This window comes from Streptomyces sp. NBC_01463, from assembly GCA_036227345.1.
Classification (GTDB): domain Bacteria; phylum Actinomycetota; class Actinomycetes; order Streptomycetales; family Streptomycetaceae; genus Streptomyces.
This window is the reverse complement of record CP109468.1, coordinates 7,420,804-7,478,474: the sequence shown is the minus strand read 5'-3', so window position 1 is coordinate 7,478,474 and position 57,671 is coordinate 7,420,804. Positions and strand designations below refer to the sequence as shown.

Sequence of the window (57,671 nt, the reverse complement as noted above, 5' to 3'; positions counted from 1 at the left end):
GGCCGCCCATCTGGGAGCCGACGCGCGGCTGCACCACACGATCGCCGCTCTCGTCCTGACCGCACTGGGCCTGATCGCCTGTCAGCGGGTGCTGGACCTGCGCAGCGAACCGGACGAGGAGCCGCCGCCGCGCTTCGCGCTGCCGCCGAAGTCGGCGCTGATCATCGGTGCGGTCGGTTTCTGCGCGGTGTTCGCCGAGGGGGCCAGCCTGGACTGGTCGGCGGTCTACCTGCGTGATGTGCTGGACAGTTCGGCGGGGCTGGCCGCCGCGTCGACGACCGCGTTCACCCTGACCATGGCGGTCGCGCGGATCGCCGGTGACCGGGTCGTCGACCGATTCGGCGCGGTGCGCACCGTACGGACCGGCGGCGTCCTCGCGACGATCGGCGGGGTCATGGTGGTCACCGCTCCGAACGCGGCGCTGGCGATGAGCGGGTTCGGCCTGATGGGGCTCGGCATCGCCGTGGTCGTGCCGCTCGCCTTCGCGGCGGCCGGGCGCAGCGGTCCCAATCCGAGCCAGGCCATCGCGGGCGTCGCGACGATCACGTACACCTCGGGTCTCATCGCCCCGTCGGCCATCGGTTCCCTGGCGGAGGCCACGTCGCTGGTCGTCTCGTTCGGTGTGGTGTCGGTGCTGGCGTTCGGGCTGGTGCTCGGTGCCGGGGTGCTGCGGGCCGGGGACCGGAAGACCGTGGCGGGATCGGACGCGACGAGCAGGGCGGCGGCGCCGCGCCCCTGAGCGCAGGGGCGCGGCGGGCCGTTCAGCCGGCGATCGAGTCGAGCTGTTCGGCGGCGGGCCGCAGGGCCCAGAGGTCTCCGCCGGGCGGTGTCTCCAGTTCCGCCACGGCGGCCCGGGCCTTCGCGTCACCGGCGTCGGCGGCCGCGTGCACGATGTCGCTCGCCGCGTAGCGGTAGAACTCCAGCTCCGGGTGGGGCCAGGGCGCTGCACCCGTTGCGGCGGGCAGGAGGTAGTCGACCGCCTTGAACAGGCTCTGGCCCTGCGGACCTTCGTACGCCCAGAGGTCCACCCCGACGTGTCGGCCGATGGCCGCGAGGCGGGTGTAGGCGACCAGGTCGAAGGTCGAGTAGTGCCAGCTGCGGGTGCGTGCCAGTTCCTGCGGCTGGGTGCCGTCGCCGGCGATCTGCGGATCGATGCGGAGTGCGCGGGCGGCCAGGACGGTCCTGCGGGCGAGCGCCTTGTCGCCGGTGGCGAGGGCGAGGCCGGCGATCTGCATGTCCTGGAAGGTGCCGTGGTTGTTCTGCGCCGCGGACTCCTGCTTCCCGAAGTCGGAGTCGACCAGCCAGTCGAGGAACGCGGCGTTCCAGCTCCGCATGGCGGTCCGGTCGTTCGTCGTCCAGCCGGGGGCGCCGGTGTCGAGCAGGGCGACGGCATCCAGGACCGATGTGTACTGCTGGGAGAAGTCGATGATGCCGATCGCCCGGCCGTCGTACTTGCAGGGGATGAACTGCCCGTGGTTCAGGTTGGGGTTCATCCGGGTCGCCGGGTCCAGGAACCAGGTGCGCAGGATGTCGGAGGCGTGTTCCGCGTACTGCTTCCGGCCCGTGTAGTACCAGGCGAGGCTGAGGGTGGTCACGGAGTTGAAGACCTTGCCGATGTCGGGGCGGTCGGTGCCGGTGTCGACCTCGGGATTGCGTTCGCCGTCGCGCTGGACGTACGGGCAGCCCCAGGGGTTCTCCGTGGTCCTCGGCTGGGACGGCCACCAGTAGGGCGCCTGGCTGAGGTAGTCGTGCGGGTCGCCGCCAGGTGCGGGCTTCGGCTTGTCGACGACCGTCCAGGGGCCCTGGCCGAGCCACTCGTCCGCCTTGGCGGTGAGGGAGCGCAGCGCGGTGCGCAGGGCCGGGTCGCCGTGGTCGAGCCGGACCTTGGTCTGCTGGATGCGGTGCCCGTCGATGACCACGGTCGCCGGGGTACGGGACGGCGGGTGGCCGGGCGGGGCCGCCGAGGCGGTGGTGGGGACGAGCAGGGCGGTCAGGGCGGCCGCGGTGGCGAGGAGGGCGCCGAGGCGCCGACGGGGACTTCCACTCATCGAACACTCCCAGTCATGTATATGAACAATGTTCACGAGCAAGACCGTGCGAGCGTAGGGCCGACCGTTCTGAGTGACAATGCCTCGCGCACGATTCACGGATGGGACCCCGCCGGGCCACCGAACCCGGCGGGGTGGACATTCCGGACCGGCACTACCATGGCGCTGATCATTTCTGCGGTGCTGCCGTACCCGTCGAGGTACCGGACTCCGCATCTACACACAGGGAGCAACCATGGGCGGCCTCGGCGTGCGCTGGACCTTGCACGGCGACGGGAAGACGCCCGCACCGGGAGCGGTGGTCCGCCCCGACGAGCGGCTCACCTGGCCCCGGACGTTCGGGCTCGGCGCCCAGCACGTGGTCGCCATGTTCGGTGCGTCGTTCGTGGCCCCGGTGCTCATGGGGCTCGACCCGAACCTGGCGATCATGATGTCGGGTGTCGCCACGGCCATCTTCCTGCTGGCCACCCGCGGTCAGGTGCCCAGCTATCTGGGCTGTTCGCTCTCCTTCGTCGGGGTGGCCGCCACCATCCGGGCCAGTGGCGGCAGCAGCGCGGTCGTCACCGGTGCGGTCTTCGTCGTCGGGGCCGTCCTCTTCCTCGCCGGTCTCGCGGTGCAGCGGTTCGGCGCCCGGATCATCCACGCGGCGATGCCGCCGGTGGTGACGGGCGCGGTCGTGATGCTCATCGGCTTCAACCTGGCACCGGTCACCGCGTCGACGTACTGGCCGCAGGACCAGTGGACCGCCCTGCTGGTGATGCTGTTCACCGGACTGGCCGTGGTCTGCCTGCGCGGTTTCTTCTCCCGTATCGCGATCTTCCTCGGTCTCGTCTTCGGCTACGTGCTGTCCTGGGTCCTGGACCGTGTCTTCGGGAAGATCCACTCACCGGCGGGCGGGGCCGAGGCCGTGGACCACTGGCGGCTCGACCTGTCGGGCGTCGGGAAGGCCGACTGGGTCGGACTGCCGACCTTCCACGCACCGAGCTTCGAGTGGTCGGCGATCCTGGTCGCGCTGCCCGTCGTCATCGCGCTCATCGCCGAGAACGCCGGCCATGTGAAGGCCGTCGGTGAGATGACCGGCCACTCCCTGGACAGCAAGCTGGGCACCGCGATCGCCGCGGACGGCGCCGCCTCGATGCTCTCGACCGCCGTGGGCGGCCCGCCGAACACGACGTACTCCGAGAACATCGGGGTGATGGCCGCGACCCGGGTCTACTCCACCGCCGCCTACTGGGCGGCCGCCTGCTTCGCCCTGCTGTTCGGCCTCTGCCCCAAGTTCGGCGCCGTCGTCGCCGCCATTCCCGGCGGGGTGCTCGGCGGCATCACCGTCATCCTGTACGGCATGATCGGCCTGCTCGGCGCCCAGATCTGGCTGAACGCCAAGGTCGACCTGCGCAACCCGCTGAACCTGGTGCCGGCCGCCGCGGGCATCATCATCGGCGTCGGCGGGGTCAGCCTGAAGATCTCCGACAACTTCGAACTGAGCGGGATCGCGCTCGGCACCATCGTGGTCATCACCGGCTACCACGTGCTGCGCGCCTTCGCCCCGGCCCATCTGAAGACGCAGGAGCCACTGCTGGACTCGGGCACGTCCGCGTACGACAAGGAGCCGCCGGCCGACGGCTCCTGATCCGGTCAGCCCGTCGCCAGCTGGTAGGCGTAGTCGGGGGTGAAGGCCCCTGCCGCACCCTTGCAGCCGTCGGACTCGCCGGGCAGCTTCACCCACAGATAGGCGTCGATCCGGGACTCCCCCGTGGCCGTCGTGGGGGCCCGGCCCAGCGCCCGGCCCGCCGGATCGCACCACTCGCCCGCCTTCGGCGCCCCGTTCCCGTTGCGGCTGGTGTCGATGACGGCGCCGAGCCGCGCCGGGCCGCCGAGCTCGGCCAGCACCCGGCGGGCGTAGGCGGCCTCGTCCGCGGTGCGGTGGAAGTTCGACACATTGGTGAAGATGCCGTCGCTGCTGCTCGCCGCACCCGCCGCCCGCAGCGCCGCGGCCTGCTTCGAGGCCGCGTGCCAGCCCGAGTGGCCGCCGTCGAAGTAGACCCTGGCCTTCGGGTTCGCCGCGTGCAGGGCGTCGCCCGCCCGCGCCAGCGAGGCATAGCGCGCCTGCCGGTCACCGGCGGACAGGCAGTCGGCGAGCGCGACGGAGTCGGGCTCCAGGATCACGATCACCGGCCCGCTGCCGAGCCCCGCCGCGAACTCCCGTATCCACGCGTCGTACGCCGCGAGTCCGGGAGCACCACCCTGGGACGCCCCTCCGCAGTCCCGGCCGGGGATGGCGTAGGGCACCAGGACCGGTGTCCGGCCCGCCCGGGCCGCGGCCGCTGTCACCGACCGGACCTGACCGGTGACGGCCCCCGGGTTGTAGGCGGCGAACCAGACGGCGGCGGGCTGCGCCGCGATCCGGGTCTCGATCAGCGGGCGCCGCGGGTCGCCGCGGTGGGCCGCGACCCAGTCCAGGACCTGGGACTCGGGGTGGCGGTAGAGCCTCCCGGCGGGCGGGACCGCGGCGCCGCGGGACGCCGGCGGCGCCGGTTTCGAGGGGCGGGGCGCGGGTGAGGCGGTGGAGGCCGGGGCGGACGGGGTGCGCGGGGCGGCCGTCGCGCTCGGCACGGCGGGCAGGGGCACCACCGTCGGCGACGCCGTGGTGTCGGGGCGGGCCGTGGTCCGGTCCTCCTCCCCCGCGACGGCGGAGATCACCCCGGCAGCCGTGCCCACGGCCACCACGGCCGACGCGACGGCCGCCATGGCGTGCCTGCGCGCACGGCGTCTGCGTTCCCGGAACTCCCGCTGCGCGACCCGGCGTTGTGTGCGTGCCCCCGACACTCCCCGTTCCCCTCCCCGGCCCCGGCGACGACCCCCGGGTGCCACGGCGAGCCTACGGGCGGGGCGTCGGCCCAGGGTGCGGTTCGGGCAGTCGGACCACTTCGCGGACCGGACCGCCGGCGCTCAGAAGCAGTCGCCGTACCAGTGGACGGCGCCGGGCGCGGTGACGGTGGCCCGTACGGACTCGGCGGTGGCGTGCAACGGCTTCGCCATTCCCACGTGTTCCGTCACCTGCCGGGCATCGGCCAGCAGGGCGGGAAGCGCGGCCGCCAGGCCTGGGCCGTCGGGGATCCGGACGCGGGCCCGGACCGCCCCCGCCGCCCGGCCGCGGGACGCGACGGCGGCGAGCAGTGCGCCCAGGCTCGCGATCTCGCCGGCGAACTCCCGAACCTCCACGCAGTCCCCCTCGTCCTGCGCGACGATCCAGCCGGCCAGTGCCCCGGAGCCGGGGTCCACCGCCACCAGGGACTTCTCGACGGGGCCGTACCAGGCGGGCACACGCACCGCCCAGTCCCCGGGTTCCCGCAGGGAGCTCAGCGGCCGGCCCGCGTTGTACGCGTGGTGCAGCGCGGCCACCTCCGCCGCGTCCCGCGCGGTGGCCTCGCGGACCGGGAGGGTGCCGGGGGCGGCCGCCGGGGCGGCCAGGGTCCCCTCGGTGTACGAGCTCGGGAACTCCTGCCATCCCGAGCCCCGGTAGACACCGGGTGTGCCGGTGAACAGCAGTGACCAGGCGCACTGTTCGGCGGCCATCGTGCGCTCCGCCGCCCCGAGCAGCCGCCGCACCAGACCCTGTCCCCGGGCCCCGGGGCGGGTGGCGACGCTGCCGATGCCGCCGACGCGCTGCGGGGTCCCGTGCGCGTCGCGGATCAGCCGCGGCACGTAGACGACGACCGCGTCGACCCCGTCGCCCGCGGCGTCGCACGCCACGAACGTGCGGCGGTGGCGCCGGGGGTCCAGGGCGTGCAGGGCGGTGATGTGCGGGGCGTCGAAGCACTCCTGCCACAGCGCGGCCAGGGCCGGGTCGTCGGCGGCGGTCGCCGTGCGGATCAGGGTGCTCACAGAACCAGGTTCCCGTCGGTGCGGACGGTGGCGCCGTCGCCCGGCATCGCCGTGCGTCGTGTGCCGTCCTCGACACACGCGGTGTGCAGGACCGAGGCGAGGGCGTCCGGGGCGAGGTGGAGGGTGCCGCCGGTGTAGCGGCTGCCGGTGGCCGCGTAGTGGTTGGTGCCGTCGGCGATCCGGACGTGGGCGGTGTCCGGTCCGGCCGCCGTGCTGCTGATCCCGGTGATGTCCCAGGTCACCCTCCCCGGGCCGTCCGCACGGCCGAGCAGCGCCTTGGCCTTGTTGCTGCCGGTGAACCGGGCGCCGCCGGTCACGGTGATCCGCTGGTCGCGCACACCGCTGAGCTCGATGCCGGTGTTGTCGTACGTACCCCCGTCGATCCGCAGGTCCGCCGAACCGGCCGAGACCGGGGCCGCGTTGTCGGTGCCGGTGACCGTGCAGTCGGTGAAGTGCACGGGTCCCGCACCGCGCAGGATCGCGCCGTCGACACCCTTGAACGTGCAGCGCACGAAGTGGACGGGCGCGGTGACCGGTGTCTGGACGAGGACGGCGCCGGCGGGCGGCTCGAAGGAGCAGTCGCTGATCGTCGTCGGCCGGGTGGAGCGGGCCGAGCGCTGGGCCACGGCGAAGGTCTTCGCGGTGCAGCCGCGCACCTGGGCCCCGTCGGCGTTCACGGTGAGGGTGCCGGCCTGGTCGAAGGTGGGGCGTGCGATCACCGTGACGTCCTCCAGGGTCAGGTCGGTGATCTTCGTGTTGGCGGTGAACCAGGAGCAGACGTGTCTGCGTACGGTGATCCGCTTGGCGGAGATGCCCCACTGGGCGCCTGAGTTGGCGATGTCCATCAGCCCGGAGTTGCCGTCGAAGAGCAGGTCGTGCTCGTACTGGCCGTGGGTGGTGAAGGGGTTGCCGCCCGCGTCGTCGCCGTCGCCGTGGCAGTTCACGACGGTGCAGTAGGCGGAGGCGGTGAGGTCGTTGAGGTGGCGCACGTTGCTCGTGGTGCAGTCGGCGACCCGCCCGTACAGGCAGTAGATCTGCTGGGTGAGATAGCCCGCGCCGCCGTACTCGACGGTGGGCGGGTTCTTCAGGGAGCAGTCCTCGGTGCGGAAGCGGGTGCACCAGCGGCGCATGACGACCGGCCAGAAGGTGCCGGTGGCGTGGATGCCGGAGACGTCGCATCCGACGGCGTACTCGAAGCTGACGGGGTGGGAGCCGGTGTACTCGTCGGGTCCCGCGCCCTCGAAGCGCATGTTGCGGATGTGGGTGTTGCGCACCGGTTCGATGCGGGTCCAGGTGAGGGTGCGGCCCTCGGCGAGTTCCCAGCCGTTGAGGTAGCCGATCCGGATGTGGCCCGCGTCGATGATCTCGGTGATCTCGACCAGCTTCTGGAGCTCGCGCTCGTCCCCGCCGCCGCCCGCGACCGGGTCGACCTGCACGGCCCACCACTGGCCTACGGCGAACGCCTTGGCGTCGGGGACCGGGAAGGTGTCGGTGAGTTCGATGACCTGGCCGGAGAGCGCGTGTCTGACGGTGGTGTCGGTGATGGTGCCGCGGAAGGAGAGGACGGCGCCGAAGGGGTTGTCGTGGGTGTTCTTCTCGATGTTCTCGGTGCGGATGTGGTGGCCGCCGAAGTCGAGTTCGATGTGGGAGCGGTCGAAGAGGTGGCGTTGGGTGAGGAGGAGGTCGGTGTGGGCTTCGATGCGGTGGACGGTGGGGTCGTTGACCATGGTGTCCAGTGCGGTGTCGGCGGGGGTGCCGGCGTCGAAGTGGCCGAAGGTGCGGAAGTCGAGGGTTCCGGTGTGGAGCTGGTGCCAGCGTCCGGTCTTCGTCGTGCCGTTGGGGGCGATGACGGTGCCGGCGTTGTGGGTGGCGGTGGATTTCTTGTTCCAGCGCAGGGCCATGGTGCCGCCGTCGCCGGGGGTGTTGTAGCCGGCGACGATGACGTGGGTGCCGTCGGCGAGGGGCTTGGTGTTCAGGGCGCGCAGGGCGGTGACGGTGTCCAGGTGCAGGACGTCACCGGTGTGTGCGGGGGCGGCCTGCGCGGAACCGGTGGCCACGGCGGTGCCGGCCATGACCAGACCGGCCAGACCCGAAGCCCGCAGCACACTGCGACGGGACGAGGCGGGGGACGAAGCAGGGGCGGACATGACGGAGGTGCTCCTCGCGTTGTCGATGCGTGCTCGGGGGTACCGACTGCCGGTCGGCCGCGGTCAGATCGTGTTGCGGTAGGGCGGCATGAAGCGCATCCGCGGCATCTGGTCGGCCAGCACTCCCCCGTCCACGACGAGGCGCGCACCCGTGAGGTAGGCCCCCGCGTCCGAGGCGAGCAGCAGCAGTGCGCCGACGCACTCGTCGGGCTGCGCGTACCTGCCGAGCGGGATGCGCTCGCGGTACGCGGACTCGAAGGCCTCCCGGTCGAAGGGGAACTCCCCGTCGATGGGGGTCTCGACCATGCCGGGGGCGAGGGTGTTGGCGGTGATGCCGTGCGGGGCGAGTTCGACCGCCAGGGTCTCGGTGAGCAGCTGTGCGGCGGCCTTGGAGGCGTTGTAGTGGGCCAGGCCGGCCTCCGCCACGAGGGCGTTCTTCGAGGTGATGGTGATGATGCGGCCGGCGACGGAGTCGGCCGTCATGTGTTCGGCGACGCGCTGGCTGAGGAAGAACACCGCGTCGACGTTGACCCGCATGATGTGCGACCAGCCGGCCGGGGTGATCTCGTTGAAGCGCTCCAGGGCCGCCGTGCCCGCGTTGTTGACCAGGATGTGCAGCGGCCCGGCCTCGGCGCGCACCGTGTCGACGAACGCGGACAGCGCCTCGATGTCCGCGAGGTCCTGCCCGTAGACCCGGCAGCGCCGGCCGAGCGCCTCGATCGCCGCGGCGGTCCCGGCGACGCCCTCGGCGTCTGGCAGGTCGACCAGGACCAGGTCCGCGCCCGCCTCGGCGAGCCCGACGGCGAAGGAACGGCCGAGGCCCCGGGCGGCCCCGGTGACGACCGCGGTGCGGCCGGTCAGGTCGAAGCGGTCGGTGCCGCGGGGCGGGACGGCTGCGGTCATCGCGGGTTCCTTCGGGCGAGGGCGGACGGGGAGAAGCGGGGGGTGGGCCGCCGCGCGGGACACAACAGGGTGGGGAGCGCGGCGGCCCGTCTGCGGACCGGCACCGGGTACCGAGGGGTGGCCCCTGGCGCCGGCCCGCAGGCTTTGGTGAACGGCCGGGTCAGCCGTTCAGGCCCAGAAGATCGAGGGAGGGCCGGTGGATGATCTCCTCGATCGCGTCCGCGTCCAGCGGCGGCAGCCCGGGGATGCCGGGGATGCGGGCGATCTCCCGCAGCCCCTTCACCGAGTCGTCGACCGTCGTGAACGGGTAGTCGCTGCCGAACAGCACCTTGTGGAAGACCCCGTAGTCCTGGACCAGCCGGAGGCTGTGCCAGAGCTGGAAGGGCCGGTAGTGCAGGGCGCTGAGGTCGGCGTACACGTGCGGGTGCTTGCGGATGACCGCGATGCACTCGCCCTCGAAGGGGTGGCCGAGGTGGGCGAGGACCATCCGCAGTTCCGGGTGGCGGATGGCGACCGCGTCCAGGTGGCGGGGCATCGCCCACTCCAGCGGTGCGCTGGAGACGAACGTGGTGCCGGTGTGCACCAGGAGCGGCAGCCCGTGCCGTTCGGCGTACGTGTACAGCTCGTCGTACTCCTCGGCCGCCGGGTCGAAGCCCGCGTACATCGGCATCAGTTTGATGCCGCGCAGGCCGAGCTCCTGGTGGCCGTAGCGCAGTTCCTCCTGCCAGCCGGGCTGGGTGGGGTCGAGCGCCAGGTAGCCGATCAGCCGGTCGGGGTGCTCGCCGACGTACGCGGCCACGGCGGCGTCGTCGACCCAGAGCCCGCTGCGGCGCGCCTTGCCGCCGACGACGATCGTGCGGGTGGAGTCGGGCGCGGTGGCGGCGTACTCCTCCCACTTCACCGTGAGGTCGACCTCGCCGGCGTGGGCGCGGGCGGAGTCGGAGCTGAACGGGTCGGTGAAGTCGTGGCTGTGCCGGAAGAGGTGGGAGTGGACGTCGGTGATCATGTGCGGTTCCGCTTCTCCCAGCCGTCCGCGAACATGTTCCAGAAGCGGTGGCTGGGCGGGTGTTCCTCGAAGACCTCGTCGACGAGTTCGACGCCGAGCCCGGGGGCGGTCGGCAGTCCGATGCGGCCGTCCGCCATCGGGAGGGTGCCCTTGAGGGCGTCGAAGACGAACGGCTCCAGGAGCCCGTCGAAGGTCTCGAGGATCTTGAAGTTGGGGATTCCGAGCGCCGCGTGCACCGAGACGGTGGTGCAGAGCGGGGAGTTGGAGTTGTGCGGGGCCACCAGCATGCCGTGGGTGTCCGCGATCGCGGCGAGCTTCCTGACCTCGGTGAAGCCGCCGGCCATGGACAGGTCGGGCTGGATGATGTCGACGGCGTTCGTCGCGAAGAGCTGCTTGTACTCGTAGCGGTTGTGGAAGTGCTCGCCGCCGGAGATGGGGAAGGCGGCGCGCTGCCGCAGTTCCGCGTACCGCTCGATGTGCGTCCAGGGCATCGGCTCCTCGAACCAGCCGATGTCGAAGGGCTCCAGCTCCCGCACGAGACGGGCGGCGGTCGGCATGGCGAAGCGGGCGTGGCCCTCGATGAAGAGGTCGATGTCCGGTCCGATGGCTTCGCGGACGGCGGCGACGAGGTCGATGGAGCGGCGCAGTTCGGCGCGCTCCAGCTCGTGCAGACCGGGGCCGAAGGGGTCGAACTTGAGGGCGGTGTAGCCCTTGGCCACGGTCTCCTTCGCCTTGGCGGCGAAGGTCTCGGGCTCGCGTTCGCCGGTGTACCAGCCGTTGGCGTAGACCCGGACGTCGTCGCGGCAGGCGCCGCCGGTCAGCCGGTAGGCGGGGACGCCGAGCGCCTTGCCCATCAGGTCGTACATCGCCTGGTCGAGGCCGGACAGGGCGACGCCGCCCATGTCGCCGCCGCGCAGGAAGTCGCCCTGGTAGACGCGGAGCCACAGCTCCTCGATGTCGAAGGGGTCGGCGCCGATGAGGTGCCGTCCGGCGATGGCCTCGGTGAGGGCGCAGACCTCGCTCACCCGGTACGGGTGGGTGATCTCGCCGATGCCGGTCAGGCCCTCGTCGGTGTGGACCCGGACGTAGCCGAAGTCGCGCCAGGAGGTGCCGAGCATCAGGGTCTCGACGCGGGTGATCCGTCCGGCGGGGCCGGCGGGGCGGGTGCGGTTGACTGTCAGCATCAGCGGGTCGCTCCGCCCATGGTCGAGGTGTTCTCCAGGTCGCGGGCGCCGCCGTCGGCGAGGACGGCCTTGACCGCGGCCTCGGTGCCCTCGATCAGACGGTCCACGTCCGCGTCGGTGTGGGCGTAGCTGATGTGGCTGCGCTTGAGGTTGAGCGGGAGCTCGAACAGGCCGTGGTCCAGGAGTTTGCGGCGGTAGCCGACGAACATCGAGGCGTCGTTGTTCAGCAGGTCCGCGTAGGTGCGGGGGGCCTCGCCCGCCATGAAGTAGCTGACGAACACGGAGCCGTAGCCGGTGACGACGGCGGGGACGCCGAGGCGCTCGTACAGTGCGGTCAGTTCGGTGCGGACGCGGTCGCCGAGCCGGAAGACGTGGTCGTGGACCGGTTCCTCGCGGAGCTTGCGCAGGGTGGCGAGGGCGGCGGCGACGACGGACGGGTGCCCGTTGTACGTGCCGGCGAAGAAGGCGGGGGCGCCGGGGCGGGTGGAGAAGAGGTCCATCAGGTCGGCGCGGCCGCCGATCGCGCCGACGGGGGCGCCGTTGGCGATGGCCTTGCCGAGGGTGGTGAGGTCGGGGGTGACGCCGGAGATCTGCTGCCAGCCGCCGATGCTGTGGCGGAAGCCGGTGATGACCTCGTCGAAGATCAGCACGCTGCCGGCCTTCGTGGTCTCCTCGCGCAGCGTGGTGAGGAACTCCTGGTACGGCAGGAGCGCGCCGACGTTGTGCGGGACGGGTTCGACGATGACGGCGGCGATGTCGGAACCGTGGTCGGCGAAGGTGCGGCGGACGGCCTCGCTGTCGTTGAACGGCAGGACGAGGGTGGCTTCGAGGACCTCGGGCAGGATGCCGGTCGAGATCGGGTCGTGGCCGCCGACCTTCGAGGGCTCGGAGATGACGTTGAGGCTGACCGCGTCGTGCCAGCCGTGGTAGCAGCCCTGGAACTTGACGACCAGGCGGCGGCCGGTCGCGGCGCGGGAGACGCGCAGCGCGTGGAACGTGGCCTCGCTGCCGGTGCTGGTGAGCAGGACCTTCTCGATCGAGGGGATCAGCTCGGTGAGCTGTTCGGCGAGGAGGACCTCGCCCTCGGTGACGCCGACGCCCATGTGCCCCAGGGTCGCGCCCGCCTCGGCGGTGGCACGGGCCACGTCGGGGTCGTTGTGGCCGAGCAGCGGTGGGCCGAACGCCGAGTGGAAGTCGGTGTACTCGCGTCCGTCGGCGGTACGGAACCGTGCGCCGTGGGTCCCGGTGACGACCAGGTCGGTCAGTCCGGGAACGCTGCGCTGACCGCTGTTCACGCCGCCGGGTACGACCTGGCGGGCGCGCTCGGCGAGTCGGGCTCCGGATTCGTTGCCTACCGGGCCTGAACTCATGGTGCTTGCTCCTTGCGTCGAGAGTCGTCGGTTTTCGCGGGCCCTGCCCGGCCCGTGAGTCCCTGGCGCCATCCGCCCGGCAGTCGCCGCAGGAAGAGGGTGATCCGTGGTGCTCGGTGATGCGTTTCGCTTTTTCAGAACGCTGTTCTGTAGAGCAGAACAGTGCCTGGATATTACGTCCGGGCCGAAAACCGGTCAACCCCCTTCCGCCCCGCCAAGGCCCGGATGTGGGGGATTTGTTGAATCGGAGGCACTCTCCGCACCCACGGAGGCACTACGCTGTTCTGCTATGACGAACAGTGCTGCCCCAGAAGAACCGAAGTACTGGGTCAAGAGCGTGGCCAGGGCAGCGGACATCCTCGAAGCGCTCGCCGCTCCCTCGCAGGGGAACGGCCTGAGCGTCACCGAGGTCGGTCAGGCCTGCTCCATCTCCAAGAGCGCCGCCTTCGGCATGCTCCAGACCCTGCGCGCATACGGCCTCGTCTCGGACGACGGCGAGGGCATGAACCGCCGCTACCGGCTCGGCATGAGCCTGGCCCGGCTCGGCGACCGGGCCAGGTCCCAGGTCTCCCTGCGCGGGGTGGCCCACCCGGTGCTGCGCGACCTCACCCGGACCACCGGCATGGCGTCCCGGCTCGCCGTCCCCGAGGACGGCCACGCCGTCGTGGTGGACCAGGTCGAGCTCGACCAGCGCGTCCGGCTCGATCTGCGGATGGGCCAGCGCGAGCTGCCGCACTGCACGGGGCTCGGCAAGGCGCTGCTCTCCGCCGTGCCGCAGAGCGAGGCCGCCTCGGTGATCGAGCGCTTCGGGCTGCCCCGGCGCACCTCGCGCACGATCACGGACCCGGCGACCTTCCTGGCCCATCTCCGCGACATCGCCCGGGTCGGGTACGCGCTGGACGACGAGGAGGACGCCGAGGGCATCATCTGCATCGGCGCACCGGTTTTCGACGACCGGTCGGTGTGCGCGGGCGCCGTGTCCATCACCGGCCTCAAGCTCGGGCTGCCTGCCTGGCGCTACCAGGAACTGGGCGGCCAGGTGCGGGACGCGGCCCGCCGGATCAGCGTCTCGCTGGGCTGGACCGAGGACCCGGACGAGGCCGACGCGGAGGCCGGCACGGCGCATTCCGACGGAATCGGGTCTTGACCGATCGGCATCACCCGCCGTAGGTTCCCTGCCAACCGAGGTGACATTCACCGGTCACCGACGTTTTATCCCCTCCGGTCCGCTTCCGGCGCCTGCCCACCGCGCCGTGAACACCCGACGACCGGAGCCTTTTCAGCCATCCGCCGTATGGCAGTCCACCGCAGGAACGCTCCCTCACTCGTCGCACTTCTCGGAAGGCGAAGTCCGCATGAGCGTTCCGCACCACCCCTCCCCCGCCTCGTCCCGTCGCAGTGTGCTGCGGGCTTCGGGTCTGGCCGGTCTGGTCATGGCCGGCACCGCCGTGGCCACCGGTTCCGCGCAGGCCGCACCCGCACACACCGGTGACGTCCTGCACCTGGACACCGTCACCGCCCTGCGCGCCCTGAACACCAAGCCCCTCGCCGACGGCACCCACGTCATCGTCGCCGGCTACAACACCCCCGGCGACGGCGGCACCATGGCCCTGCGCTGGAACAAGAAATCCACCGCCACCCACAACGCCGGCACCGTCATCGCCCCCAACGGCACGACGAAGACCGGACGCTGGCACCAGCTCCACACCGGAACCCTCGACTTCCGCACCTTCGGCCACTTCGACGCCGGCACCCCCGCCGACACCGCACTGGACACCATGGTCAACGACCCCACCGTCCACCGCATCGAAGCCCACACCGACCTCCTCCTCACCCAACGCCACCTCTTCGACCGCTCCCACATCGAACTCGACTTCGGCGGCCACCACATCCGCACCGAGAACATCGAGAAGAACACCCACGACAACCCCTTCGGCGCCGTCCTCTCCTTCCGCGGCACCATCACCGACACCACCGTCAAGCACAGCCTGAGCGCGGCGATGCCGGACCTGTCGGACCTCTTCGAGGTCGGTGACTCCTCGAAGTTCGCCGTCGGACAGTGGTGGGCGGTGGAGATCAACGCCCTGGCGGGGACGTACGAGAAGGAGATCCAGCGCCTCGTCCAGGTCACCGGCGTCGTCGACGCGACGCACATCCGGGTCAACTACCAGATCGGCTGGGACCTGGCGGCCGGCCGCACCCTGACCTGGACCCGGATCGAGCCCGTCGACCGCGCCCACGTGCGCAACATGGTCTTCGAGGGCTGGGGCGAGGACGAGATGACCGGCTCGCACCCGGTCGCCTACGAGTACGCGGTGCGCTGCGACGTCTCCGGGATCGAGGCCGTCGGCACCTTCTGGCCGGTGGTGATGCGCCGCTGGTGCACGTACTACCGCACCGAGCAGTGTTCGCTGACCAACCCGAAGTCCGTCACCTACGGCGGCGCGGGCTACCTCACCCAGCAGATCTACTGCCTGTACGGGCACGTGGAGGACTGTCACACCTCCAACGCCCGTCACCTCAACGACTTCACGGCCTCGGCCTACTGCTACGTCACCAACTGCCACGGCGACGGTGACGACGAGGGCCCGTTCGTCACGCACGGCCAGTTCGAGCACGACCTCGTCTACACCGGCAACTCCGGTCTGATGACGTTCGCCAACTCGGGGGCGGCCTGGGGCGGCAGGGCCAAGCGGATCACCGTCCGGCGGCACGCCTGTTCCTGGTTCGTCGCCCGCGTCAAGATCACCGATCTGACGCTGGAGGACGTCCTGGTCATCGGCAAGGAGTCGCTGGCCGGCTCCGGGATGCTCTGGGTCAACGCCGACGGGGTGCAGATGCGGGGCTGCACGGCCACCGGTCCGCTGATCGTCTCCCGCGCCTCGGACCTCTCCGCCCGCCCCAACGTCATCGCCGACTCCTCCTTCGCCTTCGCGGCGGGCGCGGAGGTCACCCAGGCAGGCGTCACCGTCCCGCTCACCCTCCAGCGCACCACGCTGAAGGGCGTCGACGGCGCGGTGTTCAACGGCACCGGGCCGCTCGTCATCGACCAGTGCACGCTGACCGGATCCAAGGACACCGCCCCGGTCTCGCTCGCCCACGCCGACATCAGCGTCCTCGGCGGCGAACTGCGCGACACCGGGATCAAGCTGACCTCGGCCAAGGACCAGCGGCTGCGCGTCGACGGCACGCGGCTGTCCGGCACCAACAAGGACGGCGCCCTGCTCGCCCGTACCGGCTCGGCCCGGACCGTCGACTGGCAGCTCAGCGGCCTCGACTCGACCGCACCCGAGGGCACCGCCCATGTGCTGGTCACCGAGGGCACCAACCGCTACCGGGCCACCGGCTCCACCTTCACCGGCGGCCGGCTCGAACTGCGGCCCGCGGCGTTCGGCGGCAGCAGCCATCTGCTGCACACCGGCTGCGTCGAGGACGGCACCGAGCGCACCGCGCTGCCGGACGAGGGCGACCGCGTCGCCCACACCGCGGCCACGCTCCGCTTCTGACCACCGGGCCCAACCGCCCATCGAGCACCAGGGATTCCCCGTGTCCACGCATACCCCGATCACCGGCCGGCCCGTCCGGGTCGCGCTCGTCGGCGCCGGCAACCGCGGTCTGACGTACGCCGAGTGGATCAAGGCGCACCCCGAGCGCGCCGAACTCGTCGCCGTCGCCGATCCGCGCCCCGCCGCGCGGGCCGCCGCCGGCGCGCCCGTCGAGTTCGACGACTGGCGGCCGCTCGTCGACAGCCGCATCGCGGACGCCGTGATCGTCGCCACCCAGGACCGCTTCCATGTGGAGCCGGTGCTGGCCCTGGCCGAGGCCGGTTACGCAATCCTCGCCGAGAAGCCGCTCGCCCCGACCGAGGAGGAGACCCGCCGGATCGTCGAGGGGGTCGAGCGGGCCGGGGTGCTGTTCGCGGTGTGCCACGTCATGCGGTACACCCCGTACACCGACCTGGTGAAGGAGGTCGTGGACTCCGGAGTGCTCGGGCAACTGGTCTCGATCGACCATCTGGAGCCGGTCGGCTGGTGGCACTACGCGCACAGTTACGTGCGCGGCCCGTGGCGCAGCGAGAGGGACTCCTCCCCGATGCTGCTCGCCAAGTCCTGCCACGACCTGGACTGGATCACGTACGTCATGGGCGGCCGGATCGAGCAGGTCACCGGTTTCGGCGGGCTGAAGCACTTCCGGCCCGAGAACGCCCCGGCCGGGTCGGCCGGCCGCTGCCTGGACTGTGCGGTCGAGTCCGGCTGCCCGTACAGCGCGCAGAAGCTGTACATGCCGACGCTGCGCGAGAAGGGCGCGGTCTGGCCGGTCACCCATGTCACCGAGGCGACCGACGAGGCCGGTCTCGTCCAGGCGCTGCGCGAGGGCCCGTACGGGGTCTGCGTGTACCGGAGCGACAACGACGTGGTCGACCACCAGGTCCTCGCGATGCAGCTGTCGGACGGGGTGACCGCGACCTTCCAGATGGTGGCGTTCACCGAGCAGACGCACCGGCAGACCCGGATCTTCGGCTCGCACGGCTGGCTCGTCGGTGACGGCGAGCGCGTCACCGTGCAGGACTTCCGGACCGGTGAGTCCACCGTCCGCGAACTCGGCACGTCCGGGTCGAACGCGGCGGACGGGCACGGTGGCGGGGACGCCGCGCTCGTCGAGGCGTTCGTCACCGCCGTCGCCACCGGTGACGCCGGGGCGGTCCGCTCCGGTCCCGCCACCTCGCTCGGCAGCCACCTCGCGGCGTTCGCCGCCGAGCGCGCCCGGCACACCGGCACCGTCCAGACGGTCCCGGCGCAGTGACTCCCCCTCTTCTTCCCACCCTCACGTCCTCGGAGGACCTCCTCATGTCCCGTCTTCTCACCCGCCGTTCCAGAGTCCGCGCCCTGGCCGCGCCCGTCGTGGCGACCGCGCTCGCCGCCGGTGTGCTGGCCGGCTGTTCCGGCAGCGGCGACGACGGCAACACCGTCACCATGTGGACCTACCCGGTCATCTTCGACGAGGCCAAGAACAAGGCGTACTGGGACGGCCTGATCAAGGCCTTCGAGAAGGAGCACGCGGGCGTCACGGTGAAGGTCGAGACCTTCCCGTGGGCCAACCGCGACACCGCGCTGGCCACCGCGATCGCCTCGGGCAAGGGCCCGGACGCGGTCTACCTGATCCCGGACCAGCTGCCGAAGTACGCCAAGAACATCGTCCCGGCCGACGACTACATGCCGGCCGACGCCAAGTCCGACTACACGGACTTCGCCCTGAAGTCCGTCACGGTCGACGGCAAGGCGCTCGCCACCCCGATCCTGACCAGCGCCAACCCGCTGATCTGCGACAAGCGCGTGTTCGCCGCCATCGGTGAGAAGACCTACCCGACGAGCTGGGCGGACCTGGAGGCGCTGGCCCCGAAGCTGAAGAAGAAGGGCTACTACGCCACCAGCTACAGCGGCGACACCCAGCAGACGCTGAACATGACGTTCTACCCGCTGCTGTGGCAGGCCGGCGGCGACGTGTTCTCCGATGACGGCAAGAACGTCACGTTCAACGACGCGGCCGGCGTCAAGGCGCTGACGTACCTGAAGAAGCTCGTGGACGGCGGCTACACCGACAAGGACCTGGTCACCACCACCCCGAAGCTGGAGCAGACCCCGACCGCCAAGGGCAAGGTCGCCTGCACCTGGCAGAACACCCCGGCGGACGTCGAGCCGTTCTGGGGCAAGGAGAACATCGTCGTCCAGCCGCCGCTGAAGGACACCGCGTCCGTCGGCTACGGCACCGTCGGCGCGCTGTCGATGCTCAAGGGCGCCGACAAGAAGAACACCGGCGACTGGCTGAACTTCGTCTCCGAGTCGAAGAACACGGCCGGTCTGCAGAAGGCCGCCGGCTTCTTCCCGGCCCGCACGTCCGGCGGCAACCTCTACCCGGACGACGCGCTGCAGTCGGCGGTCGGCGCCACGCTTCCGAGCATGGACGTGGGCCCGCTGCAGGACAAGGCCCGTGAGGTCCAGGGCGTGCTCGCACCGGAGATCCAGGCCGCCCTGCTCGGCAAGAAGAGCCCGCAGGACGCGCTGGACGCCGCACAGAAGGCCGCGCAGGCGATGCTCGGCCGCTGATCCACGGCGGCGGGGCCGGCCTCCGGCCCCGCCGCCCCACGGGGGTGAAACCCCCGGACCCCCCGCAATTCCCCCGTACCGCAAGGAGATCCCCGTGGCAGTCGTCGCGGAACCCACCCGCCGGGGCCGTCGCAGCGGGCCGCAGGCGCGCCGCGAGGCCCGGATCGGCCTGCTCTTCGTCCTCCCGTGTTTCCTGCTGTTCCTGGCCTTCCGGTTCGGCCCGGGCGTCGCCGGTGTGCTGATGAGCTTCACCGACTACTCCCTCACCGGCGGCGGCAGCTTCATCGGGCTCGACAACTTCACCCGCCTGTGGGACGACCCGCTGTTCTGGCAGGCGCTGAAGGTCACCGTCCTCTACACCGTGCTCGCCGTGCCGGGCACGCTCATCGCGTCGGTGTCCCTGGCGCTGATCACCCGTCGCGCGTTCCGCGGCGCGAAGTTCTTCCGCTCGGTGTTCTTCCTGCCGGTCGTCACCTCGCTGGTGCTGGCCGCCACCGTCTTCGTGTGGATCTTCTCGACCGGCGGCCCGTGGTCCACCCTGATGGGCTGGTTCGGGATGTCCGAGGGCTCCTGGCTCTCCGACGACGTGCTGGTGCTGCCCGCGCTCGCGATCGTCGGCGTCTGGTCCCGGTTCGGCTACGGGATGCTCATCCTGCTCGCCCGGATGCAGGACATCCCGCGCGAGCTGGAGGAGGCCGCGCTCACCGACGGGGCCGGCCCCTGGCAGCGGTTCCGGTACATCGTGCTGCCGCAGCTCAAGCCCGCGCTGTTCTTCCTCGCGGTGATCGAGACGACGGCCTCCTTCCAGGTCTTCGACGCCGTGTACACGATGACCGGCGGCGGCCCCGCCAACGCCAGCTACACGCTCGTCTTCCAGCTCTACGACGCGGGCTTCAAGTACTTCGACCTGGGTTACGCCTCCGCCATCGGGGTCGCGCTCTTCGTGCTGACCGTGGTGGTCGCGGTGATCCAGCGGCTCGTGATCGGGAAGGACCAGTGACCATGACCGCAGCACCCGCAGAGACGAAGGCCCCGCCCGCGGGCCCGGCCCCCGCACCGCGGGACCGGGCCGAGCGCCGGGCCGCGCGCAGGCTGCGCAAGCTCTCCGAGCAGGACACCGTCCCGTACGGCATGCGCGCCACCCGGACCGGAAAGATCGCACGCGGCGTGCTCCTGACGGTCGCCGCGCTCGTGACGGTCTTCCCGTTCTACGCGATGGTCGTGCTCTCCCTGAAGCCGTCGGCGGCGGTCGACTTCCCCGGCAGTCTGCTGCCGTGGCCGCTGACCGGCGAGGCGTACGACACCGTCATGGGCGCCCAGGACGTGCCGCGCTGGCTGCTGAACACACTGATCTACTCGGTCGTCTCCGTCGTCGGCGTGCTGCTGCTCGCCTCGCTCGCCGGGTACGCCTTCGCGAAGAAGCGCTTCCCGGGCCGGGAGACGATGTTCTGGTCGTTCCTGTCGATGGTGATGGTCCCGTACCACGTCACGATGATCCCGACCTTCGCGATGATCGCGAAGCTGGGCGGCGTCGACACGTACTGGGGTCTGATCGTGCCGACGCTGGCCAACGCCCAGGCGGTGTTCCTGATGCGGCAGTTCATCCAGGGACTGCCGGACGAACTCTTCGAGGCGGCCCGGCTGGACGGCTGCAACGAGTGGCAGATCTTCTACCGGATCGTGCTGCCGCTGCTGAAGCCGATCCTCGCCACGCTCGGTGTCTTCGTCTTCCTCTGGCACTGGAACGACTTCCTGTGGCCGCTGGTCATCGGCCAGTCCACCGGCATGCGCACCCTCACCGTCGGCATCGCCTCGCTCCAGCAGCAGAACGTGCCGCTCAACGTGGTGCTCTCCGGCTCCGTCATCGCGTTCGTGCCCATCTTCGCCGCGTACATGGTGGGCCAGCGCTACTTCACCGAGGGCGTCACCGCGTCCGGAATCAAGGGATAGCCACACATGTTCACCGATGAGGCCGCACTCGAAGAGCGGCTCGCCACCCCCTCCCCCGCGCTCGTCGCCGACCTCGGCGCGCTCGAAGGCGATCTGCTCGTACTCGGCGCCGGCGGCAAGATGGGCCCCAGTCTGTGCCGGCTGGCACGCCGGGCGCTGGACGCCGCGGGCCGCGGGGACGTGACCGTGTACGCGGTCTCCCGCTGGTCGGACAGGGCGGCGGCCGAGGAGCTGGAGGCGGCCGGGGTCCGTACCGTCGCCTTCGACCTGATGGACCCGGCCGCCGATCTGGCGGAACTGCCCGACGCGGGGAACATCGTCTTCATGGTCGGCGCCAAGTTCGGTTCCGCCGGGGCACCCTCGCACGCCTGGGCGGTGAACGCCGCGATGCCGGACCGGGTGGCCCGGCGCTGGTCCGGCGCCCGGATCGCCGCGTTCTCCACCGGCAACGTCTACCCCCTGGTGCCGGTCTCCTCCGGCGGCTGCACCGAGAGCGACCCGGTCGGCCCGGTCGGCGAGTACGCCATGTCGTGCCTGGGCCGGGAGCGCGTCTTCGCGCACGCCGCCCTGACCCGTGGCACCAGGGTCGCCAACATCCGCCTCAACTACGCGGTCGACCTGCGCTACGGCGTGCTGGCCGACATCGCCTACCGCGTGCAGGCCGGGGAACCCGTAGACGTGACGACAGGTCACGCCAACGTGGTGTGGCAGGGGTACGCCAACGAGGTCGCGCTGCGCTCGCTGCCGCACGCCACCGACGGCGACGCGTTCACCCTCAACCTCACCGGCCCGGAGACCGCTTCGGTGCGCCGCATCGCGCAGTGGTTCGGCGAGGAGTTCGGCAAGGAGCCGGTCCTCGCCGGCCAGGAGGCACCCACCGCGCTGCTCTCCGACGCGAGCCGCTGCCATGCTCTCTTCGGCTACCCGGACGTCGCGCTGCGCACCCTCGTCGAGTGGCAGGCCGACTGGCTGCGCCGCGGGCTGCCGCTGTCCGGCAAGCCCACCAAGTTCCAGGTACGTGACGGAAGGTTCTGATCCACTCCATGTCCACTCCCTCCCTCCTGTCCACGCCCGCGCTCGAACTGCTCGCCCACGGCGCGGCCATCCCCGCCCATCCGCTCGCCCTGCACGCGGACGGCACGTTCGACGAGCGCCGGCAGCGCGCCCTGACCCGGTACTACCTGGCCTCGGGCGCGGGCGGCGCGGCCGTCGCCGTGCACACCACCCAGTTCGAGATCCGTGAGCGGGAGGTGGGGCTGTTCCGCCCCGTCCTCGAACTCGCCGCCGAGACGATCGACGCCGAGGCGGGCCGCCCGTTCGTGAAGGTCGCCGGTGCCTGCGGCTACACCGCCCAGGCCGTCGCCGAGGCGGAGACCGCCGCCTCGCTCGGCTACGACGCGGTGCTGCTCAGCCCGGCCGTGCCCGGAGCGGACGAGAAGGGGCTGCTGGAGCGGGCCCGGGCGGTCGGCGAGGTGCTGCCGGTGATCGGCTTCTACCTCCAGGAGGCCGTCGGCGGGCGGTACTTGTCGCCGTCCTTCTGGTCCGCGTTCACCGATCTGCCGAACACGGCCGCGGTGAAGATCGCCCCGTTCGACCGCTACCGCACCGCCGACGTCGTCCGGGCGGTCGCCGCCGCGGACCGGGCCGACGAGGTCGCCCTGTACACCGGCAACGACGACGACATCATCGGCGATCTGGTCACCCCGTACGAGACGGCCGCCGGCACCCCGCGCTGGTTCGCGGGCGGGCTGCTCGGCCAGTGGGCGGTGTGGACGAGCTCCGCGGTGACGCTTCTCGACGACGTCCGCCGGGCCCGGGCCGGGGACCACGAGGCGATGGTCCGCTGCCTGGCCCGCCGCACCGAACTCACCGACGCCAACAGCGCGGTCTTCGACGTGCGCGGCGCCTTCCGCGGCTGCATCGCGGGCGTCCACGAAGTGCTGCGCCGTCAGGGCCTGTTGGCGAACATCCGCTGCCTGGACCCGGCCGAGACGCTCTCCCCCGGACAGGCCGAAGAGATCACCCGGGTGGCCGCGGCCTACCCTTGGCTGACCGATGACGCCTTCGTTGCGGAGCACCTCGATGCCTGGCTCTCCTGAATCCGCCGACCGCACCTCACGGGTGGTCGTCGCCGTACCACCGGGCCTGCGCGCCCAGTTCTTCACCGCCGATGTGTGGCGGGAGCTGGAGCGGGCGGCCGAACTCACCGTCATCGACGACCACTCCGACCGTGCGGCGGTCGCGGCGGCCCTGCCCGGCGCCCGTGCGCTGATCACCTCGTGGCGGGCCCCGAAGGTGGACGCGGAACTGCTGGCGCACGCCGACCGGCTGGAGCTGGTGGCGCACACCGGTTCCGCGGTCGCCCCCTATGTCACCGAGGACGTGTTCCGGCGCTCCATCCTGGTCACCCAGGCCGGCGACGAGATGGCCCGCCCGGTCGCCGAGGTGGCGCTCGCCTTCACGCTGTCGCTGCTCCACCGCATCCAGCGCTTCGACCACGCGCTGCGCGGCGGCCTGGACTGGGCGGCGGCGAGCGAGGCCCCGGCGCGCCACGAGATCCACGGCAGCGAGATCGGCGTGATCGGCGCCTCGCGCACCGGCCGCGCCTACATCAAGCTGGTGCGCGCGATGGGGGCGCGGGTGAGCGTCACCGACCCGTTCCTCTCCGACGAGGAGGCCGCGGAGCTCGGTGTGACGTCCGTGCCGCTGGAGACGCTGCTCACCGGCAGCCGGATCGTGGCCGTGCACGCCCCGGTCACCGAGGAGACCCACCACATGATCGGCGCCGCTCAGCTGGCGCTGATGCCGGACGGCGCGGGTCTGGTGAACACCGCCCGGTCGTGGCTGGTCGACGAGGACGCGCTCCTGGCCGAGCTGGCGACGGGCCGGCTGGACGCGGCGATCGACGTGTTCGACGCCGAACCGCTGCCCGTGGACCACCCCTTCCGCGCGCTGCCGAACGTGCTGCTCACCCCGCACCAGGCGGCGGGCAGTGTCGAGTGCCGGCAGCGGCTGGGCACCAGCGCGGTCAACGAGGTGCTGCGGCTGATCGCCGGACGCCCCCCGGTGCACGCGGTGACCGCCGCCGCTCTCACCCGACTGCGCTGACTCCCTTTTCGTCCCCGCACAACCCCAGAATTCAGGAGATCTCACCGTCATGCGACTGATGCGCATCGGCGAGCCGGGCCATGAGCGCCCGGTCGCCGTCTGCCCCGAGGGCCGCCACTACGACCTGTCCGGCATCACCGACGACATCGACGGCGCCTTCCTCGCCGCACTGGCCGACAAGCCGCACCTGATCCCCGCGGCGGCGGTCCTCCCGGAGACCGACATCGCCGGACAGCGCATCGGCGCCCCGGTGGCCCGGCCCTCCGCGCTCCTGTGCATCGGGCAGAACTACGCGGCCCACGCGGCGGAGTCCGGTGCCGAGCCGCCGGAGCAGCCGATCCTCTTCTACAAGTCGCCGAACACCGTGGTCGGTCCGTACGACGACGTCCTCATTCCGCGCGGGTCGAAGAAGACCGACTGGGAGGTGGAGCTCGCCGTCGTGATCGGCCGCCGCGCCTCCTACCTGGACTCCCCCGCCGACGCCGCCGCCCACATCGCGGGCTACGCGGTCAGCAACGACGTGTCCGAGCGCGCCTTCCAGCTGGAGGAGTCGGGCGGCCAGTGGTCCAAGGGCAAGAGCTGCGCGACCTTCAACCCGCTGGGCCCGGTGCTGGTGACGGCCGACGAGGTGGGCGATCCGCAGCAGTTGCGGCTGCGCAGCTTCGTCAACGGTGAGCCCCGGCAGGACTCCTCCACCGCGGACATGATCTTCGGCGTGGCGCATCTGGTGCACCATCTGTCGCAGTACCTGGTGCTGGAGCCCGGCGACATCATCAACACCGGTACGCCGCAGGGCGTGGCCCTGTCCGGCCGGTTCCCGTACCTGGGTGCCGAGGACGTGATGGAGGTCGAGATCTCGGGCCTTGGCCGGCAGCGCAGCGTCTGCCGGCCCGCGTAACCGGAGCCGCGAGGGGCCTCAGTCCTCCGGGAGTTCGACCGGGGCGATCTCGTCGAAGACGTCGCCGGGGCCGGGGTTGGTCGCGTCGGTCGCACCGCCGAACTGGGCCATCACACCCCAGACGGCGTTCAGCGCCGTCTGCACGGCCCCCTCGGCCCAGCCGGCCGTCCAGGAGATGTCGTCGCCGGCGAGGAACAGGCCCCGCTTGTCGGCGGGCAGCCGGTCCTGCATGAAGTGGGTGAACAGCCGTCGCTGGTAGCGGTAGTGGCCGGGCAGGTTCGCCTTGAACGCGCCCATGAAATAGGGCTCGTTCTCCCAGGACACGGTCACCGGATTGCCGGTGATGTGCTTGCGGATGTCGACGTTCGGATAGATCTCGCCGAGCGACTTCAGCATGACGTCCATGCGCTCGGTCGCGGAGAGCGGCAGCCACTTCAGGCTGTCGTCGCACCAGGTGTACGAGAGGCAGATGCTGGCCGGCTTGTCCGGGCCGTCGTCGAGGAGGTACGTGCCGCGGGTCATCCGGTCGGTCAGCGTCATCGACATGGTGTCGCGGCCGGTGGTCTCGTCCTTGTCCAGCCAGAACGGCCGGTCGACGGGGACGAACAGCTTGGACGACTCCATGTAGTGGGTGCGCTCCATCGCCGTCCAGTGGTCGATGGGGAAGAGCGCGTCGTCGCAGGCGATCTTCGAGAGCAGCAGCCAGGACTGCCCGGTGAAGACGGCGGCGCGGAAGGTCCGGATGTCGCCGGTGGCGTCGGTGACGGTGATCCGGTTGCCGGCCGTGCGGTGCAGCCGGGTCACGGCGCCGCGCGGCTCGCCGTCGTGCAGCGAGGCCAGCGAGGTGCCGAGCGGCCAGTGGACGATCTTCTGCGGCTCGCGCTCCCACAGGCGCAGCGGGAGCTGCTGGCTGCCGCCGACGATGGAGCGGTGGTGGTCGTCCGCCTCGGTGTAGACGACGCGCAGGATCTCCAGGATGGAGTTGGGGAAGTCGGTGTCCCAGCCGCCGGTGCCGAAGCCGACCTGTCCGAAGATCTCGCGGTGGCGGAACGACTTGAAGGCGTCGGAGTCGCAGAGGAAGCCGTAGAAGGTCTGGTTGTCGAGCTTCTCGACGAGCCGGGCCCAGATCTCCCGGATCCGCGGTACGTCGCGTTCGCGCATCGCCCGGTTCATGTCGGAGAAGTCGGCGCCCTCCTCCAGGCAGGCGTTCCAGGCGTCCATCACGTCGCGGTAGACCTGCGGGAGGTCGTCGATGGTGGTGGCGTAGTGCGACTCGCCCTTCAGGTCGACGACGGTCGACGGGGTGACCGGGGAGAGCGGGTTGGGGAACGGCTTCGTCTCCAGGCCGACCAGGTCGATGTAGTGCTGGAGGGCGGTCGAGGACGGCGGGAAGCGCATCGCGCCCATTTCGGCGGTGAGGGGCTCGCCGTCCGTGGTGCAGCCGTCGAACTCGACGGTGCGCAGCCGGCCGCCGATGCGGTCGGCCTCGTAGACGACGGGCTTGAGCCCCATCTTCATCAGCTCGTAGGCGGTGACGATGCCGGAGAGTCCGCCGCCGATGACGGCCACCTCGCTGCCGTGTTCGGTCGCCGGTATCTGGCCGAGGCCGGCGGGGTGCGCGAGGAAGTCGTCGTAGGCGTAGGGGAAGTCCGGTCCGAACATGGTGATCGGCGGGGCTGCGTCGGTGTGCGGGACGGCCGGGGGCACCGTGGACGTCATGGGGTACGGACTCCTTGCGGGAACAGGTGGGTGAGGGCGGGGCGGCGTTCTCAGACGAGGGAGCCGTACAGACCGGGACGGCGGTCGCGGAGGTAGGGGTTGGCTGCCCGGGAGGCGGTGAGCAGGGCGGGGTCGACGTCGCCGATGACGAGTTCCTCGCCGCGTCCGGCGCGGGTACGGACCGTGCCGTCGGGGCCGGCGAGGCCGCTCAGTCCGACGAACTCGAATGGTCCCTCGGTGCCGGTCCGGTTGGCGTACGCGACGTAGAGCTGGTTCTCGAAGGCGCGGACCGGGACGACGGACTCCGCGACGAACGGGAAGGGGTGCATCAGGGCGGTCGGTACGAGCAGCAGATCGGTTCCGGCGAGCGCGTGCGCCCGTACGTTCTCCGGGAACTCGACGTCGTAGCAGATCAGCAGGCCGACGCGGACGCCGTCCAGTTCGGCCTGGACGACCGCCTGGTCGCCGGGGGTGAACCAGCGTTCCTCGAAGTCGCCGAAGAGGTGGGTCTTGCGGTAGTTCGCGAGCCGCGTCCCGTCGGGGCCGATGAGCTGGGCTGCGTTGTACAGGGTGTCGCCGTCGCGCTCCGGGTAGCCGTAGTGGACGGCGATGCCGTGCCGGACGGCGATCCCGGCGACGGCCTGTGCGGCGCTGCCGTCGGCGGCCTCGGCCAGCCGGGGCACGTCGTCGCCGATCGCGTACCCGGTCAGGAACATCTCGGGGCAGACGAGCAGCCGGGCGCCGCTCGCCGCGGCGCGTCCGGCGGCGCTCTCCAGTGCCTCGATGTTCCGGGCCACCGAGCCCGGGGTTCCGGAGCTCTGGAGCACGGCGGTGCGCAGCGGCGGCATGGCTGACCTCGGACGATGGGGCGGGGCGGGGACGTATTGACGGTACGTTCCGCGATTCCCCCCGGACAAGGCGCGAGTGTTGCGCACCAACCGTCGATCCGTTGCGTGCGCGGGCGGTCGGCGGCGATTCGTTGCGCGGGACATCCGCGCACGTCACCGGGGGTGTCCCGGCCGGAGCACGGGGCGGCGGGGGCAGGGGGCGGGGGGTGGCCGGCGCAGAGCGGCCCGTCCGGGGCCCGGCGGCGGATAATCTGACCGCTTGTTGCGTTACGTGACGGGGAGGGCACGGTGAACGACGGCATGCGTGACGTCCGGGTGGCGGAGGTGGCGCGCCTCGCGCGGCGCTGGCTCGGTGCGGACGCCCTCGCCCGGCGCCAGGAGTCCGACGCGTGGTGGGCGGCTCTGGCGTTGCGCTGTGCGCGGGCCGCCCTCGCCACGGACTCCGGCCCCGGCGGCGCGGAGCAGGCACGGGCGGACGCGATCACCGCGCTGACGGCCGCCCTGGATCTCGGCCTGGACGCGGGGACGGCGTCGTTGCCGGCCCTGCTCGAACAGCATGCGCCGGTGGCCTTCTCGCTTCCGCCGGCGGGGTCTGCGGTGCTGCGGGATCCGGTGGACAGGGTCGCGCCGCCCGACGACGGAGCGTGGTGGACGTGGTCGCCGCTGCCGGCCGACCGCGATCCCGTGCTGACGTGGCCGATGCCTCCGGTGCTGCTCTCCCGCTACCGGCCCCTGCCCGGCGGCACGTCGGCCGGGGACGAACGGGACGAGGCGCTTCCCGCCGGGCGGGGCCTCCGGCTCCTGGTCGAGTACACGCGCACCGGAGCACCGGAGCGGCTCGACGAGGCGGTGACGCTGCTGGAGCGCGCGGTCCGGACCGTGGCCAGTGACTCGGAGGCGGCCAACGGGGATCTGGCGTGGGCGCTCCTCCAGCGCTTCACCCGTTCCGAGCTGCGTGCGGATCTCGACGGCTCGGTCGAACACGCCATGGTGGCGGGAGTCTTCGACCGGGACGACGAGGGCGGCGACGCGCGCGCCCCGGTGTGGCTGGCCGTCCTGGGTCTCGCGCTGCTGACCCGCTACGAGCTGACCGGCGGACCGGCCGATCTCGACAACGCCGTCGGCGCCCTGCATCGCTCCGTCACCGCGCTCGGCGAGGGCCATCCGGACTTCGACGCGGTGACCTCGGCGCTCGCCGACGCCCTGCTGTACCGCCACGGCCTCACGGGGGCGTCGGCGGACCTGCGCCTGGCGGGCGAGCTGGTCTTCACGCCGGAGCAGCCTGTGGCGTACGCCCCCTCCGTGTACGCGGCGTTTCTGGAGGACGGCGATCCCACGGCCCTGAACGACGCCGTGGGACAGGCGCGTTCGGCGCTGACACGGATCAGGGACGACACCCGGCGGCCCTGGGCGCTGAACGGTCTGGCCGGCTTCCTCCTCGCCCGTTACGCGGCACTCCACGACCCGTCCGACGCCTGGGCGGCCGTGGACCGGCTTCAGGAGGCCCGGGCCCTGCTGCCGCCGGGAACCACCCCGTACGCCACGGTGCTGGTCAATCTCGCGCACGCCCTGACGGCGGGCCCGCAGCGGGACACCCCGGCGGCCGCCCGGCTGGCCACCGAAGCACTGGACACCCCGCACATCTCCGTCAGGCTCGAAGCGCAGGCACTGGAACTCCTGTGCGCGCTGGCAGAGTTGTCCGGCCATCCGGACGAACTCGCCCTCGCGCCCGACCTGCTCGACCGGCGGCTCACCACCCTGCTGGAACAGCGGGCCGACGCACCGGCGGACCCCCGCCGCACGGCGCTGCGCTGGGCACAGGCGCGGCTGCGGCGGAGCAGCGGGCGTCCCGCGGAAGGGCTGGAACTGGCCCGCGCCGTGCAGGAGGACCGGGTGTGGGACGTCCTGGCCCAGCCGGACGCGGGCGAGTCCTTCAGAAGGGCCCGCCGCGCACTCGCCGAGGCGGCCGAGATGGCGGTCTGGATGGAGGAGGACGGCGAGCCCCGCGAGGCGTTCGCGGCGATCGAGTCCGCGCGCGCCCTGACGGTGCTCGCGGCGACCGAGGCGGATCCGGTCTCGGCCCGGCTGACCGCGCTCGGCAGCGGCGAGCTCCAGGAGCGGTGGCTGCTCGCACGGACGTCCGCGCCCACGGACCGCGACCCGTCCCGGCTGCCGTCCGCCCGTCGCGGGCTGGGCGACGCCGGTCCCGGTGCCGACGTGCCGCCGGAACTGCGGGCGGAGGTGCGCGGCGCCCTCCTGCCGTCGGCCGGAGCGGGTCCGCAGGACTTCCTGGGCCGCCCGACGCCCGACGCGCTGGCCGAACCGCTGCACGCCATCGGGGCCGACGCCGTGGTGCACGTGGTGGCGGGCCGGGGCCACACGCCGGGCCTGGCCCTCGTCCTGCACGCCACCGGCGAGGTCGCCTCGCTCGTCCTCCCTCACCTGTCCGAACAGGCACGGGAGCTGCGCGGATTCGCCCGGGCACACGACGAGTGCCTGCGCAGTCCCGGTGACCGGGCGGCGGGCAGCGCGTGGCGGACCGCCCTGCGACAGGTCTGCGACTGGTCCTGGAGAGCCGCCGTCCACGCCGTCCACGATCATCTGTCGGCCCGCGCCGGGGCCGAGGCCGGGCGGATCCCCCATGTGGTGTTCGTCCCCACCGGGGTGCTGGGACTGGTGCCCTGGCATGCGGCACGGCGCAAGCACGAGGGCGCGAGGCGTTACGCCATCGAGGACATGTGCTTCAGCTACGCCCCGTCCGCGAGTGCGCTGGACGGCTTCGCGCGCAGGCAGCGGTCCGTGCCGGACGGCACCGGGCTGGTGGTGGCCGACCCGCTGGGCGATCTGCCGCACGCCCGTCAGGAGGGCGCGGACCTGCACCGCTGGTACTACTCCAAGGGGTCCCGGCTCGGCAGGTCCGGCGCTGCGGACGCGATGCCCGCGACTCCCCGGGCGGTGCTCGAAGCGCTGCTGGCGGACGGCGACGGCCCGGGCCCCGCGGTGGTCCACTTCGCCTGCCACGCCCGCAGTTGCGCCCCCGCAACCGAGTCGCACCTGGTGCTCGCCGGTGGCCAGCGGCTCAGTGTCGGCAGTCTGCTGGCGCATGCGCGGCCGCCGGCGGCGCACGGCCGGAATCCGCTGGTCGTGCTGGCCGCCTGCGCCACCGCCGTACCCGGGGACCAGTACGACGAGGCGCTGAGCCTCGCGACCGCGTTCGCCGCGGCCGGTGCGTCCTGTGTCATCGGCACCCTGTGGACGGTCGGGGACGAGCACGCGACGCGGCTGATGACGGACTTCCACCATTTCCTGAACCTCGACGGACTGCCCGCGGCCCAGTCCCTGCGGCAGTCGCAGCTGCGGGCCCTGGACCGGGCCCGCAGCCGGACCGCCGGCAGCGGCCCGGCGGCACGGACCAGGGCCGAGGACCCCGCGCACTGGGCGGCGTTCCTCCATTACGGGACCGGGTTCCCCGGGCCGGGCGGTGTGCGGGGAGGCCCGGACGCGGAAGCATTGTCCGGGTCCGCCACGGACGGGCTCGGTCCGGCCGCGGGAACGCGCTCCCCGCTCTTCTCCCGGATGCCGGGCCGGGAACGCTCCGAGGTCATCTGGATCTGCCCTCAGCGCGACTGCCTGCGCCGGGCCGCGGGGGACGCCAAGGCGCCGTTCGACGAGGACACCTGCCCCGATCATCCGCGCCAGGCACTGAGGCGGGAGTAGCGCGTGGGCGACCTCGTGAAGGGCATGGTCGAACCCCTCGCCAAACGCTGGACGGCCACGATGGGCGGGCCCCTGCTGCTGTTCTGGATGGCGGGCGCGCTGACCGTGCTCCACCGCTTCGGCCCGCCGTCGGAGCTCTGCGGACGGACCGGTGCGCTGGGCCGTCCGGTGTGCCGGATCGCCGGACAGGGGGCCTGGGGGACGGCACTGCTCGCTGCCGCGCTGACGGCGGGGCTGGTGCTGTCGGCCGTGGCACTGTCCGCCGTCGCGTCCCCCGCGCTGGAGGTGCTGGCGGGCAGGTGGGGAACCTCGGCTCCCGCTGTGGCGCTCGCCCACCGGCTTACCGCACGGCACGCGTCACGCCGTGAACGGCTCGGCCGTCGGGCCGCCGACCGCTCAGGGCCCGGCGCCCACCAGGGCGACCGGCTGATCGCGTGGCGGGCGCAGAACGCGTGGCGGCGCACCGGAGCGGGGCGGGCCTGGTCGCACTATCCGCGGCGGCGGGACGAACTGCGCCCCACGGCGGTGGGCAACGCCCTGCACGGGGTGGCGGCCGGCATCGAGCGCAACTACGGGCTGTCGCTCCCGGTCTGCTGGGGACCCTTCGTCGAGTGCCTGGAGGCGACGGCCCGCGAGCGGCTCACGGCGTCGGCCACCAGGGTCCTGGGCCGGACCCAGGCGCTGGTCTGTGCGGTGCTCGCGCCCGTGTGGACGCTGCTGCTGGAGGGGGTGGCGGCGCGCGTCGTCTGGCTCGTCGTCTGCGCGCTGTGGGTCTGGGGCGCGCACCGCGCTCTGCGCTCCGGGACCGAGCAGTACTGCGAGCACGTGCGCGACGTGTTCGCGGTGCACCGGATCCGTCTCTACCGGGCGGCGGGCTTCCCGGCGCCCGTGTCGACGGAGGCCGAAGTGGCGTCCGGGAACGCGCTCAGCGAGGCGCTGGCGATGGAGCTGACCCGGGACACCCTGTTCGCCTGGCCGGACGCACCGTAGCGCCCGGCTGCCGGACGCGGGCCCTGTGCGGCGTCCCCCGGCGGTCAGGGGGTGGATGCGTCCGGGGCGCCCGCCGAGTAGCGCCGCAGCAGTGGCGAGAGGACCAGGACGGACTTCGTCCGCTCGACGTACGGCTCGCCCGCGATCCGCTCCAGGACCTGTTCGAAGTGGCGCATGTCCGCCGCGAACACCTGGACCAGCGCGTCCGCGTCCCCCGTGACCGTGGACGCCGAGGCGACCTCCGGGTAGCGGGCGAGCCCCTGCTTGATCGACTCGGGTGAGGTGTTGCGGCTGCAGTAGATCTCGATGTAGCCCTCGGTCTCCCAGCCGAGCGCCGCCGGGTCCACCCGCACGGTGAACCCGGTGATCGCTCCCTCGGCGCGCAGCCGGTCCACCCGGCGTTTCACCGCGGGTGCGGACAGCCCGATGATCGAGCCGATGTCGGCGTAGGAGCGGCGGGCGTCTTCGGCGAGGGCGTGGACGATGCGTTCGTCGAGGTCGTTCAGTCGCACGTCGTACGGATCACTTCTCTGCGATGGCGAGCGCCCCGGTGGGGCGGGCCCGGCTGGTTCCGGGGGCGGCGTCGCCGCCCCCGGAAGTAGACCATGACCCGCCCCACCGGGGCGCGCTCAGCGCAGGTGGCGCCGGATCAGAACGGGAACTGCGAGCGCCCGTGCTGCACGGAGATCCACTTCTGGGTGGTGAAGGCCTCCAGCATGGAGTCGCCGTTCAGCCGTCCGAGGCCGGAGTTCTTCTCGCCGCCGAAGGGGACGATCGGCTCGTCGTGGACCGTGCCGTCGTTGATGTGGATCATGCCGGTACGGATGCGCTGTCCGACCCGGACGCCGCGCTCGATGTTGCCGGTGTGCACGGCGCCGCTCAGCCCGTAGGGGCTGTCGTTGGCTATCCGGACCGCCTCGTCCTCGCCGTCGAACGGCACGAGGAGCGCGACCGGGCCGAAGATCTCCTGGGAGAGCACCGGGGAGTCGGCGGCGAGACCGGTCAGGACCGAGGGGCTGACGAGGTTTCCGTCGGCGCGTCCGTGCAGCAGTGCGGTGGCGCCGGCCTCGACGGTCTGGTCGACGAGCGTGGCGATGGCCTCGGCCTGGGTCGAGTTGATCAGCGGGCCGATCTGGGTCGCCGGGTCGGCCGGGTCGCCGACCCGCAGCGACGCCACCTTCGCGACGAACTTCTCGGTGAACTCCTCTTCCACCGCGCGGTCGACGAGGATCCGGTTGGCGGCCATGCAGACCTGGCCCTGGTGCACGTACCGGCTGAAGACCGCCGCGTCGACGGCGTAGTCGACATCGGCGTCGTCGAGGACGATCAGCGCGCTGTTGCCGCCGAGTTCGAGGACGGAGCGCTTGAGGTTGGCCGCGCACACCGTCGCGACGTGCCGGCCGACCTTGTCGGAGCCGGTGAAGGAGATGACCTGCGGGACGGGGTGCTCCAGCAGTGCGTCGCCGATCTCCGCGATGTCGGTGACGACGACGTTCAGCAGGCCGGCCGGCAGTCCGGCGTCCTCGAAGACCTTGGCGACCAGGGTGCCGCCGCAGACCGGGGTGTTCTGGTGCGGCTTGAGCACGACGGCGTTGCCCAGCGCCAGGGCCGGAGCCACGGACTTCAGGGACAGCAGGAAGGGGAAGTTGAAGGGGCTGATGACACCCACCACGCCGACCGGTACCCGGTAGACGCGGTTCTCCTTGCCCGGGGTCGGCGAGGGCAGGATCTGCCCGGTGGAGCGCAGCGCGAGCTGGATCGCCTCGCGCAGAAACTCCTTGGCCAGGTGCAGCTCGAAGGCCGCCTTCAGCCGGGTGCCGCCGAGCTCCGCGACGATCGCGTCGCCGATCTCGTCCTCGCGCTCCTCGACGACGCGCAGGGCCTTCTCCAGCACCGCGCGCCGGGCGTAGGGGTTGGTGTCCGCCCACGCCTGCTGAGCGGTCTCCGCCGCGCGGTAGGCCTGGTCCACCTCGTCGGCCGTGGCGACCGTGATGGAGGCGAGCTTCTCCCCGTCGAACGGGTTGAAGTCGATGATGTCCCAGGACCCCTTGCCCGGCCTCCACTCTCCGTCGATGTACTGATGGGCCAGGTCAGTGAAGAAGGACATGAGATCCCTTACCGCAGAGTGGGCGGGCAGCTGAGTGGGATTCATATTACTTAATTTTCAACAGAGTTGGTATGGATCTCAGCCCCGTGCGACCGCCGTTTCCGGCCATGCGCCGGCCGGCCGCCGGCCCCGGGAACACCCGGAAAACACCGGTGCCCCTCCCGGCGTGAAAGCCGGAAGGGGCACGGTCGGTGCAGGGGTGCGGGATCAGCTCCAGCTGGCGTGCAGCGGCTTGCCCTCGGCGTAACCGGCGGCGCTCTGCACACCGACGACGGCCTTCTCGGCGAACTCCGCGAGGGAGCCCGCACCGGCGTAGGTGCAGGAGGAGCGGACACCCGCGATGATCGAGTCCACCAGGTCCTCGACGCCGGGGCGGGTCGGGTCCAGGAACATCCGGGAGGTGGAGATGCCCTCCTCGAAGAGCGCCTTGCGGGCCCGGTCGTACGCCGACTCGTCGGACGTGCGGTTCTTCACGGCGCGCGCGGACGCCATGCCGAAGGACTCCTTGTAGAAGCGGCCGTCGGCGGACTGCTGGAGGTCGCCGGGCGACTCGTACGTCCCGGCGAACCAGGAACCGATCATGACGTTGGACGCACCCGCGGCCAGCGCCATGGCGACATCGCGCGGATGACGGACGCCGCCGTCGGCCCAGACGTGCTTGCCGTACTTCTTCGCCTCGGCGGCGCACTCCAGGACGGCGGAGAACTGGGGCCGGCCCACGCCGGTCATCATCCGGGTGGTGCACATGGCGCCGGGGCCGACACCGACCTTGATGATGTCCGCGCCGGCCTCGATGAGGTCGCGCACACCCTCGGCGGCGACGATGTTGCCCGCGACGATCGGCACCTGCGGGTCCAGCGCCCGGACGGCGCGGACGGCGCTGATCATGGACTCCTGGTGGCCGTGGGCGGTGTCGACGACCAGGGTGTCGGCACCCGCGTCGAGCAGCTGCTTGGCCTTGCCCGCGACATCGCCGTTGATCCCCACGGCGGCCGCGATCCGCAGCTTGCCCGCCGCGTCGGTGGCGGGCGTGTAGAGAGTGGCGCGCAGTGCGGCCTTCCGGGTGAGGATGCCGACGAGCCGGCCGTCCGCGTCGACCGCGGGGGCGAGCTTGCGGTTGGCGCCGTCGAGCTTGTTGAACGCGTCGCGCGGGTCGATGTCCGCGTCGAGCAGCACCAGGTCCTTCGACATGACCTCGGAGAGCTGGGTGAAGCGGTCGACCCCGGTCAGGTCGTGGTCGGTGACCACGCCGACGGGACGCTGCTCGGCGTCGACGACGACCCCGGCGCCGTGGGCGCGCTTGGGCAGCAGCGACAGGGCGTCGGCGACCGTCTGGCCGGGGGCGAGGATGATCGGGGTGTCGAGCACCAGGTGGCGGGACTTCACCCAGCTGATGACCTCGGTGACGACCTCGATCGGGATGTCCTGCGGGATCACGACGAGCCCACCGCGACGGGCGATGGTTTCGGCCATCCGGCGGCCCGCGATGGCCGTCATGTTGGCCACGACGAGCGGGATGGTGGTGCCGGTGCCGTCGGGCGACGACAGGTCGACCCCCTGGCGGGATCCGACCGCCGACCTGCCCGGAACCATGAAGACGTCGTCGTACGTGAGGTCGTACGGAACGCCGGGGGACTCTGTGTATCGACCGGTGCCGGGCTCAAGAAAACGCATAACACTCATTTTTTCATATGAAATGGCGCAGGTCGTTTCCACGAAGACACAGCAAACGACTCCCGCCTTCGTATGTTCCTCCAAGGAACAAGATCGGGAGTCCCGGGCAAGTGGAACCTGCCTTGCCCACAGACCCTACCCGAAGGGCCTGCGAATCATTCGTGATCATCTTCCCTGGACCTGGTGACTGGGGGTCAGGTAGCTTCAAACGCGCAGGTCCCGAGGGTCACCCCAACACCCCGGATCAACTGGCGGAGCGGTCACAACTCCCGCCACACGTACGACCGGAGAGGATCACGACCCGCCCGTGGAGAGTGAACTGCCCGACATCTACTGCCCGTTCCCCCAACGGACGAACCCGCACGTCGGGCACGTACGGGAACATCTCGACACCTGGACACGCAACACCGGTCTGGTGCACCGGGATTCGGCCAGGGAACGTTTCGAGCAGGCCGACTTCGGCGCCTTCGTCGGCATGGTCTACCCGACCGCCGGCAGCGCGGACCTGGACCTCGTCGCCGACTGGTTCGTCTGGCTCTTCCTCGTCGACGACCAGCTGGACGACGGGCACCTGGGCCGCAGCCCGGACCGGGTGCGGGACGTCGTCGCGCTGATGCAGTCCGTGGTCGAGGGCTCCGGTACGGGCACCCTGGCGGACGAGAAGCTGCCTGCGGCGGTGGTCGCCCTCGCCGACCTGTGGGAACGCACCACACCGGCCGCGGCGGCGCACTGGCGGCGGCGCTTCGCCTGGCACCTGATCACGTACCTCACGACGGCCACCACCTGGGAGGCCGGCAACCGCGCGGACGGGGTGGTCCCGCCCGAGGCGGTGTACATCGAGAAACGCCGCCACACCGGCGCCATACACGTCTGCATGGACCTGATAGAGATCGTGGCCGGCATCGAGGCGCCCGAGTCGATCCACAACGACCCGCGCTTCATCACCGCCCTCGAAGCCTCGTGCAACGTCGTGTGCTGGGCCAACGACGTGTACTCGTACGAGAAGGAGCAGGTGCTCGGCGAGATCCACAACCTCGTCCACCTGGTCCGCCACCACCGCGGCTTCGGCAAGCAGCAGGCACTGGAACACGTCTGCGCGGAGATCACCACGGAGACCGAGCGTTTCCTGACCGCGGAGGCCGAGCTGCTGGCCGCGTACCCGCAGCTGTCCCCGATGCTGGAGCCGTACCTGGACGGGATGCGGAGCTGGATGCGCGGGAATCTCGACTGGTCCCGGCAGACACCGCGCTACAACCCGGCCGACGTCAGCCAGTACAAGGAGCCGGAGCAGTATCTGGAGGCGACGGTCCTGGGCGTCCGGCCGGACTGACCGGGCACTGCGGAGACAGCCGGAAGGGGGCGGGCGGTGTGATCACCGCCCGCCCCCTTCCGTACCGTTCCGGCTGCTATTCCCCGTCCGGGTCGGCCCGCTCCAGTGCGGGCCTGCGCGGGGCGGCCGACTCGGTCAGCAGGTAGTCCGCCGCCGCGGTGTCCGTCACCAGGCTGGTGACGAGCCCGGACCGCAGAACCGCCCCGATCGCCGCGGCCTTGCGCTGGCCGCCCGCGATCGCGACCACCTCGGGAATCCGCCGCAGCCGGTCCGCCTCGACCGTGATGCAGCGCTCGCCGAGGTCACGGCCGACCCGGCGGCCCTCGGAGTCGAAGAGGTGCGCCGACATCTCGGCGGCCACCCCCAACGAGGCGTAGTGCTCACGCTCCGTGTCCGAGAGCATGTCGTGGACCGTGGAGATCCCGGGCTCCCAGGAACCGATGGAGACGGCCGCGACCGTCACCTTGTCGAAGTACTCGAAGGCGCGCGCGATGCCCGTCTGGTGGCGCAGCGCGGCGGCCGTGGCCGGGTCGGGCAGCAGCATCGGCGCGTAGATCGGGTGGGCCTCGCCGCCGGACACCTGGGCGGCCCGCCGGACGGCCTCGACCGAGCCGCGCTCGGCCGTTCCCGCGTCGTACACCCCGGTGAGCTGCACGACCGTGCAGGGCGGCAGCCGGTCGAGGGCCGCCGCCATGTGGATCGTGGAGCGTCCCCAGGCGAGCCCGAGCACATCGCCCTCGTTCACCAGTTCGCCGAGCAGGTCGGCCGCGACCTCGCCCAGGTTCTCCGGGTCGGCGGCGTCGTCCTGCTCCTCGGCCGGGGATTCGACCACGACCGCGTGGCGCAGCCCGTAGCGGGCGCGGAGCGCGTCGGAGCGCTCGGCGTCCAGTTCCGCGGGGACCCGGATCTCGATGCGTACGAGGTCACGCTCCAGTGCCGTCTCCAGGACCCGGGCCACCTTGAAGCGGCTGACGCCGAACTCCTCGGCGATCTGGATCTTGGATTTGCCCTCGAGGTAAAAGCGGCGGGCCATGGCCGCCGCCTGCACCAGCTCCGCGGGCCCCATCCGCAGGGCGGACCGGCCCGCCGACATTGCAGACACCGCGTTCTCCTCACTGCTGTTCACGCTCTCGATACGCCGTTCATCCTGTCAGATACGGCGATCCCTGATCGGTCCCGTCGGACCGCGTTCATCTGCGTTTGGCCCGGCCGACGTGCAACCGGGGGCCGGAGCGGGTGTCTGCGCCGTGACCGGCGTCAGTGGCCGCACGCCCACTCCGCCGAGGCGATGACCCCGTCGGCCTTGGCGCGCAGGGCCCGGACGGCTTCGGCCGGGTCCTTGGCGCCGTACACGGCGGAACCGGCGACGAAGACGTCCGCGCCGGCCTCCGCGCACCGTTCGATGGTGGACTCGGAGACCCCGCCGTCGACCTGGAGCCACAGTTCGAGTCCGTGCCTGGAGATCAGCTCACGGGTGCGGCGGATCTTCGGCAGCATGATGTCCAGGAAGGACTGGCCCCCGAAGCCCGGCTCCACCGTCATGATCAGCAGCATGTCGAGCTCGGGGAGCAGGTCCTCGTACGGCTCGATGGGCGTCGCCGGCTTGAGCGCCATGGAGGCGCGGGCGCCCTTGGCCCGGATCTCCCGCGCCAGCCGCACGGGCGCCGCCGCCGCCTCCGCGTGGAAGGTGACCGACCCCGCGCCCGCCTCGACGTACTGCGGGGCCCAGCGGTCCGCGTCCTCGATCATCAGGTGGCAGTCCAGCGGGGTGGACGTGGCCCTGCTGAGCGATTCCACGATCGGGACGCCGAGCGTCAGATTGGGCACGAAGTGGTTGTCCATGACATCGACATGGAGCCAGTCGGCGCCTTCGACGGCCTTCGCCTCCTCGGCGAGGCGTGCGAAGTCGGCGGAGAGAATGCTGGGGTTGATCTGGGCCATGGGCCAAGCCTGCCATGTTCTGGGGCACTTCCCCGCTTCGGTGCGCCCCAAAGCCTCACGGGATCATTACGGTTCGCACATTCCCGGCGTTTCACCCCTGGTCGGGGCCGTACCGGTCAGCCGGTGCGCCGCAGCAGGGCGAGGTACATCGCGTCCGTGCCGTGCAGATGCGGCCACAGCTGGACGTCCGGTCCGTCGCCCAGCGCGGGCACACCGGGCATCAGCGGGCGGGCGTCCACCCACTCGGCCTCGACGGGTGCGCCGCCGCGTCCCTTGAGCACGTCGTCGACGACGACCCGGGTCTCCGCCAGATGCGGCGAGCACGTCGCGTATCCGACGACTCCGCCGATCCGTACGGCCTTCAGCGCCTCGCGCAGCAGACCGCGCTGGAGGGGCGCGAAGCTCTCCAGGTCCTCCTTGCGGCGGCGCCAGCGGGACTCCGGGCGGCGGCGCAGCGCACCGAGGCCGGAGCACGGCACGTCCATCAGGATCCGGTCGAAGGTGTCGGGCAGCCACGGCGGGCGGGTGCCGTCGGCGGTGATCACCTGGTACGGGCCGGGGTTGCCGGCCAGCGAGCGCTCGACGAGACGGGCCCGGTGGGGCTGCTTCTCGGCGGCCAGCACGGCGGCGCCGCGGCCCGCCGCGAGGGCGGCCAGCAGGGCGGCCTTGCCGCCGGGGCCCGCGCAGCCGTCGAGCCAGCGGGTGTCCCTGCCCTCCAGCGGGGCGTTGGCGAGGGCGGCGGCGACGAGCTGGCTGCCCTCGTCCTGGACCCCGGCCCGGCCCTCCTGCACGGCGGTCAGGGCGCCGGGCTCGCCGCCCTCGGCCATCCGCACGGCGTAGGGGGACCAGCGGCCCGGCAGGCCGTTCTCCTCACCGAGCGCGTCGAGGAGTTCTTCGGTGGTGGAGCGGCCGGGGCGGGCGACCAGGGTGACCTCGGGCCGTTCGTTGTCGGCTTCGAGCAGGTCCTCGATGCCGGCGCGGCCGCCGCCGAGGGCGTCCCAGAGCGCCGAGACGACCCACCGCGGATGCGAGTGCACGACCGCGAGGTGGTCCTCGGCGTCGTCCTCGTAGGAGGGCGCGACCTTGGCCACCCAGCCGTCGAGGTCGTCGGCGGACACCTTGCGCAGCACCGCGTTGACGAACTTGGCACGCCCCTCCCCCAGCACCACCCGGGCCAGCTCCACACTCGCGGAGACCGCGGCGTGGGTCGGGATGCGGGTGCCGAGCAGCTGGTGCACGCCCATGTTCAGCACGTCCAGGACCGGCGGGTCGACCTCGCGCAGCGGCCGGTCGATGCAGGCGGCGACGATCGCGTCGTACGTGCCCTGGCGGCGCAGCGTCCCGTAGACCAGCTCGGTCGCCAGCGCCGCGTCCCGGTTGTCGAAGTCGCCCTTGGCGCGGGCCTTCTTCAGCAGCGGAGGAAGCACGAGGTTGGCGTACGCGTCACGCTCGTCGACGGCCCTGAGCGCCTCGAAGGCGAGGAATCTGACCGGGTCCTTCTGCGGACGGCGGTGGGGCTTGGCAGGACGGCGACGAGGCTGGTCGTTCACGTGAAAGGTGCTCCGCTGATGGTGAGAGGGCGAACCCTCCCAGCCTACGTCCCCTGGCCGGCCGGTCCGTCAGCTGCCCACGAGCTCGCCGGGAACGATGCGCACGCCGCGCGCCCAGTCCGCCGCGCGCATCGGCTTCTTGCCCTGGGGCTGGACCCAGAGCAGCTCGACGGCGTGGGACCCGGTGCCCACGTACACGTTGTTCTTGGCCGCGGACAGCTCGCCGGGCGCGAGGTCGGCACGGTCCACGACGGGCACGGCCTGGATCAGTTTGAGGCGCTCGCCGCGGAACAGCGTCCACGCGCCGGGGGCCGGGGTGCAGCCGCGGACGATCCGGTCGACGCGCAGGGCGGGCGCCGACCACTGGACCTGGGCGTCCTCGACGGTGATCTTCGGGGCCAGGGTGATCCCCTCGGCGGGCTGCGGCACGGCGTGCAGGGTGCCGTCCTCGATGCCGTCCATCGTCGCGGCGAGCAGCCCCGCCCCGGCGAACGCCAGCCGGGTCAGCAGGTCACCGCTGGTGTCCGTGGGCCGGACCTCCTCGGTGAGGACGCCGTAGACGGGTCCGGAGTCGAGCCCCTCCTCGATGAGGAAGGTCGAGGCGCCCGTCACCTCGTCCCCCGCCATGACGGCGTGCTGGACGGGCGCGGCACCGCGCCAGGCGGGCAGCAGAGAGAAGTGGAGGTTGACCCAGCCGCGGGCGGGGACGACGAGCGCGCTCTTGGGCAGCAGCGCGCCGTAGGCGACGACGGGACAGCAGTCCGGCGCGATCTCCCGCAGCCGTGCCAGGAAGTCCTCGTCCCGGGGCCTGACCGGCTTGAGCACCTCGATGCCGGCCTCCTCGGCCCGCTCGGCGACGGGGCTGGCCACCAGTCGGCGTCCGCGCCCGGCGGGGGCGTCGGGCCTGGTCACGACGGCGGCGACCTCGTGGCGGCCGGAGGCGATCAGGGCGTCCAGTGCGGGTACGGCTACCTCGGGGGTGCCTGCGAAGACGAGCTTCATGGGTGGCTGACTGCCTCTCAGGCCGAAACTTCACGGTGACGAGCAACGCACAAGTCTATGGGCCCCGCGCCCGGACGGCCGCCGGGGATCCCGGACCCCGGAGCCGCTCCCGTCCTCCCGGGGGGCGTACGCGAAGTTGTGCGCCCCTCACTTGTGCACATACGCCCCCGAAGCGTGACCAGATCCCCGGGTGAGGCGTTGGTCAAGAGAGATTGACCGAAGCGAGCCGCCATGGTGCGGCCCGATCCCTTTCAACGCCGGTTCGAGAGGCTTCTTCATGGCCGACCACGCAACCCACGACGCCCAAGCGCGGGCCAGCCTGCATCTTCTGGTGCGGGACATCGAGCGGGTCCGGCGGCAGGTGGACGCACTGCGCACGCTCACCGCCCAACTGGGCAACGTCTACCGTCCGCGCCGCTCCGGCCCTTCCACGGGCTTCGTCGTCTACGGCAGGGCCCCGGCCCCCACCGTCAGGCTGGCCCAGGAATTGCGGGACAGCGTCGAGACCCTGGTCACGGCGGCAGTGGACTTCGACCGTTCGCTGGGCTTCTCCTGGGACGCGGTGGGCTCCGCACTCGGAGTCACCAAGCAGGCGGTCCACCGCCGCTACGGCGCGCGGCGTGCCGCCCCGCAGCCGGTGCCGGCGGACGGCGCGGCGGAGGGCGTTCCCGCACTGCCCTCCGTGCCGGCGGCACGCTCGATGCCGCCGCAGCCGTCGGCGGAACGTCCGCCCCTGCGCGAGGACCTGCGCCCGGGCGCCTTCCCGGGACCACGCAACGGCTGACGCCGGTCCGTGGTGCGGGGTTCCGTCCTCAATCGCCGGACGGGCTTTTGTGCGGGTCCCCCGCGGGGCGCGAATGCCCGGTGGGTGGGGGTGGGGGCCCTCCGGGGCGTCTCCTCAAAAACTGGCGTGGCAACCGGAGACGTTGCGGGGGCCGGGTAGTACGCCATTTTTCTGCGGGGACCCCCCTGCACGCCCCCACCCACTCTCGCGTGCGTCTGAACCCCGGCGGTACGAACGCCGCAGACGCTCGGCGGCCGGGTCCGGGGCCGTGCAGGGGAGTCCCCGCAGGACGACGAACGGATACCGGGGTCCTTCGCGTGGGACTGGAAACGTTCGTCGTTTGAGGAGACGCCCCGGAGGGGCCCCGGACCCCCACCCACCGGGGAACGGCGCCCCCGGGTCGCGGAGCACCCGCACCCAAGCCCGTCGAGGGGGTCCCCCCATGCCCTTAAGGCTATGGGGGAGATTGAGGACGGAACCCTCGGCCCGGACCGGGGCGCACACCGTCACCCGATATCCGGCGGGTCCACCCGAATCCGCACCGCGCCGCCCGACGCGCCCGCGCCGCCGCCCCGGGACATCCGCGCGGCCTGTGCCGCCTTCAGCGCGGCCGCCAGTGCCGCCCCGCTGCCCGGGGGCACCCTGATCAGGGCCCGCTCCCAGGTCTCGCCCGCCGGTGCGTCGAAGGGTCGGCGGGGCCGTCCCGGCTCACCGCCCTGGACCGGCACGGGCCCGAGCACCTGGGCGTCCGGCGGGAGCTCGGCCGCCGCCAGGAAGCCGGCCAGCGCCTCGGGCGCTCCCGTCACCGACGCCATCCGGGACACCGGCGGGAAGCCCAGCTCGGCCCGTTCCGCGAGTTCGCGCCGCGCGTGTCCGACCGGGTCCCAGCGCACCAGGGCCTGCACGGGCCGCAGCGTCGGCTCGGCGACGATCACCACCGTGCCGCCCTCCGGCTGCCCGCGCACCAGCGCGGCGGCGGCCGTCCAGCGGCGCAGGGCCTCCTCGCCCGCCCGCAGGTCGGGCCGGCCGACCATCGCCCAGCCGTCCAGCAGCAGCGCCGCCGCGTACCCGCCTTCGGCGACCGGCTCCGCCCCCGGTGTGCTGACCACCAGCGCGGGCTGGTCCGGCACGGAGTCCAGGATGTGGTCGCGGCCGGACGTGCGGACCGGCACGGCGGGAAAAGCGCGGCCGAGCTCCTCCGCGGTGCGCCGGGCGCCGACGATCTGGGCCCGCAGCCGGCGGGAGCCGCAGGCGACGCAGTGCCAGGACGTCTCGGACCGTCCGCACCAGGTGCAGTTCAGATCCTGCTGGTCGGGCGCCTCCAGCGGTCCCGCGCAGTGCCGGCACCTCGCCGGTTCCCGGCAGCGCTCGCAGGCCAGTCGCGGGGCGTAACCCCGGCGCGGCACCTGGACCAGCACCGGTCCGGTGCGCAGCCCGTCCCGCACGGTCTGCCAGGCCAGGCTGGGCAGCCGGGCGGCCCGGGCGGCGCCGTCCCTGGCGAGCTCGCCGTCGCCGACGGTGCGCACCAGGGGCGCCGCGGTCCGCAGCTGCTCCCGCTCGGCGCGCAGCGGCAGCGCCCAGCCGCTCTCGACCAGTTGCGCCGCCTCCACGGTGCAGCTCGTGCCGCCGAGCAGGAAGCCGCACCTGCTGTGCGCGGCCCGCAGTTCCAGCACCTCGCGGACGTGCGGGAAGGGGGCGTTGTCGTCGCTGTGGCTGGAGTCCCCGTCGTCCCAGATCGCGACCAGGCCGAGATCGGCCACGGGGGCGAACATCGCGGCCCGGGTCCCGACGACCGCCCGGACGGACCCGCGCCGCACGGCGAGCCACTCCCGGTAGCGCTTCTCGGGTCCGGAGCCGGCGGTCAGCAGTGCGTGCCGGCCCTCGCCGAGCAGGGCGGTGAGGGCGGCGTCGACCCGGCCCGCGGTCCGCCCGTCGGGGACGACGACCAGGGCGCCGCGTCCCGAGGCGAGGGTCGCCGCGACGGCCGAGGCGATCTCCTGCGGCCAGTGGGGGCCGGGCAGCGCCGTCCACACGGCCCTGGGCGCTCCGCCGCCGGCCAGCGCCGACAGGAAGGCCGGTCCCTGTCCGTACCGCTCCCAGGTCCCGGGCGTTGGTGGCGGGGGCGGCGGCAGCGGCTGCGGCGACGGCTTCGCCTCGGCCCGGGCGTTCCTCGGGGGCACCGCGAGCTGGAGGACGTCGGCGAGGCTGCCCGCGTAGCGGTCGGCGACGGCGCGGGCGAGGGCGAGCAGCTCCGGTCCGAGGACGGGTTCGGGAGAGACGACGGAGGCGAGCGCGGCCAGCGCCCCGTTGTAGTCGGACTCGGCCAGCCGCTCGACCAGGAAGCCGTCGATGAGCCCGCCGCCCTCACGGCGGCCGCCCCGCACGTTGCGCCCTCCGGCGCCGAACCGCACCCGCACCCGCACCCCGGGCCGCGCCTCGGCGTCCAGCTCCTCGGGCACGGCGTAGTCGAAGTACTGGTCGAGGTGCAGGGCCCCCTTGTTGACCAGCACACGGGCGACGGGCAGCTCCCTGGCGAGCGCGGCGCCGCGCCAGGTCCGCGGTTTGGCGCGCGGGACATCGGCCTTGCGCACGGTCTCCCGGATCAGCGCAAGCTGTTCCGGTGCCCCGGCATCGGGCTCGTCGGACCGCTTGTCGTCGCTGCTCACAGCCAAATTCCTACCAGACACCACTGACAGCGGCGCCGTCCCGGAAAGCGGGGGCGGCGCCGCGACGGTCGCGCGACCGGGTGTGGGTCTCCCGAGATCGGATAGGCCGCGGCGGCAGAGAATCCCTTCAACACGGGGCTCACGCCCCGCTCCAGAAGTAGCCGCGTCCTGCGCACCGGGAGGACGTCATCGTAGCCGGGTCCGCGCTCGCTCCGCCCGCGTATTTCCGGCACCGCCCGGGAGGCCGGACGGACATGGGCCGGCCGAAGAACGTCCGGAGCCCGGACACCTGTCTCGGCGTCCGGGCTCCGGCATCCGTACAACGCCCCCGAGGAGGCGACCGGCAGGCTTACAGGCCCGCGGCCTTGCGCAGTGCGTCCACGCGGTCGGTGCGCTCCCACGTGAAGTCGGGCAGCTCACGGCCGAAGTGACCGTACGCCGCGGTCTGGGCGTAGATCGGGCGCAGCAGGTCGAGGTCGCGGATGATCGCGGCCGGGCGGAGGTCGAAGACCTCGCCGATGGCGTGCTCGATCTTCTCGGTCTCGATCGCGGCGGTGCCGAAGGTCTCGACGAAGAGGCCGACGGGCTCGGCCTTGCCGATCGCGTAGGCGACCTGGACCTCGCAACGGGCCGCGAGACCCGCCGCCACCACGTTCTTGGCGACCCAGCGCATCGCGTACGCGGCACTGCGGTCCACCTTCGACGGGTCCTTGCCCGAGAAGGCGCCGCCGCCGTGCCGGGCCATGCCGCCGTAGGTGTCGATGATGATCTTGCGTCCGGTCAGACCGGCGTCGCCCATCGGGCCGCCGATCTCGAAACGACCGGTCGGGTTGACCAGCAGGCGGTAGCCCTCGGTGTCGAGCTTGATGCCGTCCTCGATGAGCTGGCCGAGGACGTGCTCGACGACGAACTCGCGGATGTCGGGAGCGAGCAGCGAGTCGAGGTCGATGTCGCTGGCGTGCTGCGAGGAGACGACGACCGTGTCGAGGCGGACGGCCTTGTCGCCGTCGTACTCGATGGTGACCTGGGTCTTGCCGTCGGGGCGCAGGTACGGGATGGTCCCGTTCTTGCGGACCTCGGAGAGGCGGCGCGAGAGCCGGTGCGCGAGGTGGATCGGCAGCGGCATCAGCTCGGGCGTCTCGTCGCAGGCGTACCCGAACATCAGGCCCTGGTCGCCCGCGCCCTGCTTGTCGAGCTCGTCCTCATCGCCCTCGACCCGCTTCTCGTACGCGGTGTCGACACCCTGTGCGATGTCGGGCGACTGTGCTCCGATGGACACCGAGACGCCGCAGGAGGCGCCGTCGAAGCCCTTCTTCGAGGAGTCGTAACCGATCTCCAGGACCTTGTTGCGGACCAGGGTCGGGATGTCGGCGTAGGCCTTGGTCGTGACCTCACCCGCAACATGCACCAGACCGGTGGTGATCAGGGTCTCGACGGCGACACGCGACGTCGGGTCCTCACGCAGGAGTGCATCGAGAATGGTGTCGCTGATCTGGTCAGCGATCTTGTCGGGGTGACCCTCGGTGACGGACTCCGAGGTGAAGAGACGGCGGGACACATCGCTCCCTGGGGTTGCAGCGGCTGCTGGCTGATCATTTGGCGGACGGCCCGGGAGCTGCGCCCGGTACGGTCCTGGACCAGTTTATCGGTCGGCTCCGGCTGTCGGACAACGTGTCTCGCCCTTTGGGAGATCTGTGACATGCGGCACCGGCGTCCCGAGGCCCCCAAAGGCCGTCCCGGACACCGTCCGTGCCCGTATTGCAAGGGTTCGGACCGCTCGGGCGGCGACACGAGAAATTCACCCGAGACGCGCCGACACGAGGTCCCAGACCGTGTCGGCGAGCGCTTCCTTGGGTCCGTACGGCACCGCGGTCTCGCCGCCGTCGGCCGCGAGCACCACCGCTTCGTTCTCCTCGGAGCCGAAGGTCTTGCGCTCCCCCACCTCGTTGACCACCAGCAGGTCGCAGCCCTTGCGGCGGAGCTTCTCCCGGCCGTTGGCCAGGACGTCGTCGGTCTCGGCGGCGAATCCGACGACGATCTGCCCGGGCGTGGCGCGCTCGGCGGACACCTCGGCGAGGATGTCGGGATTGCGTACGAGGACGATGGGGGCGGGCTCCTGGCCGTCCTTCTTCTTGATCTTGCCCGTCACGTACTGCGCGGGCCGGAAGTCGGCGACCGCCGCCGCCATCACCACGACGTCGGCGTCCGCGGCCGCCTTCAGCACGGCCTCGCGCAGCTGCACCGCGGTGCCCACGTGGACGAGGTCGGCGCCGGAGGGGTCGGGCAGTCCGGTGTTGGCCTCGACCAGCGTGACCCGGGCGCCGCGGGCGACGGCGGTGCGGGCGAGGGCGTATCCCTGCTTGCCGGAGGAGCGGTTGCCGAGGTAGCGGACCGGGTCGAGGGGTTCGCGGGTGCCGCCCGCGCTGATCACGACGTGCCGGCCGGCGAGGTCGGGGGCGACCGGGCCGCGGGCCAGGACGCGGCGGCAGACCTCGAAGATCTCCGCCGGGTCGGGCAGCCGTCCCTTGCCGGTGTCGACGCCGGTGAGGCGGCCGACGGCGGGCTCGATGACGACGGCGCCGCGCCGGCGCAGCGTGGCGACGTTCTCCTGGGTGGCGGGGTGCTCCCACATCTCGGTGTGCATGGCGGGCGCGAAGACGACCGGACAGCGGGCGGTGAGCAGGGTGTTGGTCAGCAGGTCGTCGGCCAGGCCGTGGGCCGCCTTGGCGAGCATGTCGGCGGTCGCGGGGGCGACGACGACGAGGTCGGCGTGCTGCCCGATCCGCACGTGCGGGACCTCGTGGACGTCGTTCCAGACCTCGGTGGAGACCGGGTGGCCGGAGAGCGCCGACCAGGTGGCGGCACCCACGAAGTGGAGCGAGGCCTCGGTCGGGACGACCCGGACGTCGTGGCCGGACTCGGTCAGCCGGCGCAGCAGCTCGCACGCCTTGTACGCGGCGATGCCGCCGCTGACCCCCAGAACGACCTTCGGCTTGTCCACTGCGTCTCCCCGCACTCGGATACGTACGCGCTCCGTACGTCCCCATGCTGCCTCACCGCCGGGGGTGCCGGTCCGTCGCCCCGGGGGGACGCCGTGAGACACCACGGGCCCGGCGGTGGTGACCGCCGGGCCCGTGGTGAAGGTGCCGTGCTTCCTGCTTACTGCGCGGGGCCCTCGATGGCCTCGGAGGTGAGCAGGCCCGCGTTGATCTCGCGGAGCGCGATCGAGAGCGGCTTCTCGTGCACGTGCGTGTCGACGAGCGGTCCGACGTACTCGAGGAGTCCCTCACCGAGCTGCGAGTAGTACGCGTTGATCTGGCGCGCGCGCTTGGCGGCGTAGATCACGAGGCTGTACTTCGAGTCGGTTGCTTCGAGGAGCTCATCAATCGGCGGGTTGATGATGCCCTCGGGCGTGGTGATGGAAGAGGACACTCTCTGCCTTCCGAAGGGGGTGAAGATCAAAGAAATCTTTGACAGTCAGGGGCTTTGTGGCCGGTGCCGCCGTGTCGGTGCGGTGCGTTGCGACGTGATCGCGTTCACTCACCGGTGGCACGGTGGCCGGAAGCCTCCAGCATCAAGGCTAGCAGCTCACGTGCGACATCCTCGACGGAGGTGTTGACAAGGGTCGTATCGAACTCGGATTCGGCGGCCAGTTCGACCTTCGCCGCACCGAGACGGCGTTCGATGACCTCCGGCGCCTCGGTCCCGCGGCCGGTGAGCCGGCGCACCAGCTCGTCCCAGCTCGGCGGAGCGAGGAAGACCAGCTGGGCGTCGGCCATGGACTGCCGGACCAGCCGGGCACCCTGGAGGTCGATCTCCAGCAGCACCGGCTCTCCGGCCTCCAGCCGCTCCTGCACGGCGCGCCGGGGCGTGCCGTAGCGGTTGCCGGCGAACTCGGCCCACTCCAGCAGCTCGCCGTTGGCGATCAGCTTGTCGAACTCCTCGTTGTCCACGAAGAAGTAGTGGACGCCGTTGCGTTCGCCGGGGCGGGGCTTTCGGGTCGTCGCCGACACCGAGAGCCACACCTCGGGGTGGACCTTGCGCATATGCGCGACGACCGTGCTCTTGCCGACCCCCGAGGGGCCGGAGAGCACGGTCAGCCGCGGACGTACGTCCGGGGGTACGGGGGACGTCCCCCGGGATGTTGCAGCCATGGAGCGATTATCCCGGTTCTCAGGAGTGCCTGAGACCGTCAGGCGGCGCTGCCGCCGAACTCACGCTCCAAGGATGCGATCTGGTTGGAGCCAAGACCCCGGACCCGACGGCTCTCGGAGATGCCGAGCCGCTCCATGATCTGCTTGGCACGGACCTTGCCCACACCGGGCAGGGACTCCAGCAGGGCGGAGACCTTCATCTTGCCGATGACGTCGTTCTCCTGTCCCGACTTGATGACCTCGTGGAGGGAGGCGCCGGAGTGCTTGAGTCGATTCTTGACCTCGGCCCGCTCCCGGCGAGCCGCGGCGGCCTTTTCGAGCGCGGCTGCGCGCTGTTCAGGGGTAAGGGGCGGAAGAGCCACGCCTACGTCACCTCGGATGTCGATCTGTCGGATACGGACCGGTGAGGCGACTGGATCGCCCCTCACCTGGTGAGCCGCGAACAACCTGTGCTCGTTGGCTCTCGACGGAGACTAGCGGCCAAGGCCGCCGGAGTCAGCGAGAACAGACGAAAAGTCCTGGTCAGCCTCAGCCGACCAGGACATTCCTGGCATAACACCTGAGTTTTTTGCTCAGGATTCCGTCAACACGCTGTTACGTGACAGTGTCAGCCGTCCGAGACGGCCGCGCGGACCTCGTCCACGAACCGTTCGGCCGCTTCGCGCAGCCCTGACGCGTCCGGTCCGTGGCGCAGCACGCCCCGGCTCACGCTGGGCACCACATTGCGTACCGCGTCCCCGAAGACCCCGGGAAGATCCGCCGGCGTCGCGCCCTGGGCGCCGATGCCGGGCGCGAGCAGCGGGCCGTTGATCGCGAGGTTCACACCCGCGTCGCCGAGCGTCGCCCCGACCACCGCGCCGACCGAGCCGAGCGGGGTCGCGCCCTCGTTCTCCGCGGCCATGTGGTCGAGCATCACCTGCGCCAGCGAGCGGCCGTCCGCCGCGGCGGCGCGCTGCACCTCGGCGCCCTCCGGGTTGGAGGTGAGGGCCAGCACGAAGACGCCCGCGCCGGAGATCGCCGCCGCGTCGAGCGCCGGCCGCAGCGATCCGAAGCCGAGGTACGGCGAGACGGTGACCGCGTCCGAGAACAGTGGCGAGTCCTTGTGCAGGTAGGTCTCCGCGTAGGCCCCCATGGTGGAGCCGATGTCGCCGCGCTTGGCGTCCATCACGACCAGCGCGCCGGCCGCACGGGACTCCTCGACGGCCTTCTCCAGGACGGCGATGCCGCGCGAGCCGAAGCGCTCGAAGAACGCGGACTGCGGCTTGAGCACCGCGACCCGGTCGGCCAGTGCCTCGACGACGGTACGGGTGAAGCGCTCCAGGCCCGCGACGTCGTCGTTCAGCCCCCAGGAGGTGAGCAGGGAGGCGTGCGGGTCGATACCGACGCAGAGCCGGCCACGGGTGTCCATGGCCTGGCGCAGACGTGCGCCGAAGGGTTCCGGGGTCATTTCGCTGCCTTCCGGGTTTCCGCGCCGACCGCGTCGGCGAGGGTGGCGTACGGGGAGGCGGCCAGGCGCGCGGCCAGGCCCTTGTGGATCGCGCGGGCGTAGAACGGGCCCTCGTAGATGAAGGCGCTGTAGCCCTGGACGAGCGTGGCGCCGGCGAGGATGCGCTGCCAGGCGTCCTCGGCGTTCTCGATGCCGCCGACGCCGACCAGGGTGATCCGGTCGCCCACGCGCGCGTAGAGGCGGCCCAGGACCTCCAGGGAGCGCTCCTTGAGGGGCGCGCCGGACAGTCCGCCGGTCTCCCCGGTCAGGGCGGCCGGGGACTTCAGGCCCAGGGTCTCGCGGGCGATGGTGGTGTTGGTGGCGATGATGCCGTCCAGGCCCAGCTCGACGGCGAGGTCGGCGACGGCGTCGACGTCCTCGTCCGCGAGGTCGGGGGCGATCTTGACGAGCAGCGGGACGCGTCGGCCGGAGACGGTCCGGTCGGCCGCCTCGCGCACGGCGGTCAGCAGCGGGCGCAGCGACTCGGTGGCCTGGAGGTTGCGCAGTCCGGGCGTGTTGGGCGAGGAGACGTTGACGACGAGGTAGTCCGCGTGTGCGGCGAGCCGCTCGGTGGACTTCACGTAGTCGGCGGCCGCGTCGGCCTCGGCGACGGCCTTCGTCTTGCCGATGTTGACGCCGACGGTGGTCCGGAAGACCGGGTTGCGGGCCCCCAGCCGCTCGGCGACGGCGGCCGAGCCCTCGTTGTTGAAGCCCATGCGGTTGATGAGCGCGCGGTCCGCCACCAGGCGGAACAGGCGCTTCTTCGGGTTGCCCGGCTGGGGCTCGCCGGTCACGGTGCCGATCTCGACGTGGTCGAAGCCGAGCATCGCCATGCCGTCGATCGCGACGGCGTTCTTGTCGAAGCCGGCGGCGAGGCCGAAGGGGCCGTGCATCCGCAGGCCGAGGGCCTCGGTGCGCAGCTCCTGGTAGCGGGGGGCGAGCGCGGCGGCGACGAAGGTGCGCAGGACGGGGATGCGGGCGGCCAGGCGGATCCAGCGGAAGGCGGCGTAGTGGGCGCGCTCCGGGTCCATGCGCTTGAAGACCAGCTGGAAGAAGAGTTTGTACATCACGGTGTCCTCATGAAGAGGGGGACACCGTTTCCGGTGTCCCCCTGCTGGCTTCTCTAGTCGCGGGCCGCGGTCAGATGCTCCGCGTGTTCCTGGAGCGACCTGACGCCCACGTCCCCGTGGTTGAGTGCGTCGATGCCCTGGACCGCCGCGGCGAGCGCCTGGACGGTGGTGAGGCACGGCACGGACCGGGCGACGGCCGCGGTGCGGATCTCGTAGCCGTCGAGCCGGCCGCCGGTCCCGTACGGCGTGTTGACGATGAGGTCGACCTCGCCGTCGTGGATCAGCTGGACGATCGTCTTCTCGCCGTTCGGGCCCTCGCCCTCGGACTGCTTGCGCACGATGGTGGCGTTGATGCCGTTGCGCTTGAGCACCTCGGCGGTGCCGGAGGTGGCCATCAGCTCGAAGCCGTGGGCGACCAGCTCGCGGGCCGGGAAGATCATCGAGCGCTTGTCGCGGTTGGCGACGGAGATGAAGGCGCGGCCCTTGGTGGGCAGCGGGCCGTAGGCGCCGGCCTGCGACTTGGCGTACGCCGTGCCGAAGACCGAGTCGATGCCCATGACCTCGCCGGTGGAGCGCATCTCCGGGCCCAGCACCGTGTCGACGCCGCGGCCGTGGATGTCGCGGAAGCGCGACCACGGCATGACGGCCTCCTTGACGGAGATCGGGGCGTCCAGCGGCAGGGTGCCGCCGTCGCCGTGCCTGGGCAGCAGGCCCTCCTCGCGCAGCTCCGCGACGGTCGCGCCCAGCGAGATGCGGGCGGCGGCCTTCGCGAGCGGCACCGCGGTCGCCTTCGAGGTGAAGGGGACGGTGCGCGAGGCGCGCGGGTTGGCTTCGAGGACGTAGAGGATGTCCCCGGAGAGCGCGAACTGGATGTTGATCAGTCCGCGGACGCCGACGCCCTTGGCGATGCCCTCGGTGGAGGCGCGCAGCCGCTTGATGTCGTAGCCGCCGAGTGTGATCGGGGGCAGGGCGCAGGCGGAGTCGCCGGAGTGGATACCGGCCTCCTCGATGTGCTCCATGACGCCGCCGAGGTAGAGCTCGGTGCCGTCGTAGAGCGCGTCGACGTCGATCTCGATCGCGTCGTCGAGGAAGCGGTCGACCAGGACCGGCCGGGTGGGGCTGATCTCGGTGGACTCGGAGATGTACGAGGAGAGCCGGGTCTCGTCGTACACGATCTCCATGCCACGGCCGCCGAGCACGTACGACGGGCGTACGAGGACGGGGTAGCCGATCTCGTCGGCGATGGCCTTGGCCTCGGCGAAGGTGGTCGCGGTGCCGTGCTTGGGGGCGGGCAGGCCGGCCTCGGCGAGCACGCGGCCGAAGGCGCCGCGGTCCTCTGCGGCGTGGATCGCCTCCGGGGAGGTGCCGACGACGGGCACGCCGTTGTCCTTGAGCGCCTGCGCCAGGCCGAGCGGGGTCTGGCCGCCGAGCTGGACGATGACACCCGCGATCGGGCCCGCGAGGGACTCGGCGTGCACGATCTCCAGCACGTCCTCCAGCGTCAGCGGCTCGAAGTACAGGCGGTCGGAGGTGTCGTAGTCGGTGGAGACCGTCTCCGGGTTGCAGTTGACCATCACGGTCTCGAAGCCGGCGTCGCTCAGGGCGAAGGAGGCGTGGACGCAGGAGTAGTCGAACTCGATGCCCTGGCCGATGCGGTTGGGGCCGGAGCCGAGGATGATCACCGCGGGCTTGGTGCGGGACGCGACCTCGCTCTCCTCGTCGTAGGAGGAGTAGAAGTACGGCGTCTTCGCGGCGAACTCGGCGGCGCAGGTGTCGACCGTCTTGTAGACCGGGCGGATACCGAGCGCGTGCCGGACCTCGCGGACGACGTCCTCGCGCAGGCCGCGGATCTCGGCGATCTGCGCGTCCGAGAAGCCGTGCCGCTTGGCGTCGGCCAGCAGTTCGGGGACGAGCTTGTCGGCGGCGGCCAGCTCGTCGGCGATCTCCTTGATCAGGAAGAGCTGGTCGACGAACCAGGGGTCGATCTTCGTGAACTCGAAGACCTCCTCCTGGGTGGCGCCGGCCCGGATCGCCTGCATGACGGTGTTGATCCGGCCGTCGGTCGGGCGGACCGCCTCGGCCAGCAGCTCCGCCTTGTCGCCGGGCTCGCCGGTGAAGGCGAACTGCGAGCCCTTCTTCTCCAGGGAGCGCAGCGCCTTCTGGAGCGCCTCGGTGAAGTTCCGGCCGATCGCCATGGCCTCGCCCACCGACTTCATGGTGGTGGTGAGGGTGGAGTCGGCGGAGGGGAACTTCTCGAAGGCGAAGCGAGGGGCCTTGACCACGACGTAGTCGAGCGTCGGCTCGAAGGAGGCCGGCGTCTTCTCGGTGATGTCGTTGGGGATCTCGTCGAGCGTGTAGCCGACGGCCAGCTTGGCGGCGATCTTGGCGATCGGGAAGCCGGTGGCCTTCGACGCCAGCGCCGAGGAGCGGGAGACGCGCGGGTTCATCTCGATCACGATGACGCGGCCGTCGGCCGGGTCGATGGCGAACTGGATGTTGCAGCCGCCGGTGTCGACGCCGACCTCGCGGATGATCGCGATGCCGATGTCGCGCAGCCGCTGGTACTCGCGGTCGGTGAGCGTCATCGCCGGGGCGACGGTGATCGAGTCACCCGTGTGGACGCCCATCGGGTCGAAGTTCTCGATGGAGCAGACGACCACGACGTTGTCGTTCTTGTCGCGCATCAGCTCCAGCTCGTACTCCTTCCAGCCGAGGATGGACTCCTCCAGGAGCACCTCGGTGGTCGGGGAGAGCATGAGGCCCTGTCCGGCGATGCGGCGCAGCTCGTCCTCGTCGTGGGCGAAGCCGGAGCCGGCGCCGCCCATGGTGAAGGAGGGGCGGACGACGACGGGGTAGCCGCCGAGGGTGTCGACGCCCTCGATGATGTCGTCCATCGTGTGGCAGATGACGGAGCGGGCGGACTCGCCGTATCCGATCTTCGCCTTGACGGCCTCGACGACGCCCTTGAAGAGGTCGCGGTCCTCGCCCTTGTTGATGGCCTCGACGTTGGCGCCGATGAGCTCGACGCCGTACTTCTCCAGGACACCGTTCTCGTGCATGGAGATCGCGGTGTTGAGCGCGGTCTGGCCGCCCAGGGTGGGGAGCAGCGCGTCGGGGCGCTCCTTGGCGATGATCTTCTCGACGAACTCGGGGGTGATCGGCTCGACGTAGGTGGCGTCGGCGATCTCCGGGTCGGTCATGATCGTCGCCGGGTTGGAGTTCACCAGGATGACGCGCAGGCCCTCGGCCTTGAGGACGCGGCAGGCCTGGGTGCCGGAGTAGTCGAACTCGGCGGCCTGGCCGATGACGATCGGACCGGAGCCGATGACCAGGACGGACTGGATATCGGAGCGCTTAGGCACGCTGGCCCTCCATCAGGGTGACGAAACGGTCGAAGAGGTACGCGGCGTCGTGCGGGCCGGCGGCTGCTTCGGGGTGGTACTGGACGCTGAAGGCCGGCCGGTCGAGGAGCTGGAGGCCCTCGACGACCTGGTCGTTCAGGCAGACGTGGGAGACCTCGGCACGCCCGTAGGCGGTGTCGGAGACCTTGTCGAGCGGGGCGTCGACGGCGAAGCCGTGGTTGTGCGCGGTGACCTCGACCTTGCCGGTCGAGCGGTCCTGCACGGGCTGGTTGATGCCGCGGTGGCCGTACTTCAGCTTGTACGTGCCGAAGCCGAGCGCGCGGCCCAGGATCTGGTTGCCGAAGCAGATGCCGAAGAGCGGGGTCTTCCGCTCCAGGACGCCCTGCATGACGGAGACGGGGTGGTCGGCGGTGGACGGGTCGCCGGGTCCGTTGGAGAAGAAGACGCCGTCGGGCCGCACCGCGTACACCTCCTCCAGGGTGGCGGTGGCGGGCAGCACGTGCACCTCGATGCCGCGCTCGGCCATCCGGTGCGGGGTCATGCCCTTGATGCCGAGGTCGATCGCGGCGACGGTGAACTTCTTGGTGCCGATCGCGGGGACGACGTACGTCTCCTTGGTGGCGACCTCCGCGGAGAGGTCGGCGCCGCTCATCTCGGGCGCCCGGCGCACCTTGGCGAGCAGCGTCTCGTCGTCGGCGAGGGTGTCGCCGGAGAAGATGCCGACGCGCATGGCGCCGCGCTCGCGCAGGTGGCGGGTGAGGGCGCGGGTGTCGATGCCGCTGATGCCGACGACGCCCTGGCCGGCGAGTTCCTCGTCGAGCGAGCGCTGAGAGCGCCAGTTGGAGGGCACGCGGGCGGGGTCGCGGACGACGTAGCCGGCGACCCAGATCTGCCGGGACTCGGGGTCCTCGTCGTTCACACCGGTGTTGCCGACGTGCGGGGCGGTCATCACGACGACCTGGCGGTGGTACGAGGGGTCGGTCAGCGTCTCCTGGTAGCCGGTCATGCCGGTGGAGAACACCGCCTCGCCGAAGGTCTCCCCCACAGCCCCGTAGGCGCGGCCGCGGAAGGCGCGGCCGTCCTCCAGGACGAGTACGGCGGGAGCTTTGGCGGCTCCCCGGGTGGAGATCGTCATCGTGCGGTGCCTTCCGTAGTGCTGGTGAGGTGGTTGACGGCTTCGACCCAGGCGGGGTGCTCGGCCGAGTGGTCGGAGCGGAATCCGGAGTCGATCAGCTGGTCGCCGAGCGCCCAGGTGATGACCAGGAGTCCGCCCTCGGGCAGGACCTTGCCTGCGAGTGCCTTGTCGGTCCTGGCCTCGCGCAGGTCGGCGGCGGGGACGAAGAAGTCCGCCGCGCCGGGCCGTACGACGTCGAGGCCCTGTTCGGTGAGGGTGAGCTCGACGCGGCTGCGGGTGCCGAGGCCGTGGGCGACGATGCGGTCGAGCCACTGCCCGGCCGTCGTCGAGGCGTGGTAGCGCCCGGTCAGGGTGAGGAGCTTCTCGCCGTCGGCGAAGCCTTCGGGGGTGGTCGCGAGGTCGGAGAGACCGGACTGGAGGCTCCCGCGCCACTTCCATCCCTGGCGCATCAGCCAGTAGACGAACGCGATGAGGACGACCAGTCCGATCACCCAGCTGATGCGGGCGGACCAGTCGGTCACTTCCGCCGACTTCTGCTCGGCGGCCAGGTGGAGCAGCTGGTGGGTGGGGCTGAGTGTTGTCACGCGAGCTTCCCGTCGACGACCGTGGCACGGCCCCGCAGGAAGGTGTGGGTCACTCGGCCCGGCAGCTCGCGCCCCTCGTAGGGGGTGTTGCGGCTGCGGGAGGCGAATCCCGCGGGGTCCACGACTCCACGGTATGCCGGATCGACCAGGGTGAGGTTGGCGGGCTCGCCCTCCGAGACGGGCCGGCCGTGTCCTTCGAGGCGTCCGATGGCTGCGGGGCGCGAGGACATGCGGTCGGCGACACCGGCCCAGTCGAGGAGTCCGGTCTCCACCATCGTCTGCTGGACGACGGAGAGTGCGGTCTCCAGGCCCACCATGCCCATGGCGGCCGCGGCCCACTCGCAGTCCTTGTCCTCGTGCGGGTGCGGGGCGTGGTCGGTGGCGACGCAGTCGATGGTGCCGTCGGCGAGGGCCTCGCGCAGGGCCAGCACGTCGGCCTCGGTGCGCAGGGGCGGGTTCACCTTGTAGACCGGGTTGTAGGACCGGACGAGCTCGTCGGTGAGGAGCAGGTGGTGCGGGGTGACCTCGGCGGTGACGTTCCAGCCCTTGGACTTGGCCCAGCGGACGATCTCGACGGAGCCTGCGGTCGACAGGTGGCAGATGTGCACCCGGGAGCCGACGTGGGCGGCGAGCAGGACGTCGCGGGCGATGATCGACTCCTCGGCGACGGCGGGCCAGCCGCCGAGTCCGAGCTCGGCCGAGACGATGCCCTCGTTCATCTGGGCGCCCTCGGTGAGGCGGGGCTCCTGGGCGTGCTGGGCGACGACCCCGTCGAACGCCTTCACGTACTCCAGGGCGCGGCGCATGATCACCGCGTCGTCGACGCACTTGCCGTCGTCGGAGAAGACCTTCACTCCGGCGGCCGAGTCGTGCATGGCGCCGAGCTCGGCGAGCTGCTTGCCCTCCAGGCCGACGGTGACGGCGCCGATGGGCTGCACGTCGCAGTAGC

45 protein-coding genes (2 of these 45 only partly in view) are annotated in these 57,671 nt (G+C 71.7%); 16 read left to right on the top strand and 29 right to left on the bottom strand.

Going from position 1 to position 57,671, the window contains the following annotated elements:
- Nucleotides 1-739, top strand: partial view of an MFS transporter gene (locus OG521_33070; protein ID WUW25330.1) — the 3' portion only. 485 nt of this gene lie to the left of the window's left edge; the window shows 739 of its 1,224 coding nt (coding positions 486-1,224); its start codon lies off the left edge, out of view; it ends in the stop codon at nucleotides 737-739.
- A 22-nt stretch (nucleotides 740-761) separates the two neighbouring features.
- On the opposite strand, the gene OG521_33065 is transcribed toward OG521_33070, so the two are convergent.
- The gene (locus OG521_33065) at nucleotides 762-2,048 is read right to left on the bottom strand and encodes an alginate lyase family protein (GenBank protein ID WUW25329.1); all 1,287 of its coding nucleotides are present in this window, start codon (nucleotides 2,046-2,048) and stop codon (nucleotides 762-764) included.
- A gap of 235 nt (nucleotides 2,049-2,283) precedes the next feature.
- Between OG521_33065 and OG521_33060 the strand changes: the two genes are divergently transcribed.
- Entirely contained in the window at nucleotides 2,284-3,678 is a 1,395-nt protein-coding gene (locus tag OG521_33060) for an NCS2 family nucleobase:cation symporter (GenBank protein ID WUW25328.1), read from the top strand.
- A gap of 5 nt (nucleotides 3,679-3,683) precedes the next feature.
- Here the strand turns inward: OG521_33060 and OG521_33055 are convergent, their stop codons facing one another.
- The 7 genes from OG521_33055 to OG521_33025 all read right to left on the bottom strand — a co-directional run bounded on the left by OG521_33055 (nucleotide 3,684) and on the right by OG521_33025 (nucleotide 12,543).
- Complete coding sequence (locus OG521_33055; GenBank protein ID WUW26886.1) at nucleotides 3,684-4,796, bottom strand: glycoside hydrolase family 6 protein; 1,113 nt, start codon at nucleotides 4,794-4,796, stop codon at nucleotides 3,684-3,686.
- 201 nt (nucleotides 4,797-4,997) lie between these two features.
- A complete protein-coding gene (locus OG521_33050; GenBank protein WUW25327.1) occupies nucleotides 4,998-5,933 on the bottom strand; it encodes a GNAT family N-acetyltransferase in 936 nt (311 codons plus the stop codon).
- Nucleotides 5,930-8,080, bottom strand: a complete 2,151-nt coding sequence (locus tag OG521_33045) for a peptidase C14 (protein ID WUW25326.1) — start codon at nucleotides 8,078-8,080, stop codon at nucleotides 5,930-5,932. Before OG521_33045 ends, OG521_33050 begins: the two co-directional genes overlap by 4 nt.
- 63 nt (nucleotides 8,081-8,143) lie before the next feature.
- Nucleotides 8,144-8,983: an SDR family oxidoreductase gene (locus OG521_33040; GenBank protein ID WUW25325.1), complete on the bottom strand. Its 840-nt coding sequence runs from the start codon at nucleotides 8,981-8,983 to the stop codon at nucleotides 8,144-8,146.
- Nucleotides 8,984-9,143: 160 nt separating this feature from the next.
- Nucleotides 9,144-9,989, bottom strand: a complete 846-nt coding sequence (locus tag OG521_33035) for an amidohydrolase family protein (protein WUW25324.1) — start codon at nucleotides 9,987-9,989, stop codon at nucleotides 9,144-9,146.
- Nucleotides 9,986-11,173, bottom strand: a complete 1,188-nt coding sequence (locus OG521_33030) for a mandelate racemase/muconate lactonizing enzyme family protein (GenBank protein WUW25323.1) — start codon at nucleotides 11,171-11,173, stop codon at nucleotides 9,986-9,988. Before OG521_33030 ends, OG521_33035 begins: the two co-directional genes overlap by 4 nt.
- Nucleotides 11,173-12,543 carry an aspartate aminotransferase family protein gene (locus OG521_33025; protein ID WUW25322.1) on the bottom strand — a complete coding sequence of 457 codons (1,371 nt, stop codon included), beginning with the start codon at nucleotides 12,541-12,543 and terminating at the stop codon, nucleotides 11,173-11,175. Before OG521_33025 ends, OG521_33030 begins: the two co-directional genes overlap by 1 nt.
- 289 nt (nucleotides 12,544-12,832) lie before the next feature.
- On the opposite strand from OG521_33025, the gene OG521_33020 reads away from it, so the two are divergent.
- The 10 genes from OG521_33020 (at nucleotide 12,833) to OG521_32975 (ending at nucleotide 24,603) form a co-directional block, all read left to right on the top strand.
- Entirely contained in the window at nucleotides 12,833-13,690 is an 858-nt protein-coding gene (locus OG521_33020; GenBank protein WUW25321.1) for an IclR family transcriptional regulator, read from the top strand.
- 208 nt (nucleotides 13,691-13,898) lie between these two features.
- Complete coding sequence (locus OG521_33015) at nucleotides 13,899-16,049, top strand: peptidase C14 (GenBank protein WUW25320.1); 2,151 nt, start codon at nucleotides 13,899-13,901, stop codon at nucleotides 16,047-16,049.
- Between the two features lie 40 nt (nucleotides 16,050-16,089).
- Complete coding sequence (locus OG521_33010) at nucleotides 16,090-17,346, top strand: Gfo/Idh/MocA family oxidoreductase (protein WUW25319.1); 1,257 nt, start codon at nucleotides 16,090-16,092, stop codon at nucleotides 17,344-17,346.
- Between the two features lie 44 nt (nucleotides 17,347-17,390).
- On the top strand, nucleotides 17,391-18,647 hold the full coding sequence (locus tag OG521_33005) for an extracellular solute-binding protein (GenBank protein WUW25318.1): 1,257 nt from the start codon (nucleotides 17,391-17,393) through the stop codon (nucleotides 18,645-18,647).
- A 94-nt stretch (nucleotides 18,648-18,741) separates the two neighbouring features.
- Nucleotides 18,742-19,647: a sugar ABC transporter permease gene (locus OG521_33000; protein WUW25317.1), complete on the top strand. Its 906-nt coding sequence runs from the start codon at nucleotides 18,742-18,744 to the stop codon at nucleotides 19,645-19,647.
- A 2-nt stretch (nucleotides 19,648-19,649) separates the two neighbouring features.
- Nucleotides 19,650-20,597, top strand: a complete 948-nt coding sequence (locus OG521_32995; protein WUW25316.1) for a carbohydrate ABC transporter permease — start codon at nucleotides 19,650-19,652, stop codon at nucleotides 20,595-20,597.
- Between the two features lie 6 nt (nucleotides 20,598-20,603).
- Nucleotides 20,604-21,632, top strand: coding sequence for an NAD-dependent epimerase/dehydratase family protein (locus tag OG521_32990; GenBank protein WUW25315.1), 1,029 nt, complete (start codon nucleotides 20,604-20,606; stop codon nucleotides 21,630-21,632).
- Nucleotides 21,633-21,640: 8 nt separating this feature from the next.
- Nucleotides 21,641-22,696, top strand: a complete 1,056-nt coding sequence (locus OG521_32985) for a dihydrodipicolinate synthase family protein (GenBank protein WUW25314.1) — start codon at nucleotides 21,641-21,643, stop codon at nucleotides 22,694-22,696.
- The gene (locus tag OG521_32980; GenBank protein ID WUW25313.1) at nucleotides 22,680-23,705 is read left to right on the top strand and encodes a hydroxyacid dehydrogenase; all 1,026 of its coding nucleotides are present in this window, start codon (nucleotides 22,680-22,682) and stop codon (nucleotides 23,703-23,705) included. The genes OG521_32985 and OG521_32980 overlap by 17 nt, the downstream gene beginning before the upstream one ends.
- 49 nt (nucleotides 23,706-23,754) lie before the next feature.
- On the top strand, nucleotides 23,755-24,603 hold the full coding sequence (locus OG521_32975) for a fumarylacetoacetate hydrolase family protein (protein ID WUW25312.1): 849 nt from the start codon (nucleotides 23,755-23,757) through the stop codon (nucleotides 24,601-24,603).
- 18 nt (nucleotides 24,604-24,621) lie between these two features.
- Here OG521_32975 and OG521_32970 read toward each other — a convergent pair whose 3' ends face one another.
- Nucleotides 24,622-26,322, bottom strand: coding sequence for an NAD(P)/FAD-dependent oxidoreductase (locus OG521_32970; protein WUW25311.1), 1,701 nt, complete (start codon nucleotides 26,320-26,322; stop codon nucleotides 24,622-24,624).
- 50 nt (nucleotides 26,323-26,372) lie between these two features.
- A complete protein-coding gene (locus OG521_32965; GenBank protein WUW25310.1) occupies nucleotides 26,373-27,170 on the bottom strand; it encodes a carbon-nitrogen hydrolase family protein in 798 nt (265 codons plus the stop codon).
- Between the two features lie 288 nt (nucleotides 27,171-27,458).
- Between OG521_32965 and OG521_32960 the strand changes: the two genes are divergently transcribed.
- Nucleotides 27,459-30,887 (top strand): CHAT domain-containing protein, encoded by a 3,429-nt coding sequence (locus tag OG521_32960; protein ID WUW25309.1) that lies wholly within the window; start codon nucleotides 27,459-27,461, stop codon nucleotides 30,885-30,887.
- Nucleotides 30,888-30,890: 3 nt separating this feature from the next.
- Nucleotides 30,891-31,877 carry a hypothetical protein gene (locus tag OG521_32955; protein ID WUW25308.1) on the top strand — a complete coding sequence of 329 codons (987 nt, stop codon included), beginning with the start codon at nucleotides 30,891-30,893 and terminating at the stop codon, nucleotides 31,875-31,877.
- 44 nt (nucleotides 31,878-31,921) lie between these two features.
- Here OG521_32955 and OG521_32950 read toward each other — a convergent pair whose 3' ends face one another.
- From OG521_32950 to OG521_32940, 3 genes are all read right to left on the bottom strand, one after another.
- Nucleotides 31,922-32,389, bottom strand: coding sequence for an Lrp/AsnC family transcriptional regulator (locus OG521_32950; protein WUW25307.1), 468 nt, complete (start codon nucleotides 32,387-32,389; stop codon nucleotides 31,922-31,924).
- 137 nt (nucleotides 32,390-32,526) lie between these two features.
- The gene (locus OG521_32945; protein WUW25306.1) at nucleotides 32,527-33,984 is read right to left on the bottom strand and encodes an aldehyde dehydrogenase family protein; all 1,458 of its coding nucleotides are present in this window, start codon (nucleotides 33,982-33,984) and stop codon (nucleotides 32,527-32,529) included.
- 207 nt (nucleotides 33,985-34,191) lie between these two features.
- The gene (locus tag OG521_32940) at nucleotides 34,192-35,658 is read right to left on the bottom strand and encodes a GuaB1 family IMP dehydrogenase-related protein (protein ID WUW25305.1); all 1,467 of its coding nucleotides are present in this window, start codon (nucleotides 35,656-35,658) and stop codon (nucleotides 34,192-34,194) included.
- Nucleotides 35,659-35,965: 307 nt separating this feature from the next.
- Between OG521_32940 and OG521_32935 the strand changes: the two genes are divergently transcribed.
- Nucleotides 35,966-36,988, top strand: coding sequence for a terpene cyclase (locus OG521_32935; GenBank protein WUW25304.1), 1,023 nt, complete (start codon nucleotides 35,966-35,968; stop codon nucleotides 36,986-36,988).
- A 76-nt stretch (nucleotides 36,989-37,064) separates the two neighbouring features.
- On the opposite strand, the gene OG521_32930 is transcribed toward OG521_32935, so the two are convergent.
- The 4 genes from OG521_32930 to fmt form a co-directional block, all read right to left on the bottom strand.
- A complete protein-coding gene (locus OG521_32930) occupies nucleotides 37,065-38,081 on the bottom strand; it encodes a sugar-binding domain-containing protein (GenBank protein WUW26885.1) in 1,017 nt (338 codons plus the stop codon).
- Nucleotides 38,082-38,245: 164 nt separating this feature from the next.
- A complete protein-coding gene (rpe, locus tag OG521_32925; protein WUW25303.1) occupies nucleotides 38,246-38,929 on the bottom strand; it encodes a ribulose-phosphate 3-epimerase in 684 nt (227 codons plus the stop codon).
- A 116-nt stretch (nucleotides 38,930-39,045) separates the two neighbouring features.
- Nucleotides 39,046-40,479 (bottom strand): rRNA cytosine-C5-methyltransferase, encoded by a 1,434-nt coding sequence (locus OG521_32920; GenBank protein WUW25302.1) that lies wholly within the window; start codon nucleotides 40,477-40,479, stop codon nucleotides 39,046-39,048.
- A 69-nt stretch (nucleotides 40,480-40,548) separates the two neighbouring features.
- Nucleotides 40,549-41,481 carry a methionyl-tRNA formyltransferase gene (gene fmt, locus OG521_32915; GenBank protein WUW25301.1) on the bottom strand — a complete coding sequence of 311 codons (933 nt, stop codon included), beginning with the start codon at nucleotides 41,479-41,481 and terminating at the stop codon, nucleotides 40,549-40,551.
- A 277-nt stretch (nucleotides 41,482-41,758) separates the two neighbouring features.
- Here fmt and OG521_32910 point away from each other — a divergent pair, with 277 nt between their 5' ends.
- Nucleotides 41,759-42,265 carry a hypothetical protein gene (locus OG521_32910; GenBank protein ID WUW25300.1) on the top strand — a complete coding sequence of 169 codons (507 nt, stop codon included), beginning with the start codon at nucleotides 41,759-41,761 and terminating at the stop codon, nucleotides 42,263-42,265.
- A 506-nt stretch (nucleotides 42,266-42,771) separates the two neighbouring features.
- On the opposite strand, the gene OG521_32905 is transcribed toward OG521_32910, so the two are convergent.
- The 12 genes from OG521_32905 to OG521_32850 all read right to left on the bottom strand — a co-directional run.
- Complete coding sequence (locus OG521_32905; protein WUW25299.1) at nucleotides 42,772-44,931, bottom strand: primosomal protein N'; 2,160 nt, start codon at nucleotides 44,929-44,931, stop codon at nucleotides 42,772-42,774.
- 349 nt (nucleotides 44,932-45,280) lie between these two features.
- A complete protein-coding gene (gene metK / locus OG521_32900) occupies nucleotides 45,281-46,489 on the bottom strand; it encodes a methionine adenosyltransferase (GenBank protein ID WUW25298.1) in 1,209 nt (402 codons plus the stop codon).
- Nucleotides 46,490-46,729: 240 nt separating this feature from the next.
- Nucleotides 46,730-47,932 (bottom strand): bifunctional phosphopantothenoylcysteine decarboxylase/phosphopantothenate--cysteine ligase CoaBC, encoded by a 1,203-nt coding sequence (gene coaBC, locus OG521_32895; protein WUW25297.1) that lies wholly within the window; start codon nucleotides 47,930-47,932, stop codon nucleotides 46,730-46,732.
- A gap of 158 nt (nucleotides 47,933-48,090) precedes the next feature.
- Nucleotides 48,091-48,363: a DNA-directed RNA polymerase subunit omega gene (gene rpoZ / locus OG521_32890; GenBank protein ID WUW25296.1), complete on the bottom strand. Its 273-nt coding sequence runs from the start codon at nucleotides 48,361-48,363 to the stop codon at nucleotides 48,091-48,093.
- 104 nt (nucleotides 48,364-48,467) lie between these two features.
- A complete protein-coding gene (gmk, locus tag OG521_32885) occupies nucleotides 48,468-49,085 on the bottom strand; it encodes a guanylate kinase (GenBank protein ID WUW25295.1) in 618 nt (205 codons plus the stop codon).
- Between the two features lie 38 nt (nucleotides 49,086-49,123).
- Entirely contained in the window at nucleotides 49,124-49,447 is a 324-nt protein-coding gene (locus OG521_32880) for an integration host factor (GenBank protein ID WUW25294.1), read from the bottom strand.
- A gap of 245 nt (nucleotides 49,448-49,692) precedes the next feature.
- Nucleotides 49,693-50,532 carry an orotidine-5'-phosphate decarboxylase gene (gene pyrF, locus OG521_32875; protein ID WUW25293.1) on the bottom strand — a complete coding sequence of 280 codons (840 nt, stop codon included), beginning with the start codon at nucleotides 50,530-50,532 and terminating at the stop codon, nucleotides 49,693-49,695.
- Complete coding sequence (locus OG521_32870) at nucleotides 50,529-51,638, bottom strand: quinone-dependent dihydroorotate dehydrogenase (GenBank protein WUW25292.1); 1,110 nt, start codon at nucleotides 51,636-51,638, stop codon at nucleotides 50,529-50,531. Before OG521_32870 ends, pyrF begins: the two co-directional genes overlap by 4 nt.
- Before the next feature lie 56 nt (nucleotides 51,639-51,694).
- Nucleotides 51,695-55,003: a carbamoyl-phosphate synthase large subunit gene (carB, locus tag OG521_32865; GenBank protein ID WUW25291.1), complete on the bottom strand. Its 3,309-nt coding sequence runs from the start codon at nucleotides 55,001-55,003 to the stop codon at nucleotides 51,695-51,697.
- Nucleotides 54,996-56,138 carry a glutamine-hydrolyzing carbamoyl-phosphate synthase small subunit gene (carA, locus tag OG521_32860; protein ID WUW25290.1) on the bottom strand — a complete coding sequence of 381 codons (1,143 nt, stop codon included), beginning with the start codon at nucleotides 56,136-56,138 and terminating at the stop codon, nucleotides 54,996-54,998. The genes carB and carA overlap by 8 nt, the downstream gene beginning before the upstream one ends.
- A complete protein-coding gene (locus OG521_32855; protein WUW25289.1) occupies nucleotides 56,135-56,722 on the bottom strand; it encodes a hypothetical protein in 588 nt (195 codons plus the stop codon). The genes carA and OG521_32855 overlap by 4 nt, the downstream gene beginning before the upstream one ends.
- Nucleotides 56,719-57,671 carry the 3' portion of a dihydroorotase gene (locus OG521_32850; GenBank protein ID WUW25288.1) on the bottom strand. The gene runs 334 nt beyond the window's last position, so 953 of the gene's 1,287 nt are visible here — the last part of the coding sequence; its start codon lies off the right edge, out of view — the gene reads right to left on this strand; the stop codon is at nucleotides 56,719-56,721. Before OG521_32850 ends, OG521_32855 begins: the two co-directional genes overlap by 4 nt.

Excerpts from the sequence above, each read along its gene's own strand:
- OG521_33065 (WUW25329.1), bottom strand. The coding sequence starts at position 2,048 with ATGAGTGGAAGTCCCCGTCGGCGCCTCGGCGCCCTCCTCGCCACCGCG.
- OG521_33060 (WUW25328.1), top strand. The coding sequence starts at position 2,284 with ATGGGCGGCCTCGGCGTGCGCTGGACCTTGCACGGCGACGGGAAGACG.
- OG521_33055 (WUW26886.1), bottom strand. The coding sequence starts at position 4,796 with ATGGCGGCCGTCGCGTCGGCCGTGGTGGCCGTGGGCACGGCTGCCGGG.
- OG521_33045 (WUW25326.1), bottom strand. The coding sequence starts at position 8,080 with ATGTCCGCCCCTGCTTCGTCCCCCGCCTCGTCCCGTCGCAGTGTGCTG.
- OG521_33040 (WUW25325.1), bottom strand. The coding sequence starts at position 8,983 with ATGACCGCAGCCGTCCCGCCCCGCGGCACCGACCGCTTCGACCTGACC.
- OG521_33035 (WUW25324.1), bottom strand. The coding sequence starts at position 9,989 with ATGATCACCGACGTCCACTCCCACCTCTTCCGGCACAGCCACGACTTC.
- OG521_33030 (WUW25323.1), bottom strand. The coding sequence starts at position 11,173 with ATGCTGACAGTCAACCGCACCCGCCCCGCCGGCCCCGCCGGACGGATC.
- OG521_33025 (WUW25322.1), bottom strand. The coding sequence starts at position 12,543 with ATGAGTTCAGGCCCGGTAGGCAACGAATCCGGAGCCCGACTCGCCGAG.
- OG521_33020 (WUW25321.1), top strand. The coding sequence starts at position 12,833 with ATGACGAACAGTGCTGCCCCAGAAGAACCGAAGTACTGGGTCAAGAGC.
- OG521_33015 (WUW25320.1), top strand. The coding sequence starts at position 13,899 with ATGAGCGTTCCGCACCACCCCTCCCCCGCCTCGTCCCGTCGCAGTGTG.
- OG521_33005 (WUW25318.1), top strand. The coding sequence starts at position 17,391 with ATGTCCCGTCTTCTCACCCGCCGTTCCAGAGTCCGCGCCCTGGCCGCG.
- OG521_32995 (WUW25316.1), top strand. The coding sequence starts at position 19,650 with ATGACCGCAGCACCCGCAGAGACGAAGGCCCCGCCCGCGGGCCCGGCC.
- OG521_32990 (WUW25315.1), top strand. The coding sequence starts at position 20,604 with ATGTTCACCGATGAGGCCGCACTCGAAGAGCGGCTCGCCACCCCCTCC.
- OG521_32985 (WUW25314.1), top strand. The coding sequence starts at position 21,641 with ATGTCCACTCCCTCCCTCCTGTCCACGCCCGCGCTCGAACTGCTCGCC.
- OG521_32980 (WUW25313.1), top strand. The coding sequence starts at position 22,680 with ATGCCTGGCTCTCCTGAATCCGCCGACCGCACCTCACGGGTGGTCGTC.
- OG521_32975 (WUW25312.1), top strand. The coding sequence starts at position 23,755 with ATGCGACTGATGCGCATCGGCGAGCCGGGCCATGAGCGCCCGGTCGCC.
- OG521_32970 (WUW25311.1), bottom strand. The coding sequence starts at position 26,322 with ATGACGTCCACGGTGCCCCCGGCCGTCCCGCACACCGACGCAGCCCCG.
- OG521_32965 (WUW25310.1), bottom strand. The coding sequence starts at position 27,170 with ATGCCGCCGCTGCGCACCGCCGTGCTCCAGAGCTCCGGAACCCCGGGC.
- OG521_32945 (WUW25306.1), bottom strand. The coding sequence starts at position 33,984 with ATGTCCTTCTTCACTGACCTGGCCCATCAGTACATCGACGGAGAGTGG.
- OG521_32940 (WUW25305.1), bottom strand. The coding sequence starts at position 35,658 with ATGCGTTTTCTTGAGCCCGGCACCGGTCGATACACAGAGTCCCCCGGC.
- OG521_32930 (WUW26885.1), bottom strand. The coding sequence starts at position 38,081 with ATGTCGGCGGGCCGGTCCGCCCTGCGGATGGGGCCCGCGGAGCTGGTG.
- rpe (WUW25303.1), bottom strand. The coding sequence starts at position 38,929 with ATGGCCCAGATCAACCCCAGCATTCTCTCCGCCGACTTCGCACGCCTC.
- fmt (WUW25301.1), bottom strand. The coding sequence starts at position 41,481 with ATGAAGCTCGTCTTCGCAGGCACCCCCGAGGTAGCCGTACCCGCACTG.
- OG521_32910 (WUW25300.1), top strand. The coding sequence starts at position 41,759 with ATGGCCGACCACGCAACCCACGACGCCCAAGCGCGGGCCAGCCTGCAT.
- gmk (WUW25295.1), bottom strand. The coding sequence starts at position 49,085 with ATGGCTGCAACATCCCGGGGGACGTCCCCCGTACCCCCGGACGTACGT.
- pyrF (WUW25293.1), bottom strand. The coding sequence starts at position 50,532 with ATGACCCCGGAACCCTTCGGCGCACGTCTGCGCCAGGCCATGGACACC.
- OG521_32870 (WUW25292.1), bottom strand. The coding sequence starts at position 51,638 with ATGTACAAACTCTTCTTCCAGCTGGTCTTCAAGCGCATGGACCCGGAG.
- carA (WUW25290.1), bottom strand. The coding sequence starts at position 56,138 with ATGACGATCTCCACCCGGGGAGCCGCCAAAGCTCCCGCCGTACTCGTC.